Annotated in this window: 57 protein-coding genes, 1 tRNA gene and 1 pseudogene (1 of these 59 only partly in view); 37 read left to right on the forward strand and 22 right to left on the reverse strand. The window is 65.1% G+C overall.

The features are described 5' to 3' along the window. Positions 1–533: the 5' portion of an AAA family ATPase gene (locus tag MUN73_RS04055; RefSeq protein WP_250139165.1), read on the reverse strand. It extends 37 nt beyond the left edge of the window; the window shows 533 of its 570 coding nt (coding positions 1–533); its start codon is at positions 531–533; its stop codon lies off the left edge, out of view. 398 nt (positions 534–931) lie between these two features. Here MUN73_RS04055 and MUN73_RS04060 point away from each other — a divergent pair, with 398 nt between their 5' ends. The 5 genes from MUN73_RS04060 (at position 932) to MUN73_RS04080 (ending at position 3,954) form a co-directional block, all read left to right on the forward strand. After that, positions 932–1,369, forward strand: a complete 438-nt coding sequence (locus tag MUN73_RS04060; RefSeq protein ID WP_250139166.1) for a hypothetical protein — start codon at positions 932–934, stop codon at positions 1,367–1,369. A gap of 178 nt (positions 1,370–1,547) precedes the next feature. Continuing rightward, positions 1,548–1,622: transfer RNA gene (locus MUN73_RS04065), tRNA-Arg, on the forward strand. 560 nt (positions 1,623–2,182) lie between these two features. Continuing rightward, positions 2,183–2,563 (forward strand): cytochrome c maturation protein CcmE domain-containing protein, encoded by a 381-nt coding sequence (locus MUN73_RS04070; protein WP_250139167.1) that lies wholly within the window; start codon positions 2,183–2,185, stop codon positions 2,561–2,563. A 3-nt stretch (positions 2,564–2,566) separates the two neighbouring features. Continuing rightward, complete coding sequence (gene ccmA / locus MUN73_RS04075; protein WP_250139168.1) at positions 2,567–3,271, forward strand: heme ABC exporter ATP-binding protein CcmA; 705 nt, start codon at positions 2,567–2,569, stop codon at positions 3,269–3,271. Then, positions 3,268–3,954, forward strand: coding sequence for a heme exporter protein CcmB (locus MUN73_RS04080; RefSeq protein WP_250139169.1), 687 nt, complete (start codon positions 3,268–3,270; stop codon positions 3,952–3,954). Before ccmA ends, MUN73_RS04080 begins: the two co-directional genes overlap by 4 nt. Here MUN73_RS04080 and MUN73_RS04085 read toward each other — a convergent pair whose 3' ends face one another. The 3 genes from MUN73_RS04085 to MUN73_RS04095 are packed head-to-tail and all read right to left on the reverse strand — an operon-like array spanning position 3,955 to position 8,033. Further along, positions 3,955–5,145, reverse strand: coding sequence for a carboxypeptidase-like regulatory domain-containing protein (locus tag MUN73_RS04085; protein ID WP_250139170.1), 1,191 nt, complete (start codon positions 5,143–5,145; stop codon positions 3,955–3,957). Between the two features lie 3 nt (positions 5,146–5,148). Further along, the gene (ccsA, locus tag MUN73_RS04090) at positions 5,149–7,563 is read right to left on the reverse strand and encodes a cytochrome c biogenesis protein CcsA (protein ID WP_250139171.1); all 2,415 of its coding nucleotides are present in this window, start codon (positions 7,561–7,563) and stop codon (positions 5,149–5,151) included. Continuing rightward, positions 7,560–8,033, reverse strand: coding sequence for a thioredoxin family protein (locus MUN73_RS04095; RefSeq protein ID WP_382181791.1), 474 nt, complete (start codon positions 8,031–8,033; stop codon positions 7,560–7,562). Before MUN73_RS04095 ends, ccsA begins: the two co-directional genes overlap by 4 nt. A 312-nt stretch (positions 8,034–8,345) precedes the next feature. Between MUN73_RS04095 and MUN73_RS04100 the strand changes: the two genes are divergently transcribed. The 5 genes and pseudogenes from MUN73_RS04100 to MUN73_RS22750 form a co-directional block, all read left to right on the forward strand. Next, on the forward strand, positions 8,346–9,386 hold the full coding sequence (locus tag MUN73_RS04100) for a c-type cytochrome (protein ID WP_250139173.1): 1,041 nt from the start codon (positions 8,346–8,348) through the stop codon (positions 9,384–9,386). Between the two features lie 148 nt (positions 9,387–9,534). Continuing rightward, positions 9,535–10,221 (forward strand): cytochrome c biogenesis CcdA family protein, encoded by a 687-nt coding sequence (locus tag MUN73_RS04105; RefSeq protein ID WP_265339094.1) that lies wholly within the window; start codon positions 9,535–9,537, stop codon positions 10,219–10,221. Positions 10,222–10,318: 97 nt separating this feature from the next. Next, the gene (locus MUN73_RS04110) at positions 10,319–10,987 is read left to right on the forward strand and encodes a cytochrome c biogenesis protein (RefSeq protein ID WP_343217968.1); all 669 of its coding nucleotides are present in this window, start codon (positions 10,319–10,321) and stop codon (positions 10,985–10,987) included. Between the two features lie 2 nt (positions 10,988–10,989). Next, entirely contained in the window at positions 10,990–11,106 is a 117-nt protein-coding gene (locus MUN73_RS04115) for a CcmD family protein (RefSeq protein ID WP_250139176.1), read from the forward strand. A gap of 554 nt (positions 11,107–11,660) precedes the next feature. Beyond that, a pseudogene (locus tag MUN73_RS22750) lies at positions 11,661–11,779 on the forward strand (DUF7563 family protein); the annotation flags it as partial. A 176-nt stretch (positions 11,780–11,955) separates the two neighbouring features. Here MUN73_RS22750 and MUN73_RS04120 read toward each other — a convergent pair. Together MUN73_RS04120 and MUN73_RS04125 are read right to left on the reverse strand one after the other, a co-directional pair. Next, positions 11,956–12,117: a hypothetical protein gene (locus MUN73_RS04120; RefSeq protein ID WP_250139177.1), complete on the reverse strand. Its 162-nt coding sequence runs from the start codon at positions 12,115–12,117 to the stop codon at positions 11,956–11,958. Between the two features lie 150 nt (positions 12,118–12,267). Continuing rightward, a complete protein-coding gene (locus MUN73_RS04125) occupies positions 12,268–12,456 on the reverse strand; it encodes a hypothetical protein (RefSeq protein WP_250139178.1) in 189 nt (62 codons plus the stop codon). A gap of 550 nt (positions 12,457–13,006) precedes the next feature. On the opposite strand from MUN73_RS04125, the gene MUN73_RS04130 reads away from it, so the two are divergent. Beyond that, positions 13,007–14,197: a C45 family autoproteolytic acyltransferase/hydrolase gene (locus MUN73_RS04130; RefSeq protein WP_250139179.1), complete on the forward strand. Its 1,191-nt coding sequence runs from the start codon at positions 13,007–13,009 to the stop codon at positions 14,195–14,197. A 98-nt stretch (positions 14,198–14,295) separates the two neighbouring features. Here MUN73_RS04130 and MUN73_RS04135 read toward each other — a convergent pair whose 3' ends face one another. Further along, positions 14,296–15,375, reverse strand: coding sequence for a glutamate-cysteine ligase family protein (locus MUN73_RS04135; RefSeq protein ID WP_250139180.1), 1,080 nt, complete (start codon positions 15,373–15,375; stop codon positions 14,296–14,298). A gap of 393 nt (positions 15,376–15,768) precedes the next feature. On the opposite strand from MUN73_RS04135, the gene MUN73_RS04140 reads away from it, so the two are divergent. Then, the gene (locus tag MUN73_RS04140) at positions 15,769–16,272 is read left to right on the forward strand and encodes a hypothetical protein (RefSeq protein WP_250139181.1); all 504 of its coding nucleotides are present in this window, start codon (positions 15,769–15,771) and stop codon (positions 16,270–16,272) included. Between the two features lie 11 nt (positions 16,273–16,283). Here MUN73_RS04140 and MUN73_RS04145 read toward each other — a convergent pair whose 3' ends face one another. The 3 genes from MUN73_RS04145 to MUN73_RS04155 all read right to left on the reverse strand — a co-directional run bounded on the left by MUN73_RS04145 (position 16,284) and on the right by MUN73_RS04155 (position 19,118). Then, positions 16,284–16,700: a universal stress protein gene (locus MUN73_RS04145; protein ID WP_250139182.1), complete on the reverse strand. Its 417-nt coding sequence runs from the start codon at positions 16,698–16,700 to the stop codon at positions 16,284–16,286. A 224-nt stretch (positions 16,701–16,924) separates the two neighbouring features. Continuing rightward, entirely contained in the window at positions 16,925–18,007 is a 1,083-nt protein-coding gene (locus MUN73_RS04150; RefSeq protein WP_250139183.1) for an aminopeptidase, read from the reverse strand. 79 nt (positions 18,008–18,086) lie between these two features. Further along, positions 18,087–19,118, reverse strand: a complete 1,032-nt coding sequence (locus MUN73_RS04155; RefSeq protein ID WP_250139184.1) for a hypothetical protein — start codon at positions 19,116–19,118, stop codon at positions 18,087–18,089. 121 nt (positions 19,119–19,239) lie between these two features. Between MUN73_RS04155 and MUN73_RS04160 the strand changes: the two genes are divergently transcribed. Then, positions 19,240–20,256, forward strand: a complete 1,017-nt coding sequence (locus MUN73_RS04160; RefSeq protein ID WP_250139185.1) for a threonine aldolase family protein — start codon at positions 19,240–19,242, stop codon at positions 20,254–20,256. 28 nt (positions 20,257–20,284) lie between these two features. On the opposite strand, the gene MUN73_RS22540 is transcribed toward MUN73_RS04160, so the two are convergent. Together MUN73_RS22540 and MUN73_RS04165 are read right to left on the reverse strand one after the other, a co-directional pair. After that, complete coding sequence (locus tag MUN73_RS22540) at positions 20,285–20,416, reverse strand: DUF7859 family protein (RefSeq protein ID WP_265339095.1); 132 nt, start codon at positions 20,414–20,416, stop codon at positions 20,285–20,287. Between the two features lie 468 nt (positions 20,417–20,884). Continuing rightward, the gene (locus tag MUN73_RS04165) at positions 20,885–21,421 is read right to left on the reverse strand and encodes a metallophosphoesterase (RefSeq protein WP_250139186.1); all 537 of its coding nucleotides are present in this window, start codon (positions 21,419–21,421) and stop codon (positions 20,885–20,887) included. Between the two features lie 184 nt (positions 21,422–21,605). On the opposite strand from MUN73_RS04165, the gene MUN73_RS04170 reads away from it, so the two are divergent. After that, entirely contained in the window at positions 21,606–22,559 is a 954-nt protein-coding gene (locus MUN73_RS04170) for a cation diffusion facilitator family transporter (protein WP_250139187.1), read from the forward strand. Positions 22,560–22,646: 87 nt separating this feature from the next. Here MUN73_RS04170 and MUN73_RS04175 read toward each other — a convergent pair whose 3' ends face one another. Next, positions 22,647–23,075, reverse strand: coding sequence for a hypothetical protein (locus tag MUN73_RS04175; RefSeq protein ID WP_250139188.1), 429 nt, complete (start codon positions 23,073–23,075; stop codon positions 22,647–22,649). 301 nt (positions 23,076–23,376) lie between these two features. Between MUN73_RS04175 and MUN73_RS04180 the strand changes: the two genes are divergently transcribed. Further along, positions 23,377–25,548, forward strand: a complete 2,172-nt coding sequence (locus MUN73_RS04180) for an ATP-dependent DNA helicase (RefSeq protein ID WP_250139189.1) — start codon at positions 23,377–23,379, stop codon at positions 25,546–25,548. A 27-nt stretch (positions 25,549–25,575) separates the two neighbouring features. Here the strand turns inward: MUN73_RS04180 and MUN73_RS04185 are convergent, their stop codons facing one another. From MUN73_RS04185 to MUN73_RS04195, 3 genes are all read right to left on the reverse strand, one after another. Beyond that, on the reverse strand, positions 25,576–25,926 hold the full coding sequence (locus MUN73_RS04185; protein ID WP_250139190.1) for a hypothetical protein: 351 nt from the start codon (positions 25,924–25,926) through the stop codon (positions 25,576–25,578). Positions 25,927–26,033: 107 nt separating this feature from the next. Beyond that, entirely contained in the window at positions 26,034–26,534 is a 501-nt protein-coding gene (locus tag MUN73_RS04190; RefSeq protein ID WP_250139191.1) for a 2'-5' RNA ligase family protein, read from the reverse strand. Positions 26,535–26,574: 40 nt separating this feature from the next. Then, the gene (locus MUN73_RS04195; protein WP_250139192.1) at positions 26,575–26,769 is read right to left on the reverse strand and encodes a DUF7554 family protein; all 195 of its coding nucleotides are present in this window, start codon (positions 26,767–26,769) and stop codon (positions 26,575–26,577) included. 85 nt (positions 26,770–26,854) lie between these two features. On the opposite strand from MUN73_RS04195, the gene MUN73_RS04200 reads away from it, so the two are divergent. The 10 genes from MUN73_RS04200 (at position 26,855) to argF (ending at position 37,597) form a co-directional block, all read left to right on the forward strand. After that, positions 26,855–28,033: a helix-turn-helix transcriptional regulator gene (locus MUN73_RS04200; protein WP_250139193.1), complete on the forward strand. Its 1,179-nt coding sequence runs from the start codon at positions 26,855–26,857 to the stop codon at positions 28,031–28,033. A 357-nt stretch (positions 28,034–28,390) separates the two neighbouring features. Next, positions 28,391–29,641 carry an argininosuccinate synthase gene (locus MUN73_RS04205; protein ID WP_250139194.1) on the forward strand — a complete coding sequence of 417 codons (1,251 nt, stop codon included), beginning with the start codon at positions 28,391–28,393 and terminating at the stop codon, positions 29,639–29,641. Positions 29,642–29,643: 2 nt separating this feature from the next. Next, a complete protein-coding gene (gene argH, locus MUN73_RS04210; RefSeq protein WP_250139195.1) occupies positions 29,644–31,149 on the forward strand; it encodes an argininosuccinate lyase in 1,506 nt (501 codons plus the stop codon). 276 nt (positions 31,150–31,425) lie between these two features. Then, positions 31,426–31,590, forward strand: coding sequence for a lysine biosynthesis protein LysW (gene lysW / locus MUN73_RS04215; protein ID WP_005554620.1), 165 nt, complete (start codon positions 31,426–31,428; stop codon positions 31,588–31,590). Continuing rightward, positions 31,587–32,471 (forward strand): lysine biosynthesis protein LysX, encoded by an 885-nt coding sequence (gene lysX, locus MUN73_RS04220; RefSeq protein WP_250139196.1) that lies wholly within the window; start codon positions 31,587–31,589, stop codon positions 32,469–32,471. The genes lysW and lysX overlap by 4 nt, the downstream gene beginning before the upstream one ends. After that, positions 32,471–33,547, forward strand: coding sequence for an N-acetyl-gamma-glutamyl-phosphate reductase (gene argC, locus MUN73_RS04225; protein WP_250139197.1), 1,077 nt, complete (start codon positions 32,471–32,473; stop codon positions 33,545–33,547). Before lysX ends, argC begins: the two co-directional genes overlap by 1 nt. Then, entirely contained in the window at positions 33,548–34,405 is an 858-nt protein-coding gene (locus MUN73_RS04230; protein WP_250139198.1) for an acetylglutamate/acetylaminoadipate kinase, read from the forward strand. Beyond that, positions 34,402–35,556, forward strand: coding sequence for an aspartate aminotransferase family protein (locus MUN73_RS04235; protein ID WP_250139199.1), 1,155 nt, complete (start codon positions 34,402–34,404; stop codon positions 35,554–35,556). The genes MUN73_RS04230 and MUN73_RS04235 overlap by 4 nt, the downstream gene beginning before the upstream one ends. Beyond that, positions 35,553–36,662 carry a [LysW]-lysine hydrolase gene (locus tag MUN73_RS04240; RefSeq protein ID WP_250139200.1) on the forward strand — a complete coding sequence of 370 codons (1,110 nt, stop codon included), beginning with the start codon at positions 35,553–35,555 and terminating at the stop codon, positions 36,660–36,662. The genes MUN73_RS04235 and MUN73_RS04240 overlap by 4 nt, the downstream gene beginning before the upstream one ends. Beyond that, positions 36,662–37,597: an ornithine carbamoyltransferase gene (gene argF / locus MUN73_RS04245; protein WP_250139201.1), complete on the forward strand. Its 936-nt coding sequence runs from the start codon at positions 36,662–36,664 to the stop codon at positions 37,595–37,597. Before MUN73_RS04240 ends, argF begins: the two co-directional genes overlap by 1 nt. A gap of 306 nt (positions 37,598–37,903) precedes the next feature. Here the strand turns inward: argF and MUN73_RS04250 are convergent, their stop codons facing one another. Beyond that, on the reverse strand, positions 37,904–38,371 hold the full coding sequence (locus MUN73_RS04250) for a histidine kinase (protein ID WP_250139202.1): 468 nt from the start codon (positions 38,369–38,371) through the stop codon (positions 37,904–37,906). A 170-nt stretch (positions 38,372–38,541) separates the two neighbouring features. On the opposite strand from MUN73_RS04250, the gene MUN73_RS04255 reads away from it, so the two are divergent. The 5 genes from MUN73_RS04255 (at position 38,542) to MUN73_RS04275 (ending at position 42,138) form a co-directional block, all read left to right on the forward strand. Next, positions 38,542–38,796, forward strand: a complete 255-nt coding sequence (locus MUN73_RS04255; protein WP_250139203.1) for a DUF8001 family protein — start codon at positions 38,542–38,544, stop codon at positions 38,794–38,796. A 33-nt stretch (positions 38,797–38,829) separates the two neighbouring features. Then, positions 38,830–39,270 carry a helix-turn-helix domain-containing protein gene (locus tag MUN73_RS04260; RefSeq protein ID WP_250139204.1) on the forward strand — a complete coding sequence of 147 codons (441 nt, stop codon included), beginning with the start codon at positions 38,830–38,832 and terminating at the stop codon, positions 39,268–39,270. 48 nt (positions 39,271–39,318) lie between these two features. Then, a complete protein-coding gene (gene thrC, locus MUN73_RS04265) occupies positions 39,319–40,578 on the forward strand; it encodes a threonine synthase (RefSeq protein WP_250139205.1) in 1,260 nt (419 codons plus the stop codon). A 127-nt stretch (positions 40,579–40,705) separates the two neighbouring features. Further along, complete coding sequence (locus MUN73_RS04270; RefSeq protein WP_250139206.1) at positions 40,706–41,026, forward strand: hypothetical protein; 321 nt, start codon at positions 40,706–40,708, stop codon at positions 41,024–41,026. A gap of 203 nt (positions 41,027–41,229) precedes the next feature. Beyond that, positions 41,230–42,138 (forward strand): transcription initiation factor IIB, encoded by a 909-nt coding sequence (locus tag MUN73_RS04275; protein ID WP_250139207.1) that lies wholly within the window; start codon positions 41,230–41,232, stop codon positions 42,136–42,138. Between the two features lie 34 nt (positions 42,139–42,172). Here the strand turns inward: MUN73_RS04275 and MUN73_RS04280 are convergent, their stop codons facing one another. Next, the gene (locus MUN73_RS04280; RefSeq protein WP_250139208.1) at positions 42,173–46,237 is read right to left on the reverse strand and encodes an LAGLIDADG family homing endonuclease; all 4,065 of its coding nucleotides are present in this window, start codon (positions 46,235–46,237) and stop codon (positions 42,173–42,175) included. 666 nt (positions 46,238–46,903) lie between these two features. On the opposite strand from MUN73_RS04280, the gene MUN73_RS04285 reads away from it, so the two are divergent. The 4 genes from MUN73_RS04285 (at position 46,904) to MUN73_RS04300 (ending at position 51,712) form a co-directional block, all read left to right on the forward strand. Beyond that, positions 46,904–48,004: a hypothetical protein gene (locus tag MUN73_RS04285; protein ID WP_250139209.1), complete on the forward strand. Its 1,101-nt coding sequence runs from the start codon at positions 46,904–46,906 to the stop codon at positions 48,002–48,004. A gap of 275 nt (positions 48,005–48,279) precedes the next feature. Continuing rightward, entirely contained in the window at positions 48,280–49,185 is a 906-nt protein-coding gene (locus tag MUN73_RS22675; RefSeq protein WP_250139210.1) for a DUF4129 domain-containing protein, read from the forward strand. Next, complete coding sequence (locus tag MUN73_RS04295) at positions 49,182–51,215, forward strand: DUF58 domain-containing protein (RefSeq protein WP_250139211.1); 2,034 nt, start codon at positions 49,182–49,184, stop codon at positions 51,213–51,215. Before MUN73_RS22675 ends, MUN73_RS04295 begins: the two co-directional genes overlap by 4 nt. Next, positions 51,212–51,712, forward strand: a complete 501-nt coding sequence (locus MUN73_RS04300; protein ID WP_250139212.1) for a DUF7519 family protein — start codon at positions 51,212–51,214, stop codon at positions 51,710–51,712. Before MUN73_RS04295 ends, MUN73_RS04300 begins: the two co-directional genes overlap by 4 nt. 87 nt (positions 51,713–51,799) lie before the next feature. Here the strand turns inward: MUN73_RS04300 and MUN73_RS04305 are convergent, their stop codons facing one another. Beyond that, on the reverse strand, positions 51,800–52,750 hold the full coding sequence (locus MUN73_RS04305; protein WP_250139213.1) for an AAA family ATPase: 951 nt from the start codon (positions 52,748–52,750) through the stop codon (positions 51,800–51,802). A gap of 174 nt (positions 52,751–52,924) precedes the next feature. On the opposite strand from MUN73_RS04305, the gene ddfA reads away from it, so the two are divergent. The 3 genes from ddfA (at position 52,925) to MUN73_RS04320 (ending at position 54,974) form a co-directional block, all read left to right on the forward strand. Beyond that, complete coding sequence (ddfA, locus tag MUN73_RS04310) at positions 52,925–53,191, forward strand: DdfA family disk-determining factor (protein WP_250139214.1); 267 nt, start codon at positions 52,925–52,927, stop codon at positions 53,189–53,191. A gap of 521 nt (positions 53,192–53,712) precedes the next feature. Continuing rightward, positions 53,713–54,057, forward strand: coding sequence for a DUF7979 domain-containing protein (locus tag MUN73_RS04315; protein ID WP_250139215.1), 345 nt, complete (start codon positions 53,713–53,715; stop codon positions 54,055–54,057). 101 nt (positions 54,058–54,158) lie between these two features. Then, positions 54,159–54,974 carry a hypothetical protein gene (locus MUN73_RS04320; RefSeq protein ID WP_250139216.1) on the forward strand — a complete coding sequence of 272 codons (816 nt, stop codon included), beginning with the start codon at positions 54,159–54,161 and terminating at the stop codon, positions 54,972–54,974. Here the strand turns inward: MUN73_RS04320 and MUN73_RS04325 are convergent. The 3 genes from MUN73_RS04325 to MUN73_RS04335 form a co-directional block, all read right to left on the reverse strand. After that, complete coding sequence (locus tag MUN73_RS04325) at positions 54,968–55,552, reverse strand: site-specific integrase (protein WP_250139217.1); 585 nt, start codon at positions 55,550–55,552, stop codon at positions 54,968–54,970. The genes MUN73_RS04320 and MUN73_RS04325 overlap by 7 nt on opposite strands. Positions 55,553–55,652: 100 nt before the next feature. Beyond that, positions 55,653–56,129, reverse strand: coding sequence for a type IV pilin N-terminal domain-containing protein (locus tag MUN73_RS04330; RefSeq protein ID WP_321575753.1), 477 nt, complete (start codon positions 56,127–56,129; stop codon positions 55,653–55,655). A 30-nt stretch (positions 56,130–56,159) separates the two neighbouring features. Next, positions 56,160–56,609 carry a type IV pilin domain-containing protein gene (locus MUN73_RS04335; protein ID WP_250139219.1) on the reverse strand — a complete coding sequence of 150 codons (450 nt, stop codon included), beginning with the start codon at positions 56,607–56,609 and terminating at the stop codon, positions 56,160–56,162. Positions 56,610–56,653: the final 44 nt, after the last annotated feature.

The raw sequence follows: 56,653 nt of genomic DNA on the forward strand, positions 1-56,653 counted from the left end.
ACGATGGCCCGGATGCGATCGTGGAACGCCTCGAGCGTGTCCGTGTTCTCGACGACCACGTCGGCGCGGGCCATCGCGTCGTCCATCCCGAACCCGCGCTCGCGCTCGTCGCGGGCGGCGAGGGGTTCGCCGCCGTCGTCCTCGCTCGCGTCCCGGCCCCGGGCGTCGATCCGCTCGGCGCGGACCTCGAAGGGGGCCTCGATGCTGACCAGCGTGAAGTCGTCGCCGAACCGCTCCTCGAAGACGTCGACCTCGGTTCCGGAGCGGATGCCGTCGACCAGCACCGTCTCGTGATCCTCGAGTCGATCCTCGATCATCGGGAGCGAGCGCTCGGCGATCGCCGCCGGCCCGTTCTCGTCGCGCAGGGCCTGCGCGACCTTCCCGTGGTCTTTCGCCGGTTCGAGGCCCCGATCGGCCGTCTCCTGGCGGACGACGTCGCCCATCGTCACGACCGGGATACCCGCTTCGCGTGCGACGGTCGCGGCCTCTCCTTTCCCGCTTCCGGGGAGCCCCACCGTTCCGATGACGTGCATCGGGAGTGGATACAGGCGACGCCTGCATAAGGACTGTGTTCGCCGGTCGGGCGAGAGCCACCCCCGTTTCCCGTCCGCTAAGCTCGTTTCAGCTGGTGCAACTGCGGTAGGGCCCCTGTACCGACGCCGAGCCCGGTATCGTCGCTCCCGATCCGGACGAGTTCGCGACACCGATGCGATCGATCCGGCATCGCTCGCCATGCCGGAATCGGATCGGGAGGGTGGTGGATGGATCGCGCTCCCGGGGGGCGTTCGTTGCTCGAGTGGAAACAGTGGCCGCGTTCGCAACCGTCGAGCGTCGCGATCGGGCGATCGATAATTCGTCTGAATTCGAGACCAGTTTTCGAAACGGACTGTCCCCATTATTGGCTACTTCCCGGTCGCTTCGGGTGCACGCTATGACAGACAGACTCCTCGACAGGCGTCGGTTCACCAAGGTCGCCGGCGCTGGTGTAGTCGCTGCGATCGCCGGCTGTATGGACGACGAGGACGTGGACGATCCGACGGGCGACGATCCGGAGGATGAGGATCCCATCGGCGACGAAGACGACGCGGGCGGCGACGATGGGATGGGCGACGATGAGACGGACGACGAGGACGACGGATTCGGAGACGACAACGAAACCGACGACGGGAGCGACGGCGGACTCGGAGACGACAACGAAACCGACGACGGGAGCGACGGCGGACTCGGAGACGACAACGAAACCGACGACGGGAGCGACGGCGGACTCGGAGACGACAACGAAACCGACGACGGGAGCGACGACGACGGAATCGGCGACGACGAAAACGCGACGGGCGACGAGGACGACGCCGACGATTCCGGCGCGTAACGATCGCGGCTCGGACGCGTCGGTGTGCGCGCAGTGACGCCATCTCCGGCCGTGTCGTCCCCGATCGCTGACGGCAGTTCGACGCGCGCCGATCGCGAACTCGCCGTGTCGCGCCTACGGGTCGTATCGGCCCGAAATCCACACTGCTTATGCTGATCGATCGTTGATTCGTATCCGAGGGCACGTAGCTCAGTCCGGAAAGAGCGTCGGACTTCTAATCCGACGGTCGTGGGTTCAAATCCCATCGTGCCCGTACGAAAACTGTCGATTTCGTACTTCTACCCAGGAATCGGTACTTCGTTCAGCGATCGAATGCACCCCCTCTCGGGCTGCCGATTTCTGTTGTCGGAACCGTCGCGAAGCGGTCGACGTGACGGTCCAGCCGCGGCGGTCGATCGAAGTGTGTAGGACTCGCCGCAGGATCGACTCGTCCGGGCGTAATAAAGGGCGATCGCAGTGGTTGCGACCGGCGCGATTCACCTGAGCCGTCGGAAGTCCTCCGACCCACAGGAACAGGCCGCCGTTCCGATCGGTCGGATGGTCCCGTTCAGGAGTTCTTTCGCTGCGTACACGGACTCGCAGTGGACACACACGGCCACAGCACGACGATGATCGTGCATGACGATCACCCACCCGACGAATGGCCGGACGATACTTCAAATGTTGTGGCGACGACCCTGTTCGTCACCGGGGAGCGACGGTCGTCGATCGTGACACGTGGATCGGTCGAGCGGTCGGCGGATGCGACGATCGGCTCGTTACCCTCGTTATAAACACAAAAGATTCAACTATTCTTCTTCTCGATACTGTGTTGTGAAACGAAGGACCAAACTTCTCTTTGTCGGTGTCGGTATTCTGCTGCTCCTCGGCGTCTTGGGGGTGACGGTGATGAACGCGTCCGCGGAGTTCGTTACTCCAACGGCCGTCAACGACGGCGAGTACGAGGGTGAGTGGGTTAATCTAGAAGGCCAGGCGACCGACATCGAACAGACGGGCGAGGAGATCGCGTTCTCCGTCTCGGACAATAACACGTCAGTTGACGTTGTCTACGAGGGAACCATGCCCGAGACGATGGCCGAAAACCGGATCGTCGTTGCGAAAGGCGCCGTTGAGAATGGAACACTTCAGGCGACCGAACTCTCGGTCAGGGCCCACGACGACGAAGACGGAGGTCCACCGGAAGAACACACCTAAACCATGGCGTCGATTACCGCTGAGGGTGTCACGAAGCGACTCGGTTCGACGGTCGCCGTCCGCGATGTCAGTTTCACCGTCGGATCGGGCGAACACGTCGGACTGTTCGGTCCGAACGGCGCCGGCAAAACGACCCTGATGCAGATGCTGGCCACGCTTTCGTTCCCGAGCGACGGTACCATTCGGATCGGTGAACACGACATAACACCCGATGCAACGCGCGTCCGACGGGACCTCGGTGTCATGGGCCACCGATCGATGCTGTACGGCACCCTCACCGCTCGTGAAAACCTCCGTCTTCACGCGCGACTCCGAGGCGTCAGTACCGACCGCGTCGAGGAGGTCCTCGAGCAAGTCAATCTCCGGACGCAAGCGTCGACGCGCGTGGAAACGTTTTCCCACGGCATGACGAAGCGACTCGCCATCGCTCGCGCAGTGTTGCATGATCCAACAGTGCTGTTGCTCGACGAACCCTATGCCGGGCTGGACCAGCGCTCGGCTAGGGATCTTCAACAGATTCTCGACCAGTTCGACGACCGAACGGTCGTGCTCGCGACCCACGACCTGGTACGGGGCGCTACCGACTGTGACCGCGCTCTCGTGCTCGTCGACGGCACCATTTCGCGTGACGTTCGAATCGAGGACTCGACAACGGACGACCTCGAGACCATCTACCGGCGGACAACTGACCCGGCTACGCCACGATGATCGACGGCCTTCGCAAGTACAACCGCGTCGTGCTCGAGGTCGTCCGCAAGGACCTTCTCATCGAGTTGCGCTCGAAGCAGGTGCTCAACACGGCGGTCGTGTTCGCGTTGCTGGTCGTCGTCATTTTCGCGTTCAGTTTCGCCAGATCGTTCACGGACGTTGGCGTCGTCGGAAGCGGCGCGCTCTGGATCGCGTTCGTCTTCGCGGGGACCTTCGGCGTCAGCCAGAGTGCAACGGCAGAAACGGCCGACGCGGGACTCGACGGCCTTCTCCTGTTGCCCGTCGACCGATCGGCGATCTACGTCGGAAAAGTGCTGAGCAACACCGTCTTTACGACGGCCGTTGCGATCATTACGTTCGTCTGTACCGTCATCTTCCTCGAGTTTACAGTCCCGCTCGACGTCGTCCCGATACTGCTGTTGGTCTTCGTGCTGGCCGCATTCGGGTTCACGTCGACCGGCGTCCTCATTGCGACGATGACCGCCCGGGCTCGACTTCGCGAACTCCTGTTACCTCTCCTGCTCGTGCCGCTCATCGTCCCAGTGTTGCTCGCCGGTGTCGAACTCACGCGCGTACTTACAGAGGGCTACGTGACGTTGCGGTGGTTTCAGCTCTTGGTCGTGTACGATGGACTGTTGTTTCTCACCGGATTAGCGACGTTCGAATACGTGGTCGAACGGTAGCTACAGGCGTCGGTACGCGAGCAGCCCGACGACCACGATTCCGACGAAACCAGCGCTCAAGAGACCGACGGGGAGTTCAGCCCCCTGCGAATCGTCTCCACGTTCTTCGCTAGCGGTCACCCCGCGCTCGTCGATGCTCACGGCGATCCGTTCGTCCGCTTCGAGAACGTTGGTGTTCATCACCATCGGCATCGGCGCGTCCGCTTCGACGAGATTGTCCGAGAACTCGACCTGACTCAGGTCGTATTCGACAAACGAGATGGCGAACTGCTCGACGTCGTATCCGACTGGTTTCTCGAGTTCCTGATCCTCGAGTCGGTAGAAGACCGACACGTCGGCCGTCTCGCCGGCATCGATCGAGGCGTCGACCGTTGCCGTTCCGTTCTCGACGGTGACCTCAGTACGCTCCTCCTGGACCATTCCCGTGACGACTTCGGCATCTGACGGCACCGCAAACTCGACTGGACCGGCGAAGGGGTGAGCGGCACTGTTCTCGAGCGAGACGGTCTCGACGACGAACAGTCCCGACTCGTTCTGGGCGGGTCCGACCCGCAGTAGGTGGTTCACGGGCTGTCCACCGCCGAGGTGTAACACGTCCCGGTCGGCTGTCGGCTCCGGAAGCTCGTACGTGGTGTCGACGGATCCGTCTCCAGTCGAGAGCGTCCGCTCGTAGACAGCGCCGTTCGCCTCGATACGAATCGGATATGTTCGATCAGGCTGGAGTGGATCGAGGGTAAACGAGCCGTCGTCGACTGTAAGCTGATCGACCGGCGGACCGTACTCGCTCGTGACGTCGATGGTCGCGTTCGAGACCGGATCGCCGTCCTCGTCGACGAGCGTTCCGGTTGCCGTTTCGTTCAGGGTGATCGTCGGCTCCTGGCCGTCGGTAACGAGTTTGTAGTGAGCCGCGCCCGCGTGCTCGAGTTTGATGAAGTACACTGATACGTTGTCGGCCCGCTCGTAGCTGAACGAGCCGTTCTCGATGGTCGTCTCGGTCGGGTCATCGACTGCGTTGTACCCTGCATCGAGCGGCGTAATGGTTATGTTGTCCCCCTCTGCGGAGCCGTCTGCAACGGTCACGGTACCGGAATACGTCTCCTCGGCGACAGCGCCGGGTGCCAGCGCGATCGAGACGGGTGCGATAAGTGCAAGCGATGCGAGTACTGTGAGATATGTAAGTTTCCGTGACATGTATTAATCGTCGGATGGCGTTTCGGTAGTGATTGGCTGTTCGGTCCGACGTGACCACGTGCGAACGAGCCCGTAGGCCGGGTCGAACAGGATGATAACCAACATTCCTGCGAGCAACACGCCGGTACTACCGCGCATGAGATTCATCAGCGGAATCTGTCGGATCGTCAGTGAGGCGGTTCCCTCGTCGACCGCTGCGATGACGTACGTGTCGTGGGTCAATCCACGATCGACGAAGACGTTCCTGACCTCCATCCCGCCTTGCTGGAGGTAGCGCTCTTGGCCGGCCTCGCCGCTGGCGAGTCGTTCGCCATCGTCGTAAACGGTGAGTCCGACGGCACTGCCCTGGACGCGCGTCTGATCGAGCGAAGCAGGTGGGTTCGTCACCGTACCGATGTCCGCCGGGTCGGTGACGACGACCGCATCGGTTTGCGATAGCTCCGGAAGGTACTCCCACATAACGTATCCAACGCCGACTACCTGATCGCCTTCCGAAACATCAACGTCTGCCTGTCCGTCGCCGACGACGCCGAGCCAGATCTGCGAGTCGTCGAGTTGGACGATAGTCGCTCCCTCCCCCTGATTAACCTCGGTTACCGTTCCGTACACCGGCTGTACCGTCTCGTGAATCGAATCGCCTCGAGCAGTCACCTCGTCCACTGAGAAGGCGACGTTTCGAATGTCGGGATCGTCCGGACGCTGATACTCACGATAGTCGGTCACTTCGACGGCGTAGCTGGAGTCGGGGACGTCGTGGACGCCCGAGTCGTCCAGTGCTGCCTCCTGTTCGGAATCGGCAATAATCACCGACGACTGTGCGGTAAACAGATAGGAGAACGCGACGGAGATCACGAGAATCACGAATCCGATGTGAACCATCGCGACGCCTACCTGTTTGAATTGATAGTTGCGACTCGGCGAGCCGTGGACGTACTCGAGTGTGCGATTGATGACCGTGAGACAGACGTACGCCGCTGGCGGGAGCAGCGAGAGGACACTCGCACTGCCGATGAGCTGGTAGAATAGCGCATCGTTCGTGTCACTCGTTGCAAGCAGCCACGAATCGGTCGGCGCGACCACCGCAGCCAGAACGGTTGCCGTCGTGAAGACGCCAAGCGAGAGCAATGCGCGGCGGCGACCTTCCACGTCGTAATCCATGTAGAACCCGAGGAGCAACAGCATCGCGAGCACGATCGGATAGCTCCAGAGATTGTAGTAGTCGCCCGTCACTTCGACTTCCATCCCCGTGATGTAGCTGTTGAGGACGGGAAACGAGAGCCCCCAGACGGAGACGAAACCGAGCAGTCCGATACCGAGGACGGCGAGGTGTAACAGATTCGCTCGAGTGAGCCATGGCTGGGATTCCTCAGCTGGCTCCGCTGGCTCTCTCAGAAGCCAGTAGCCAAACGGGAGACAGACGCCGAGTATCGTCGTCACTGCGAGCAACACGAGCAGCGCGAACCCAATTCCGCCGTCGGCAAACGAGTGAACGCTTCGGAAGACGCCACTTCTGACGATCGCCGTCGCGTAGATGACGAGAGCGAACGTCGTCGCCGTCATCGCCGGTGCGAGCGTTCCGTACGTCGATCGCGACCGGTAGTTCATTACGGCATGTAACGTCGCAGTGAGGAAGATCCACGGGATCAACACGGCGGTCTCGACGGGATCCCACGCCCAGATCCCACCCCAGCCAAGGACTCGATACGACCACAGCGACCCGAGGACGATTGCGGCGGTGAGAAAGAACCACGAGATACGGAGCCAGCGCGTGATGCTTCCGATCCAGTCACTGAACAGTCCTCCGTTACCCCGGATCGTCGAGATGAAGTGGGCAACGGCGATGGCAAACGGCATCGTCAGAAGGGCGTAGGCGATGAACATCACCGGTGGATGGATCGCCATGTACGGATCGATCAGAAGCGGATTTAGTCCCGTCCCATCGAGCGGCGCGGCCCCCTCGCCCATCTCGGGGAACTCCTCGGTGATCGCGGTGAAGGGACTATCGAAGAATAGCATGGCCGCGAAGTACGTGACAATCCCGACCGTGAGTCCCTGCACGAGTTTCGCATCGGGCGACGCTATTCCCCGGCGGACAGCCGCCCAGAAGGCGACGACGGCAGCCAGTGCAGCCCACAGTAGAACGGAGCCTTCGTTACCCGCGTAGACGCCGGTGATGCGGTAGAGGAGTGGAATGTAGTTCGCCGTGTTGTTCCAAACATACGCGTTCGTGTAGTCGGTAACGACGAACTGGTACGTGAGATAACCGAGTGCAACTACCAGCAAGCCAGCAGTCACACCGATCAACGGTGTGATGACGGTAACGTAGCCGTTGTCTCGGCGAAGATAGCCACGAAACAGGAGCACCGACGCCACGAGTCCGGTGAGCGTCGCGCTGGCGATGAGCGCAGGTCCGATCATCGACTTTCCCACTTCGATTGTGCTTCATCGAGATACGCAATGAACGAATTCGTCTCGGCGTATCCATTAATTTCTACCAACAGTTCTCCGTCGGGCGTGATCGCGACGTGCTGGGGCGGATAGTTCGCGTTGTATCGTTGCTGGAGATCTTTCGCCTCCGGACTACTATCGTCGAGGTTCACCGCGAGTAGAACGAAGTCGTCGAGCCGGTCGTTGACGTCCGGATCGACGTAGGCATTCTTATTGTAGTCTTCACAGTAGGTACACCACGTCGTCCAGAAGTAGACGAGGACCGGTTTGTCTTCCGCGACAGCGGTCTCCATCGCCGTGTCTACGTCCGTTTTCCATGTAGTATCTCCATGATACGTGTATGATTCATCACTCAGTACGGATGCCGTGTTCATCGAATAGTATCCGATTCCAAGAGCCGTGATAACAAGTACGATCGTGAGGATTTTTCGTGGTGTCACGGCTTCGGTGGGCTCGATAGTAGCGGTTTGTTTGACACGACCATACGGGGATTCTAATTCTCCCATGAGGGTTCACAGACCATAAATCTTTAATCATTAGTTTCCGTCGTTATGATATATGCCAGTTAGTGCATTATGTAGAATACTTTCAAAAAGGGAGACCGATCGTTTATGAAGCGAAAATCACTCATCCTGTCTGGTGTCATAATACTTATCGTTCTGGCCGGTTGTTCCGCTCCGACAGCACCCGATGACAGCGACGACGAAACGAGCGATCCAATAGAAGCGCCAGCCGAATGGCCAGATCGGACCGTGTTGGACGGCGATCTTCGAGAAGGTGAGTCGAAAGATAACCTCGAGTACCGGAACGCAACGGCCGGCGAGGAGATCCAGTTCAGCCCCAAAGAGATGAACGAGTCGACGCTTCCTGAGAACGAAAACGAGCGGGAACTCGTCATCTACGGGCGCGAGATCATGGAAAACACCTCCGAAGAACTCCCAGAGCACGTCGGTAACGAACTGTCGTGTGCGAGCTGTCACGGCGGTAGCGACCTCGGCATGACGCAGGGAATGGTCGGCCAGGATATCAACATGATTCCGCTCGTCGGGACCCATGCAGACCTGCCCGAGTGGACTAACCGGCGTGACCGGATGCGCGACAGTCGCCAGCGGCTGATGGGCTGTTTCGACCGGAGTATGAACTCCCAGGACGCCGAGGAGGGCACACCCGAGTACGACAGCAGGGAGATGCAAGCCATGGAGGCGTACATGCAATGGCTAAGCGAGGGCGTGCCGACGAAGGCTCAGCCGTACTGGTCACACCTGAATAAAGCAGAGGGTGACGAACGCGTTCCGGTCGAAGAGATCAACCCCGTTCGGGGTGCAGAACTTTACCTCGAGAACTGTGCGTCCTGTCACGGTGACGATGGACAGGGAATCGAGGACACTGCCACAGCGCTGTGGGGTCCTGACTCGTTCAACGACGGTGCCGGAATGTCGCGCGTCTACACGTCGTCGGCGTTCATCCGCGAGGCCATGCCCTACGGCGCACCGCATACGTTGACTGACTGGCGTGACGTCCAGGACATTGCCGGGTTCATGAACGGCCACGATCGCCCCGAGTTCGTGGGCAAGGAAGACGACTTCCCGACGACGGGTCCACCGGAGGAGGGAGTCTACTACGAACGGACGCAGGAGGATCTCGGCTACGATATGAACCCGATGCAGAAGAAGCTCGAGTTAGCTGGGATTCCCACGGGAACCGAATCGCTCAGCGAGGACGATATCCCGGACGACGTCGATCGGTACGACCAGCCGCTCCGGGAGGAGTCGCTCAACGAGACGGACAACTGAACGAAGCCGTCATACGGTCTGCTGGCACCGTGTCCCGGCGCACCCGCAGGTGGGTCGCAGGTGTGCCGGAACTGGCTGACAGGAATCCGTATCACTCGTTGCGGATCCATCACGTTCTTTATGCTCATCTCGAAACGTAGAGTCGACAATGGTCGAGACGCCGGGGTTAGTTGCAGTTTTTGTCGCAGGAGTACTCACTGCGCTCACACCGTGTTGTCTCCCGATGATCCCCCCGTTGCTCGCGGGAAGCACCGGACACCGGTTTCGGCCGCTCGCGATCGTTGCCGGGAGTATCGTGTCGTTTACCGTGCTCGGAATTGCCACGGCGCTGGTCGGTTCGCTGACGCCCGATTCGTTTCGGCTGCCGTTCGTGGCGATGATTATCGTCTTCGGTGCGGTGATGGCCGATGACGATCTCCACACCGCGTACACGACGTACGCATCGCGAGTTACCGGCCCGGTAACGCGGTTTACGACCGCTATCGAAACGTCTCATCACCCACTCGTCGGCGGCTTCGTGCTCGGACTGTTTCTCGGCGTCATCTGGTTGCCGTGTGTGGGGCCCGTACTCGGGAGCGTGCTTGCGTTCGTCGGTGCGTCCGGAGAGACGACACAGAGTGCAACGCTGCTTTTCACGTACGGAGTCGGCTTCTCCGGACCGCTGTTGGTCGTCGCATACGGCGGCAAACGGGCCGGAAACGTGCTTACCGACCGCGTACGGTCGCTCGACCAGCCCGCGCTAGCGCGACGGCTGAGCGGGTACGCGCTCGTCGTGACAGGCGTCGGACTGTTGTTCGAACTCGACAAGGCGTTGCTGGCAGCACTCGTCCAGTGATTGTTGAAAAAAATTAAGTCATACTCGTTGAATGCATGCTCGTATGCGTAAACTCTCGAAACGACTTGGCACACTCATCGCGCTGTTCCACCGAATCATGTGGAGCCGATTTATTCGATGGGGCGCTTTCGTTCTCGGTTTGACGTCGTTAACTCTCATATTCGGATTCGCCTCCCGAGCGATGTATGGCATCGATCACGGTATCAACCTCATCGCCTACTGGCACATTCCGCTCGCGTTTCTGACTGCCGGCGCGCTCTCTGCGACGTTCGTCGGGAGTGTGCTCTATCTCAAGTACGAGGGCCGATTCTGGAACCGGCTCGCACACAGCGGCGGTGAGATCGGATTTCTGTTCGCAACGCTGACGCTCGTTACGGGAAGCCTGTGGGGACGCGTCGTCTGGAACTCGTGGTGGGAGTGGAGTGACGTTCGACTCATCACGTTTCTCATGGTCTGGTTCATCTACGCGGGATATCTCGTCGTGTACGCCTCGACCGAACGCGGGGCCGACGAACGATTCGCGGCAGTCTACGGAACGGTCGCGTTCATCACCGTTCCGATCACCTACACTGCTGGCCGTCTCTGGACGCCGACCTTTCACGAACCGACCGTGGCGAACCCCGACGTGAGTGCAAACATCGACCCGCTGACGCTCGGCATCTCGTTGCTCGCACTGGGGCTGCTCTATATCTACCTGATGGCGATTCGTATCCGCCTGCACGAACTCGAGGACAGAGTCGCCTTCAAAAAAGAGGAGGTGGCGTAACGATGGAACCGTTCCTCCTCGCCAGTTACGGCGCGATATTCGTCGCGCTATTCGCGTACATCCTCTACATGCAGCGCCAATTACAGCGCCTCGAGCGACAACTGCAAGATCTCCGGTAGCTCTCTGTTACGGCCTAGATGAATAGCGCCCCCGCCGACCGTCGCCGCCCCCACACACGACGGCTGTGCGTCGGGATCGCTATCGACAGTGTCTCTTCAGGGCGACCTCGGTTCTGACAGCCTCACTGTGATGGCTTTGTCTGGGCGCGTGGGGTTCCAAGGTTCCGTTGTCGGTCGGAACCGTCAGCCAGTGTCGCAGGGCCTGTAGCTCGGGTTGCTATGAGGGATTGGACTTCGAATGGGCGGGAAGTCGTAGGTGAATCGACTCTTGGATCGGCGAATTAAGCTGGGGGGTTCTGAAACCCTGTTTCAGGTCCCCAGATGCCGCCCAAACCCCATCGTGTCCGCGCGAACACCGTCGCTTTCGGGACCCTATCCAGAAGCCTGATTCAGTACCGCTACCGGAGATGGTAGGCTAATTCTCGAGTGACGCGTCGCCCTGGAATCTCGACCTCGGTCACCGATTGAACGCACCCCTTCGCGGCCGGCGAGTTCCATTGTCGGAATCGTCGCACAGGGATCGGCGTGACGATCGAGTCGGGGCCGCCGGTCAATCGACGTGCCGGCACTGTGGAGCCCACGTCACCGATCGATTCCGCCGCGTCCTCGACGACGATCGCAATCGGACCCGGAGACGTCGCCCGGCCGTCACGGAGGTGAGGCGAATGCGTGACGATCCGTTCGTCCCGGCGAGTCGGCCGTACGACGCCGAGAGTCTGCCGCCTCTGGCTCAACCGCCCCATCGAGCGATCGATGAGCAAGTCCGGCACGCGATCGTGAGTTAGGAACGAGTGATCCGGACCGACAGCGGACGCTTTTCGGGCGGTACGGGGCGATGGAGCAGCGGATTCATTCGGAGATTTCTTCCTGTTCGAGGGTCGCTGTTTCAGCGACGACAAACTTCACCAGATCGTCTTTTACGTGATTCCGATCCAGATGCCGCTCTAATTTCTTGTTGCGATCCATCGGTTCGTGGCAAACAGGACATTCTACCGGACATCTCGTTGCCATACCGGGGTCAGATTCCCCACTTCCAAAAGAACGTAGCTGGCTATTTCAACCCCGTTTACCTCGTGTTCCCGGTGAATTGCTCGAGAGGTGGGTCTGCGAACTGAACGGATCTCGATAGTGGGACCTGTACTCCATTTATCAGTTCACTGATCACCCCCAGAACGAGGCGTTTCCCAGACAGTAGAACAGCGCCACCCAGCCGAGGAACAGGCCTGCAATCACGACCAGGAAATCCGCCATACACGTCCCCAGAACGACGCAGTAGCCGATACCGATCGTGAGCAACAACAACGAACTCCCGAACAGAATGTGACACCGGCGTTCGGCCTGCGGGTCCATATCCGTTCTATTCACGATCGGGCCTAAAGGTCTATTTCGTGACAGGGGGAGTTTCACGGAACTCGAACCGGGACCGACGGGGTGGATGCGGACGACTGCTCCGGACGAGCGCTTGCACGGAGACCGGCCGATCGCCGCGGTGCGATCGTAAAACTCGAACCGCGGCCACGGACGGATTCGAGGTCGCTGGCGGCGAGTCTCTGTTTCCGGTCAGCGTGCCAGCCGATCGAACCGATCGCGTCGTGACGGGGTGGTCGGCGTCGATGGGTCGCAACCGTCCAGGCGAATGACCTCTGGACCGTTAGTTTAATAGAATCGTGGGGAAAACAATGGGCTGTCGGCAGAGCCCATCGACGGCATCACCGGGGGACTGGTTGGGGGGCACAGTCGACATCGCCACCCCCGCTGCCGACCGCGTACACCCATCGCCGTTTTCGTCCTGCGGCCGTTCGTCACCGATTCGATTCCACTATTGGATTCACCACGATCCACCCCGGTCGTCTGTCAGTACAGGCCGACGATACAACCCGATCGAGCCGTTCGGTTGGGTATGGACGCATCCGACGTCGACGCGAGTCCGGACTCGAACGGGGAACCGATTCCAGCGGTCGAGTCGTTCGCCGCGCAGGCGCGCCGCCGGGCAGAGGCTGAGCGCGAGGTCGTCGAGTGGGCGATCGACGAACTCGAATCCCTGATCGCCGCACGCGACGTCGACCTCGAACCGCTGCTCGAGTACGCCGAGGAGAGCCAGTCGAGTCTCCCGGATCGGCACCGACGCGCGTACGAGACGATGGCCGACGCCTTCGACGTCGATCGCGACCTGTACGCGGTGTACGCGCTCGCCTACTCGGACCTGTGCGAAGAACTGGCCGAGGGTGACGGCCGATCGGAGCGGCACCCGAACGGATGTACGAACGCCCTCGTCTCGCCGGCGGCCGCCGACGCGACCGGCTCGCTCGTGCTCAAAAATCGCGACATCGCGGGCCGAGGGACGCGCCCGAAGTCGATCGTCGAACAGCCCCCGATCGATGACTACTACGGGTTCCTGACGGTCGACACCTGCGGGACCGTCATGGTGTTCAAGGGGGTCAACGATCGAGGACTGGTCGCGGCCAACACCTACATCGACGCCAACCGGGAGGATCTCGACCCGGGCGAGCAACTCCGGAACGGGACCGCGATTCGGCGGCTTCTGGAGGAGTGTACCTCCGTCGAGGAGGCCCGATCCCTGCTCGAGTCGTACCCGACGCGCCGACTGATGGCCCAGACGCTGTTCCTGGCCGACGGGACGGACGCCGCGTTGCTCGAGGTCGATCCTGCGGCCGAACGGATCGCCGTCGACGACGATCGGGTAGTCGTCCGGACGAACCACTTCGTGGACGGGGCCTCGACCGTGACGGAGAGTTCGAAACGGCGACGCGATCGGGCCAGGGCGCTCCTCGCTGGTGAGAGCGGGGACCGACTCGACCGGGACGACCTGTGGGCCGTCGCGGCGGATCACGCGAACGGCCCCGGCGACGACTCGATCTGTCGCCACCCGGAACCCGAGACGGACGACCCCCACGCGTTCGGTCAGTTGACCACGGCCAGCGCGGCGGTCTTCGAGGGTGGATCGCCGGAGATCGAGGTCGTGATGGGTAACCCGTGCGAGCGCGATCGGACGCGGGTGTCGTTTGGCGAGGCCGTCCCGCCCGCGTTCCGGACGGGACGGCAGTGGCTCGATCGGGTTCGCGCCACGTAGCACCGGATCGCGTCCTCGTACGGTTTACTGTACGTCATTTCCGGCGCAACCGCCGCCCGGATCGCGGTTGCGCCGGTACATCGTTACAGCAATCCGTATCAGGCGCGGGCGACGTGCCGGGTGAGGTCCGCCTCGAGCCGATCGGCTGCTCGGAGCCGCAACCGGCAGGCCCGGCGCTTCGAGAGTCGCTCGTCGGGATGTCGATCGGCGAGCGGGTCGTAGTCCGCCGCCGTAATGTCGAACATCCGCAGGTAGTCGCGAACGGCCGGATCGGCGACACCGTCGTGAATGGCGGTGTCGGTGGTCCGATCGACCGTCTCGAACGAGGGGAGTGACACGGCATCGTCGCTCGGCGCCGCGTCAGCCCCGGCGACGACCGTGCCGTGATCGGTTGCGTCGGTGACGATCGATCGAACGTCGCCGGCGAGCCGGAGGATCTCGCTCGGCAGGGTTGCATCGGGCGATCGCCACTCGACCGTCGGGAACGCGTCCCGCAGCCGGACCGGCGTCCAGACCGCGTCGTAGGGGTCGAATTCCGCGTCGAACGTCGCCTCGTCGACGCCTCGATCGAGGGCACGCTCGCGGAAGCCGTCGTAGGCCGTCTCGAGTCGGTTCTCCCATTCGTCGACGCTTGCGACGTAGGGCCAGAGCTGGCCCTGCTCGGGACAGGTCTCGTAACAACAGCGTCGATAGAGGTAGGGCCGGGCGCACGCGAGGAGGCGCTCGCCCCGGTAGTGCGAGGAGCTGTTGACGAGGGCGAACGCGGGATCGATCGCGGTCAGCGCGTTGAGCTGGTCGACGACGCTAGACTGTTCGAAGTGGACGTGCGTCCCGGCACAGACGCGTGCGTCGTCGAACGCCCGCCCGACGATGCGTCGCTGCAGGTCGGTCCCGGCTTTCTCGCGGTACGGAATCTCCGCGGGTGAGGCGTTGAGAGGTGTCGCCAGCGGAACGAGCCGTTTGTCCTGCTGTCGTGCCGCGTCGACGACCCGACTGATTCGATCGACGAACTCCGCGCGGAGTTCGGCCATGGACGAACAGGGCGTGGTCTTGATTTCTACCATCGGCTCGACGAACTCGGGATCGACGTGATCGGAGACGTCGAGCAGTGTTTCGGGCGGTACCAGATCACCGTCGTCGTCGACGACCCAGTACTCTACTTCGAGGCTAGTTTTCATGGGGGTGGCTCCGTTGGACTGCGGGTGTTGCGTGGCCCTCGGGCGAGCCGTCACCGGACCAGTACTCCAGGGCGCGGCACCGGACGGCTGTCTCGGCCGGCGGATACTGTTCGCCCGCCGGAGACGATCGGGAGGTGTCGTCCATCGCCGCTGCCCGTCGAAACCGTGGTAGGCAGGAGCGACGTGAAGCGGTTGAGCCTGCGTGCGCCGGTTGTGTTCCCGTGGCGCGGTCAGATTCCGCTGAGGAAACGCTTCGGTGTCCGGCCATCGGCGAGTCTATCGGCACGGAACAGCAGGGGACTTTCGTAGCGTTTCGTGAGGCACCCCGGGCGGTTCGCCAGACCGGTCCCGGAAGCCGATAACTTATGTCTCTCACCGCCCAATGGCCACGCAATGGCCGCACACGATACGGGCAGACGGCGTTTTCTATCCGGGGTGAGTGGGACGCTCGGCGTTGCCCTCGTAACCGGCTGTCTGGGTGGGACGGACGACGGCGAGGAGAGCCCCGAACCCGTCGTCGACGCCGCGGAGTCGCTCGAGGGGGATACCGATCCCGAGGCGTGGGCCGACGTCGAGTCGCTCCGGTTCGACGGCTGGGTCGGCGGCTGGGTCGGCGTCGAGCCAGAGCCGATCGCGGACGTGGAGAACCCGACGCTGGTGCTCGTCGAGGGCCGGGAGTACGAGATCACCTGGGAGAACATGGACGGCGTCCACCACAACTTCGCGTTCTGGGACGCCGACCACGACGTAGTCAACGAGTACTCGACCCCCGGCACCGACGTTCAGGGCGAGACGGAGACGCTCAAGATCGAGGCGACGGCCGAGATGGAGACCTACCGCTGTGAGTACCAGCAGGCCCGGCAACGAGGGGACGTCGTCTTGCTCGACTCCGCGTAGCCTCGCGACGCTCAGCGGACGACGGTAACCGGAACGGGGGCTCGACGGACGATCTTCTCGGCGACGCTCCCGAGCAAGACCCGTGAGACGCCCGATCGGCCGTGGTTGCCGACGATGATGAGGTCGACGTCGTGCTCCTCGGCGTACCGAACGACCTCGCGAGCGGGATTTCCGACGGCGATTTCGGTCCGGAAGTCGACGTCGTCGGCACCGGCGAGGTCCGTGACCTCCTCCTGGAAGTCCTCGGAGGCCTCTTCCTTTCGTTTCCCGAAGAAGTCCTTCGCGAGTTCGATCCCTGCACCCGTCGAACCGTCGGCCGCTTCGACGACGCGGAGCAGAATGATCTCCTCGTCCGCATACTCGCTGAACGCTCGCTCTGCCGCCTTCTGTGCTGGCGCGGAACCGTCGTACGCGACGAGTACTGCCATACGGGAGCTACCCAGTCCGGATTGATAAACCCAGACGATAGCGCGGCGATCGAATCCGGAGACGGAATGCGATGCCCGCCCGCTGGTGTCCGATCGCAAACCGTCGCTACTCTTCGAACCGGAAGATTCCAGTCCGAACTTTTTGTACTCGGAGTGCCTTCGGCACCCTCTCACGCAAAAACTTCGATGAAAAAGCCGATCGCTCCTCCCGTCGCTCGCGGTCGCTATTCCTCGAAGACGAACGTTCCGTCCTCCTGAACGCGCTCGCCGTCGATCTCGATGAACGAATCGTCGCTCATGTCGACGATCATGTCCACGTGGACGGCGGAGTCGTTGGCCTCGTTGCCCTCGCCGACGGTATCGTCGTAGGCGCGGCCGACAGCCATGTGGACGGTGTCGCCCATCTTCTCGTCGAACAGCATGTTGTAGGTGAACTGGTCGATGTCGCGGTTCATCCCGATGCCCAGTTCGCCCAGTCGGCGGGCTCCGTCGTCCGTGTTCAGGACTTCGGTCAGGACGTCCTCGTTTTTCGCCGCCGAGTGCTGGACGACCTCGCCGCCCTCGAACTCGAGGTAGACGTCGGTGATCTCCCGGCCCTGGTGGTACAGCGGCATGTCGAACAGCACCTCGCCCTCGACGCTGTCGGGCTGGGGCGCGGTGAAGACCTCGCCGCCGGGGAGGTTGTGCTCCCCGTGGTCGTTGATCGTCGGGTTGCCGTCGATCGACATCGTCACGTCGGTCGTGTCGCCGCTCTTGATGCGGATCTCCTCGGCGGGATCCATGATCTCGACCATGTGCTCCTGGTGTTCGCGCTGGGCGTCCCAGTCCTTGTTGACGGCGTCCCAGACGAAGTTCTCGTACCCCTCCGTGCTCATCTCCGCGAGCTGGGCGTTCGCCGGCGCGGGGAACTGCGTGAGACACCAGCGCTTCGAGAGCCGTTCATCCAGAATCGGCCGCTGGGCCTGCTGGTAGGCCGACTGGGTCTCGGGATCGACGTCGCTGGTCTGGGTGACGTTGTCGCTCGCGCGGATGGCGATGTAGACGTCCGTGTTCTCGATGAGCGCGAGTTCGTGCTCGGGCGTCTCGTACTCGTCGTCCCCGGCGCGGAGATACGCCCGCTGCTGGCGTTTCCCGGTGCGCTGGCTCGTCGTGATCGGGTTCGCCCCTCGATCGCCGATCACCTCGTGGAGCGCGACGACGAGGTCCTCGGCGACGGGATGGGCGTCGACGACGACGTTGTCCCCTTCCTCGAGGTCGACCGAGTGGTTGGCGATGATCTCGGCGTGCTCACGGATGCGTGGGTCCATGTATCGCAAATTCTGCCACCGCGGTCATACCGTTTTCGAATCGAAATGTCACGGTCGATCGCGTCGGGGTGGTGTACTGTCACTGCGCCGCGCTCGGTGCCGAGTCGACCAGGTCCCGAAGGAATGACACCGTCGCGGCAGTCAACACCAGCGAGAGCGGTACCGCGAGGGCCAGTGCGAGCAGGAAACCGCCGGGCCCGGCACTGACCAGCAGGGAGAGCACGATCGAAGATACGACCGCGACGCCGACGTGCCAGAGACCGAAGGCGAGGTATGCACGCTCTCCGACCGCGAATCCGTACGAGAGACGGAACGCCTCGACGAAGGGGGCATCCGCGACGACGAACAGGAACGGCACGGCGTAGAAGAGGTAGCCGACCACCACGACCGCGGGAAGCGCGAGGATGATCAGGGCCGGGGAGACCAGCGCGAACGGCACGAGCAGCAGTATCGCGCCGATGGCGACGAGATTGTACAGGACGAACCGCGGCGCGTACTCGCTGGCACACGCTACGATTGCCGCCGGATCGCGGCGGAGTCGTCGATCGAGTCCGCCGACGTAGACCGCCGCGAGCACCGACGCGATCGCGACGTACGCGAGAATCGCGAGGAGAATCCACGCGCCGGCGGCGGCGCCGACGCTCTCGAGGGGGATTCCCACGCCGTCGAGTGGCGTCTCGATGGGGACGCCGGTACCGCCGGTCCCGGTCGCACCGGTCGAACCGGTCGGGTCGGCGAACGGATCGCTTCCCGGCGGTGAGTCGCCGACAGTGGGCCGTCGGCGCGAGACGGACGGCGGGGGCGGATCCGCAAAGGTCCACAGATCGAGGAGTGGCGACGGGAAGGCGAACTCGACGTTGATCGAGACGCCGCTGCCCGGATCGAGCGCCCGCTGGACGTTTCCGACCTGGAGCAGGGAGGTCAGCAGCGGCACCAGCGCGAGCGGCAGTATCGCGTCAATCCGATCGGTGACGCGCGAGACGTGCCAGGGGAACGAGTGAGGCGACGAATCGTCGGGATTACCCGCGGCCGTCGGAGCGCCTCCTGGATCGCCCGGCGGCGGCGAGTCGCCGTCCGACCCGTCTCGGGGATCGGGAGTATCTGGGACCATACATCAGAAAATAAATCGGTTGCAGTTGTACCCTTCGGTCGATCGCATCGGCCACCGACGATCCCGCGCTCGGTTCCAGAAGAGCGACACTGTTAGGGCGATGCCGGAACCACCTCTCGCCATGATCGATCTGCGATCGGACACGGTAACGAAACCCGACGAGGCGATGCGCGAGGCCGCTCACACCGCCGACGTCGGCGACGACGTCTACGGCGAGGATCCCACGGTGACCGAACTCGAAACCCGTGCGGCCGAGGCCGTCGGGATGGAGGCCGCGCTATACGTGCCGAGCGGGACGATGGGCAACCAGATCGCGGCGCGGGTCCACACCGATCGGGGTCAGGAGGTGCTGGCCGACCGCAAGAGCCACGTCGTGAAGTACGAACTCGGCGGCTTCGCCCAGCACGCCGACCTGCAGGTCCGGATGCTCGACGCCGATCGGGGCGTCCCGTCCCCGGACCAGGTCGCGGCCGGCTACGTCGCGGAAGACCTCCACCGGCCGGGAACCGGCCTGCTCTGTCTGGAGAACACCCACAACGCCCGCGGCGGCCTCGCGATCGACCCCGACGCGATCGCCGCCGCGGCCGAGGCGGCCCACGATCGCGACCTGCCGGTACACCTCGACGGGGCGCGGCTGTTCAACGCGGCGACGGCGCTGGACGTGCCCGCGACCGAGATCACGGCCCCGGTCGACTCCGTCATGTTCTGTCTCTCGAAGGGGCTCGGGGCCCCGATCGGCTCCGTGCTCGCGGGGTCGAGCGAGTTCGTCGAACGGGCCCGCCGGACGCGAAAACTGTTCGGCGGCGGGATGCGACAGGCCGGGATCGTCGCCGCCCCCGGGTTACGGGCCCTCGAGAACGTCGACGACCTCGCGATCGATCACGAGAACGCCCGTCGACTCGCGGCCGGCCTCGCGGACGTTCCGGGCGTCACGGTCCGGGATCCCGAGACGAACATCGTCCTCGCGGACGTCTCGGAGTCGGGCCTCGAGACGGAGACGGTGGTCGATCGACTTCGCGAGCGGGACGTGCTGGCGAACCCGATGGGGCCGTCGACGATCCGCTTTTGCACTCACAGGGACCTTTCGCGCGAGGACGTCGACCGCGCGCTCGAACGGATCGAGGCGGCGATCGTCTGACGCCTGGCTGTGCTAGCCTGGTACCCCCTCACCGCCCGCGCATCCCGTCCCGGAACTCCAGCACGGTCCGGCGGATGAGCAGGTACAAGAAGAAGATCAGCGCCAGCAGGATCAGGACGATCGCGATAATGACGGGATCGTCGGGAATGAAGCCCAGCATACGACGCGGCTACACTGTCAGCGCGCAAAACCGTTTCGACGTCGATCGTCGCCGGGGTTCGCAGTGAACGGACCGGTCTGGCACGACGGCCCGGACCCGTTCGTCGGGATCGAACCGACGCGCCGTTCTCGCGACCGCGTCCGTCGGTAAAATCGCTTTTTCACCTTGCGCTGACTATAATGCCCGGTGGAACGTAGCCATACGTGCGTCTCGAACGTCGCCCCCCGACGACTTCGAGACCACTGCTGGTCCCCGATCACCTTCCACCAGCCTTCCCCACTCCCGGTCCGACGCGATCGGCCACCCCACTGCCGTCGCGTCGGCCACCCGATCCACCCGGTCCCCGCTGACGCGACGGTCCCCTCCGTTGTCGCGATACCGCCACTGCCGGTGGTTCGATACCGTTGCCATCCCGCCGTGACGATACTCTCTCCCACTGCCCTTCTTCTTCGTCGTCGTCGCCCGTCGCTACGCCCGCGATCGGACCTCGAACGACTCGATGACCGTCCCGTCCGGTTCGCGAAGTTCACCGGTGAGCCGAACGTCGTCCGCGGGGCCGTCCGCCGGACGCTCCTCGAGGACGACAAAGCCCGGTCGGTTCCCGCGCGGCTGGGCGTGACTGCCGGGGTTCACCAGGAGCACGTCGTCCGTCTCGACGATCGTCGGCCGGTGGCTGTGGCCCGAGACGACGACGTCGGCGTCCCGCGATCGGCCGAACATCGCCAGTCCGGTCGCGCCGCCGTCGCGCCGGTGGGTCACTGCGAACCGGACGCCGCCCGCCTCGACGACCCGCGCAGGAGGCAACCGGTCCCGGACCGCCGCGCTGTCGGCGTTGCCGTGGACGGCATAGAGGGCGTCACACTCCTCCTGGAACGCCGCCAGCGCCGTCGAACTGGTGAAATCGCCCGCGTGGATCACGGTGTCGGCCTCCCGTGCGGCAGTCAGGGCCGCCCCGTCGAGTCGATGGCCGCCCTCGCTGTGCGTGTCCGAGAAGATCGCGATCATGGCGGTCTGTTCGGCCCCGATCGGGACGATCCTTTCGACCTGCGATCGTGACCGGGCGACTGCCCGTCCAGTCGGGAGAGGGACCCGACGATCGATCCCGGGCCGTTCTCGCCGACGGCTGTGGCCCCGCTTGCACCGCCGCAAGCACCGACTCTTTTCTTTCGGTTGTGCATATCTTTCGCCGATGGCAAGCAGTACCTCCGTCGTTCTCGCCGCGCTGTTCGCCAACGGCGCGATCGCGATCCTCAAGTTCGGCGGCTTCCTCCTCACCGGGAGTCCCGCGATGCTGTCGGAGACGTACCACTCGATCTCGGACACGGGCAATCAGGTCTTCCTGCTGGTCGGGATCAAGTACGGCGCACAGGAGGCGAACCGGAGCCACCCGTTCGGGCACGGAAAGGCGCAGTTCTTCTACAGCCTGCTCGTGAGCGTCATGCTGTTCGGTATCGCCGGCTGGGAGAGCGCCCGCCACGGCTACAGCGCGCTCCGGGAGGGCGGCGTCCACCGGGCCAGCGAGGACGTCACGCTGCTCGGCGCGACGTTCGACCCGGTGTACGTCAACTACGCCGTGTTGCTCGGCGCGATCGCTTTCGAATCCTACGCGCTCTGGAAGGCCTACCAGGGAATGAGCCGCCAGATGGACGAGCACGGCTGGACCTCCTTCCGCGAGGCGTTCCACAAGACCAGCGACGTGACGACCCTGACCGCGCTCACCGAGGACACGATCGCGCTCGCCGGTGCCGGGATCGCCCTCTTCGGGGTCTACCTCACCCGGACTACCGGGAACCCGACGTACGACGCCGGTGCCGCGCTCGTCATCGGCGTCATGCTCATGGGCTTTGCCCTCGCGCTCGCCTGGGAGAACAAGCGGCTCATCCTCGGCGAGAGCCTCCCGAAAGCCGACGAGAACGAACTCCGCTCGATCGTCGCCGAGTGGGACGGCGTCACCGAACTCGTCGACTTCCGGACGGTATACTTCGGGCCCGAACAGTTGCTCGTGACCGCCGACGTGCGGTTCGAGTCCGCCCTCGACGCGGCGGCGATCGACGAGCGCATCACCGAGATGGAACTCGCGCTGACGGACCACGACGACCAGATCGAGAAGAGCTACATCGAACCCGAGACTCGATCGCCGTAGCCGCCGTTTCGCTGTCCGTTCCGGATCGCGGTTCTCGTCCTCTCTCGTCGTCCTCGTCTCCCATCCCGTCGACCGTCGTCACCGACGTCAGTCCTCGCCGTCGTCGTATCCCGCGACGATCGTCGACCCCGGCGGGCGATCGTTCAGCACCGCCGTCACCGTCGTCTCCTCGAGGTCGACTGTCGACTCGAGGGGCTCCCAGTTGCGATCGCCGGTTCCGTTTCCCGCCTCGTCGGTCTCGGTTTCGACGGCGACCGCGACGTCCGTGGGGCTCGCACCGGGCGGCAACTCCGAGGGATCGTAGACCAGCGTCACCTGGATCGCCTCGATCGCTTTCAACTCGTCGAGGCCGCGGATATCGACCGGGTCCGCGAGCGCGTCGATCGGGGGGTCGATGGCGCTTCTCGCGAGGCCGAACTCGTCCGGAACGACGCCCGCGACGACGGCGATGCTCGCGCCCGCCTGCTCGAGTGTGTCCTCCGCGGCCGTGTCGGAATCGTACCCGGGGATGGCCATACCCGGGGCGAAGCGCTCGACCTATTTGGCGCTACACCGCGCGTACGCCGGCTATGTTGAATGCATGCAATTGGCACACTCGATCGGTCGAACGTGGATCGTAGCTGCGATGTGATCGTACTCGAATCACGGATCTCAACCGCTGCAGCGAGTTCTCGATCGTTCTCACTCTGTTATCGTATGATCCGGGAACGTCTGAGAGTGACATCCTCCCCGGCGTAAACGCCGGGATTCTCTCGCTGTTCAAAGATAGCCGAATCGAGACGAATCCTTTTATCGACGCGGGAACCTATCACGTACTGTGTCCGACACAGGCGGGTACATGCGGTTCTTCCCATACGAGCGGCCCTACGAGAACCAGCGCGAGGCGATGGACCGCATCCACAACACCCTCGTCCGCGGTCAGGACGTGCTGTTCGAGGGGGCCTGCGGCACGGGGAAAACGCTCTCGTCGCTCGTCCCCGCGCTCGAGGTCGCCCGCGAACAGGACAAGACGGTCGTCATCACGACGAACGTCCACCAGCAGATGCGCCAGTTCGTCGCCGAGGCCCGCGCGATCACCCGGGAGGAGGACATTCGGGCGATCGTCTTCAAGGGCAAGTCCTCGATGTGTCACATCGACGTCGGCTACGAGGAGTGCCAGGCGCTTCGGGACAACACCCGGGCCGTCGTCGACGCCGAACGCGATCGGGAGCAACTCGAGCGCCGCCAGCGCGAACTCCTCGCGGAGAGCCAGGAGGGCGACGGCGGCGCGGCCGACGCCCGCAGTGCCGTCATGGACGAACTCGAGTCGATCGAGGAGCGCCTCGAGGACCTGGAAGAGCAGAACGTCTGTGACTACTACCGGAACAACCTGACGGGGGACACGGACGATTTCTTCGCCTGGCTGTTCGACGACGTCCGCACGCCCGGCGAGATTTACGAGTACGCCGAGAAACAGGAGTTCTGCGGCTACGAACTCTTAAAGGAGGGGATCGAAGGCGTCGATCTGGTCGTCTGTAACTACCACCACCTGTTAGACGGCGTCATCCGCGAGCAGTTCTTCCGGTGGCTCGGCCGCGATCCCGAGGACGTGATCGCCGTCTTCGACGAGGCCCACAACGTCGAGGACGCCGCCCGCGAACACGCGACCCGGACCTGCTCGGAGCGGACGCTCGACTCCGCGCTGGACGAACTCGCCGAGACGGACGATCCCCGCTCCGAGGACGCGGCGAACGTCCTCTCCGCGTTCCACCGCGCGCTCGTCGAGACCTACGAGGATTCGTTCGGCTTCGGCGATCGCGAACAGGTGGGCGAGAACTGGACGGACGTCCCGATCGCCAACGAAGGCCGCCGGGACGACCTCACACTGGCGTTCCTGCAACGCTACTCCGGGCGGGGGATCGAAGACGACCTCGAGGCCGCGATGAACCTCGGCCAGGACCTCGACGAGGAGTACGAGGAGGCCTACCGCGAGGGCGAGACGGCAACGCGGACGGAGTGTCAGACCCTGGAGGCGGCGGCGTTCGTCAGCGCGTGGCTGAACGAGGGCTCGAAGGAGGGACTCTACCCCGTCGTCTCGGTCACTCGCGACGCGGGCACGGACGAGGTGTACGGCCGGGCGGAACTCTACTCCTGTCTCCCGCGGCAGGTCACGGGACGGCTGTTCGACGACGTGTACGCGACGGTCCTGATGAGCGCCACGCTCCAGCCGTTCGACGTCACCGAGAACGTGCTGGGCCTCGAGGACCCCGTCACGATGGCCTACGGCCTCCAGTTCCCCGAGGACCGGCGACGGACCTACGCCGTCGAGACGCCGCCGCTGTTCTCGTCCGATCGGGACGACCCCGACGTCCAGGAGACGGTCACCGGGACGATCCACGACGCCGTCCGCATGACGCCCGGCAACACGCTCGCCTTCTTCCCCAACTACGGCGAGGCGAAGCGCTACGCCGATCGGCTCGAGGGGCGGGCCGAGGCGACGGTCTACCTCGACGAACCCGGCGTCGCCGTCGAGGACCTCCGCCGGGAGTTCGTCGCGAGCGACCACGCCGTGCTGTGTACCTCGCTGTGGGGGACGCTGGCGGAGGGCGTGAGCTTCGACGGCGACGACGCCGAGACGGTGCTGGTCGTCGGCGTTCCCTACCCGCACCTCGACGATCGCGCGGAGGCGGTCCAGGAGGCCTACGACGCGGCCTTCGAGGGGACCGACACCGGCTGGCGGTACGCCGTCGAGATCCCGACCGTTCGCAAGACGCGACAGGCGCTCGGCCGGGTCATCCGCTCGCCCGAGGACGTCGGCGTTCGCGCGCTACTCGATCGGCGCTACTCGCGAGAGGCGAAGTCGGACCTGGGGAAGTACAGCGTCAACGGCACCTTCCCGCACGAGGAGCGCGAGGAACTGCTCGACATCGACCCCGGGAAACTGAAGTTCGCGATGCTGAACTTCTACGCCGATCACGACGCCTACGAGGGCGACCCGCCGGCACCGTGAGCCGTCGGTCGCGACCGACCGGCGCGTTCAGGCCGCTTCGAGGGTCACGTGGGCAGCGCCGTTCGTGACCGTGATGACGTGCTCGCCGTCCGTCTCGATCGTCACGTCGAGCGTGGCGCTGTCCTCGATGGACTGGGCGACGAGCGGCCCCTCGCCGATCTTCGCGACCTGGACGCTGACCGCGGTGCCCTCGTCGACGCGCTCGACGTCGACGGTGACCGTGTACTCGTCGCCCGCTTCGGCACTGAACTCCGCCGTCTTCTCGTCTTCGAGCGTCTCGTCGATCCCGTCATCGCCGATGCCGATGGCTCCGGTGACCTCGGAACACCCCGCGACCGCCACCGCTACGGCGACGCCGATGAACGACCGTCTGTGCATATCTCTCTCTACTGACACTGGTATGTAATAGGTTCTGGCCGATCGGGGCCCGCCGCAGTGTCGCGGGGGACGGTCGGGACGCGGAGGCCGGAGACCGGCAGGGTTGATCAGGCGGGGAGTCGAACCCGGCTCACCGGCAGCTTGTAGGTCCCGTCCCAGAACTCGAGTTCGGTGACGGTCCACCGGATCGGCTCGATCTCCCGATCGGCGAGTCGTGCCGCGGTCTCGCGGTCGCCGCCACGGGCCAGCGTGACGTGGGGGACGTAGTCGCTCCCTTCGAGCCCGTCGATCGTCTCGAAGCTGTCGGTCAGGTCGGCGTGGATCCGCTCGAGGCCGGGGCTCTCGACGGCGAGGTAGACGACGGGGGCCGAGCCGAGCGGCGGGTCGGCGAAGTAGTCGATGCCGGTGATCTCGGCTTCGACGGCGGGTGCCCCCTCGAGCGCGCGGTGGGCGCGGTGCTGGAGCTGGGCGACGTGGTCGGCGTCGCCGAGTCGCTTGAGCAGACACGAGTGCTCCTCGCGGACGCTGTCGAACCCGACCAGCGAGGGGTAGAGGTCGGCGGCGAGTTCGCGAACGCGCCCGGGGACCGGAACGTTGACGCTGTACACGTGACGTCGAGTAGTGGATATACGCGTATCAGTCTGGCGTTCACACCCGATCGAAGAACCACAGGACGAGGAGCACGCCGATTCCCAGGAGGATCAGCGGCGTCGCCAGCCGAACGACCCAGGCGATCATGCCGAGGACTGCACCGAGAATCTCGAGCACTAGAAGGACGGCGACCAGTCCGAGGACGATCTTCAGGAGCGTTTCGACCTCGAGTTCGCCACGGGAGTCGAGCATACGTTCACATTGGCGTGAACGTTGAAAAACACACCGTTGCCGCGGTCGGAAAGACCTATTTAGGCGGCTCTGTCATCCCCATGTAATGGACGGGAAGGGGCAGTGGGCCCTGCTCTGCGTGCTCGTGGTGGTCGGGTTCGCGATCGCGCTAGTGCCGATCGCGTCGCCCGTCGCGGGGGCCGACGCGGGAGGAGCGACGCCGGCGATTCAGGAGGATCCCTCCGAAAGCGGGGAACTCGCGGACGCGGACGAGATACATATCGACGTTCAGATCCGGGAGAACGGGTCGGCGACGTTCACCGTCGAGTACCGGTACGCGCTCGACGACGAGAACATGTCCGACGAGGAGTGGGACGAGATGCGGACCGACATCGAGGAGAACGCGGACGCCTACGCTGCGACCGAGGAAGAACGGTGGAACCAGACCCTCGCGGACGGTGAGAACCGGACCGATCGGGACATGAACCTCTCGAACGTCTCCGTCAGCACGGACGAGAGTACCGTGTTGCGAGACCGGGAGACGGGCCAGGTCACGTTCACGTTCGAGTGGTCGAAGTTCGCCCGCGTCGAACTGAACCGGATCGAGGCCGGCGACGCGATATCCGGGTTCATGCTCCCCGACGACACCACGCTGCAGTTTCGCTGGCCGGACGAGTACGAACTCTACGACGAACCGGACCCGTCTCCAACCGGATCGAACGATGGGTCGATCTCCTGGGACGGCGGGGAAACCGAATTCGCGTCCGAGCAGCCACGCGTCGTATTGATGGCCAACGGCACCGACGGTTCGAACGAGTCGGGCGAGGATCCGAACGAGACGGGCGGCAACCAGGAGACGTCCGACGGGGAGCCGGCCGCCACTGGCGACGGGCCGTCGATGCCGTGGCTCGCGGTGGCGGGTGCTCTCCTCCTGCTCGCGTCGGTCGGCGCTGCGGGCTGGTGGATCAGGGATCGACAGGTTCGCACACAATCGTCGGCCAGCGAACCGTCGCCGGCTAGCGAGGGGACGGCCGATACCGGCGGTTCCGACGGCGTCGACGGCCCGCCCCCGGAACTGCTCAGCAACGAGGAGCGGGTCCTGCGGCTGCTCGAGGAACGGGGCGGCCGGATCAAACAGCAGGAAGTGGTGTCGGAACTGGACTGGACCGAGGCCAAGACGAGCCAGGTCGTCAGCGGTCTGCGGGAGGACGACGAGATCGAAGTGTTCCGGATCGGCCGGGAGAACGTCCTCTCGTTGCCAACCGAGGACGAGACGCCCTCCTGAGACGGACAGCAGTCCCTACGAGTCGGACGACAGGGATACCGGCACGGTCCTCGGCCACCGGGTGTGTAACATTTGCCACCCCGGTAGGTTTTAATACTGCTGGGCGTCTTGGTGACACCAATGAGTCGCTCCGTCGGCCCGTCGGCCACCGTCCGTGATACCGACGGTACCGTCCTGCCGCGACCGCGACGACCGCGACCGGGCCTTTGAGCCCGTACTATACTATTCCCCACGTTCCCGGTTCGTTCCCACGTTCCAGCGATCGCAGAATTTCCGGTTAGCAGTCGCTCTACCGTTTATTTTCGAAACTTAAACCAATGAGTTTAAGTCTATCCTGCCGTTTCTCTCGAGTACGACATGACACGCGTTGCACTCGCGTTCTCGGGCGGACTGGACACGACCGTCTGTGTCCCGCTGCTCGAGGAGGAATACGGATACGACGACGTTATCGGCGTCACGGTCGACGTCGGACAGCCGGCCTCGGAGTTCGACGAGGCCGAAGAGACTGCCGAGGCGCTGGGCCTGGACCACTACGTCGTCGACGCGCGAGCGGAATTTGCCGACCTCTGTCTCGAGAGCGTTCGCGCGAACGCGACCTACCAGGGCTACCCGCTCGGGACCGCGCTCGCGCGCCCGGTGATCGCCGAGGCGATTCTCGAGGTCGCACAGGAACAGGACTGTACCGGTATCGCCCACGGCTGTACGGGCAAGGGCAACGACCAGCTACGGTTCGAGGCCGTCTGGCGCGACTCCGACCTCGAAGTGATCGCGCCCGTGCGCGAACTCGGGCTCACGCGCGAGTGGGAACAGGAGTACGCCGCCGAGAAGGACCTGCCCGTCGAGGGCGGGAGCGGCGGCGACTGGTCGATCGACACCAACCTCTGGAGTCGCTCGGTCGAGGGCGACGAGCTCGAAGATCCCAGCTACGTCCCGCCCGAGGAGATCTACGCGTGGACGCAGGCACCGACCGGCGAGACCCAGGAGATCGAGATCACGTTCGAGGAGGGCTATCCCGTCGCCGTCGACGGCGTCGAGTACGACCCCGTCGAACTCATCGAGCACCTGAACGGCGTGGCCGGGGCCTACGGCGTCGGCCGTACGGACTCGATGGAGGACCGCATGCTCGGGCTCAAGGTTCGCGAGAACTACGAGCACCCGGCCGCGACGACGCTGCTCAACGCCCACGAGGGGCTCGAGGGACTCGTGCTCACCCAGGAGGAACGCGAGTTCAAGCAGCTGATCGACCAGAAGTGGTCGAAGAAGGGCTACGAGGGCCTGATCGACGCGCCCCTCATGGGCGCGCTCGAAGGCTTCATTGACGAGACCCAGCAGCGCGTCACTGGAACGGTGACGATCCGCTTCGAGGGCGGGCAGGCACGCGTGGTCGCCCGCGACAGCGAGTACGCCGCCTACTCGGCCGAACACGCCTCCTTCGACACCGAGACCGTGGGGAAGATCACGCAGGAAGACGCCACCGGCGTCGCCAAGTACCACGGCTTCCAGCGCCGCCTCGCGAACGAATCGATCGCCGCGAACGCGGACGAGGAGGACGACGAAGTCGAACTCGCGACCGACGGGAGCGGCGAAACCGACGGCGAGGACGAGTAATCATGACCGAGGAGAGCGCTCGCGGCGACACCCGGCCCGGTGACGTCATCCGGACCGACGGCGGCTCCGACGGCGAGGGGGTCGTCCGCCGGGACCGCTTCAGCGGCGGCCCCGCCCGGAGCTTCCTCTCCTCGCTCGAGGCCGACGAACGAATCTTCGAGGCCGACCTCGAGATCGATCGCGCCCACGTCGTCATGCTCGCCGAGCAGGGGATCGTTGGCGACGAGGTGGCCGGCCAGATCCTCACCGCGCTCGACGCGATCGAGGTCGACGGCCACGACTCGCTCCCCGACGGCGAGGACGTCCACGAGGCGATCGAGACGGCCGTCGTGGAGCGCGTCGGTCCCGACGGCGGGAGGATGCACACCGCGCGATCCCGCAACGACGAGGTCGCGGCCTGCATCCGGTATCGCTTGCGCGAGGACGTGCTCTCCGCGATCGAGACGACGATCGCGCTGCGCGAGTCGCTGATCGAAGTGGCCGAGTCGGGCCGGGAGACGATCATGCCCGGCTACACGCACCTCCAGCCCGCCCAGCCGACCACGGTGGCCCACTGGGCGTGCTCCTACGAGGGCACGGTCCGCCGCGACACCGCCCGCCTGTGCGAGGCCTACGATCGGATCAACCAGTCGCCGCTGGGCGGCGCCGCGTTCGCGGGGACGACCTTCGAGATCGATCGCGAGCGCACGGCCGACCTGCTCGGCTTCGAGGGAGTCGTCGAGAACTCGATGGACGCCGCCTCGAGCCGGGACTTCCTGCTCGAGACGGTCCAGGCGCTGTCGACCCACGCGACGACGCTGTCGGGGCTCGCGGAGGACGTCATCGTCTTCGCGAACCGCGGCTTCGTCGACCTCGCGGACGACTACTCCTCGACGTCGTCGATCATGCCCCAGAAGAAGAACCCCGACACGCTAGAACTCGTCCGCGCGGTCGCGGGCGACGCGGCCGGCGGAGTGCAGGGCCTGACGACGACGCTCAAGGGACTGCCCCGCGCGTACAATCGCGACCTCCAGCGGGCGACGACTCACGCCTGGGAGACCGTCTCCGCCGTGACGGAGGCCAGCGAAGTCGCCGCGGGTGCGGTCGCGACGGCCGACTGGAACGAGGACGCGCTCGCTTCGGAAGCGGGTGCCGGGTTCTCGACGGCGACCGGCGTGGCCGACCTGCTGGCGGCGAACGGGCTGCCGTTCCGGACGGCGCACGAACTCGTGGCCCACGCCGCCGAGCACGGTGGCGACGTCGACGCGATCGAATCGGCCGCGGCGGAGGTGCTCGGCGAACCGCTCGCCGAGTTCGTCGACCCCGCGGCCGTCGAGGCCGCGCTCGATCCCGCCGAGAGCGTCGCGAGTCGGGACTCGCAGGGCGGTCCGGCACCCGACGCGGTCGCGGACCAGATCGATTCGGCCCGCGATGCGCTCGCGGTCGACGAGCAGTCCCACGCCGACACGAGCGGGGCGCTCGAGGCGGCTCGCGAGGCGCTTCGCGAGGAGGTGAACGGGTATGTGTGAGGTCGACCGTTCGCTCCCGGCATCGGAGCTGGCACGATCGACGCGACCGTCGGTCTCGCCACCGTCCGCAGGTGAGGGGCGAACCTGCGGGCGAGCGAAACCACCGGTCTCGCTGCCGCCGTCCCCGCGAGGGGACCAACTACCTAAACCGTGATATGTCAGACAAAATCTGCCGGAAAATAGCACTTTCACACCGTTAGAGGCCAGTGTCGATAGTATAATTTTGCTGTTAAGTTCGAAGGGTTTAAGGGATATCGGCTCCCAGTTGGAGGTACAATGACCGAATGCGTCGAGTGTGGGGCAGAAGTGTCCCTGCACGACGATCTGGAAGTGGGAGAGATAGTCGACTGTACGACCTGCGGAGCCGAACTGGAAGTCGTAGACACCGAGCCGCCAGTCCTCGAGCGAGCCCCGGAGCTCGAAGAGGACTGGGGTGAGTGATCTTGCACGTAGGAATCCTCTACTCCCGGATCCGCAAAGACGAGAAGCTCCTCCTGAACGAGCTTCGCGAGCGCGACCACGAGGTCGAAAAGATCGACGTCCGCAAGCAGACGTTCGACATCGGCGAGACGCCCGAGGAGTTCGCCGACCTCGACATCGTCGTCGATCGCTGTCTCGCCACGAGCCGGAGCCTGTACGCCACGAAGTTCTTCGAGGCCTACGGGATCCCCGTGGTCAACAGCCACGAGACGGCCGAGATCTGTGCCGACAAAGTGAAGAACAGCCTCGCGCTCGAGGGAGCGGGCGTGCCCACGCCCGCGACGAAAGTCGCGTTCACCAAAGAGACCGCGATGGAGGCGATCGAGGAGTTCGGATACCCCTGCGTCCTCAAGCCCGTCGTCGGGTCGTGGGGCCGCCTGATGGCGAAGATCGACTCGCCGGACGCCGCGGAGGCCATTCTCGAGCACAAGGCCACCCTCGGCCACTACGAGCACAAGGTGTTCTACGTCCAGGAGTTCGTCGAGAAGCCCGGCCGCGACATCCGCGTGCTCGCGACCGACGGCGACCCGATCGCCGCGATGGTTCGCTCGTCGGACCACTGGATCACGAACGCCGCCAAGGGTGCCGAGACCGAGGTGTTCGAACTCGACGCCGAGGCGAAAGAACTGGTCCAGAAGGCCAGTGACGCCGTCGGCGGCGGCCTGCTCGGCGTCGACCTCATGGAAACTGCGGACGGCTATACGGTCCACGAGGTCAACCACACGGTCGAGTTCAAGGCTCTGGACGGGGCCGTCGACACCGACGTCGCCGGCACCGTCGTCGACTGGCTCGAGGAGAAAGCCGCCGACGCGGCGGACGACCCGCTCGAGGTGACCGCCTGATGGCCGTGGGCACGGACGCCACCGCCGACGAGAACGCGGAAACCGTCACCGCGACGGTCGTCGGCGGCTCGGGCTTTACGGGCGGCGAACTGCTTCGCCTGCTCGCGGGCCACCCCAACTTCGAGATCAGCGAGGTCACGAGTCGATCGAAGGCCGGCAAGAGCGTCGGCTCCGTCCACCCGCCGCTGCGCGGCGCGGACCTCCGCTTTACGGAACCCGACGATCTGGAGAGCGTCGACGTGCTATTCGCGGCGACGCCCCACGGCGTCTCGATGGGCCAGATCGACGAGTTCTTCGAGATTGCCGATACCGTCGTGGACCTCTCGGCGGACTTTCGCCTCGACAGCGAGGCCCAGTACGACGAGTGGTACGACGGCCACGACGCGCCCGAATATCTCAAAAAGGCCGAGTACGCGCTTCCCGAGATCAACCGCGAGAACCTCGCGGGCGCGGACCTCATTGCGGGCGGCGGCTGTAACGCCACCGCCACCATTCTGGGCCTGTACCCGCTGTTCGAGCACGATATCCTGGAGGGTGGCGAGCAGGTCGTCGTCGACGTCAAGGTCGGCTCCTCCGAAGGGGGCGCGGGCGGCGGCGAGGCGTCGAGCCACCCGGAGCGATCGGGCGTCGTCCGCCCCTACGCACCGACGGGCCACCGCCACGAGGCCGAGATCGAGCAGTTCCTCGGGACGAGCGTCGCGTTCACGTGCCACGCCGTGGACATGGTCCGCGGTGCCAGCGCGACGAGTCACGTCTTCCCCGACTCGCCCGTCTCGAAGGGCGACCTCTGGAAAGCGTATCGGGGCTGCTACGAGGACGAGCCGTTCGTCCGCATGGCCGCCGGCGGCTCCGGCGTCTACCGCTACCCCGAACCGAAGGCGGTCGCCGGGACCAACCTCGCCGAGGTCGGCTTCGAACTCGATCCGCAGAATAAGCGCATCGTCGTCTTCTCGGCGATCGACAACATGATGAAGGGATCGGCGGGACAGGCGGTCCACGCGGCAAACGTCGCGCTGGGCCTCGAGGAAACCGCAGGACTCGAGTTCACGGGACTTCACCCCGTGGGGGCACCGTAAATGACGGTCGTCGTCAAGATCGGCGGCGCTCGCGCCGTCGATCCCGAGGGTGCGCTCGCGGACGTCGCCTCGCTGGTCGACGACGGTGAAGACGTCGTCCTCACCCACGGCGGCTCGACCGCCGTCGACGAGACCCTCGAGGAACTCGGCGAGGAACCGACCTACGTCGAGACGCCCGGCGGGGTCGTCGGCCGATTCACCGACGAGCGCACAATGGACGTCTTCAAGATGGTGATGCCGGGCAAACTCAACACCGACCTCGTCGAGTCGCTCCAGAACGAGGGCGTGAACGCTGTCGGGCTCTCCGGCATCGACGGCAAACTGCTGGAGGGCAAGCGCAAGTCCGCCGTCCGCGTGAAAGAAGACGGCAAGAAGAAAATCAAGCGCGGCGACCACTCGGGGACGATCGAGTCGGTCAACGCGGACCTGCTCGAGACGATGCTCTCGGGCGGCTACACGCCCGTCGTCTCGGTTCCCGTGCTCGGGAAGGAGAAAGACGGGGGGTACACCGCAGTCAACGCCGACGCCGATCGCGCGGCGGCGGCGATCGCGGGCGCGCTCGGGGCGGACCTGGTCGTGCTCACGGACGTCTCGGGGATCTACGAGGACCCCGACGACGAGTCGACGAAGATCGACTCGGCGTCGACCCCCGCGGAGTTCGCGGCGGTCGAGGAGGCCGCGGAAGGGTTCATGACGAAGAAGGTGATGGCCGCCGAGGAGGCCCTCGAGGGCGGTGCGGCCTCGGTGACGGTCGCCTCGGCGAACGCCGCCGACCCGATCACGAACGCGCTCGCGGGCGACGGGACGACGATCGAACCCGGCGCGATCGCCGAGGACGGCGAGGAGGTGGCCCAGTGAGCGATCACGACTTCGTCTCCGGCGGCAAGCCGATCGGCATCGAGCGCGGCGAGGGGCCGTCCCTCTACACCGCCGACGGCACGGAGTACCTGGACGCCGGCGCGAGCTACGCGTGCACGCCGCTGGGCCACAGCCACCCCGCTGTCGTCGAGGCGGTACAGGAGCAGGTCGGCGAGTTGACGTTCGTCGACTCCTCGTACCCCGTCCAGTCGCGCGAGGACGCCTACGCCGCGCTCGTCGCGGCGACTCCCGACGGACTCGATGGGGCCTGGTTCTGCAACTCCGGCACCGAGGCCAACGAGGCCGCGCTGAAGTTCGCGCGGTCGGCGACCGGCGAGTCGAAGATCGTCGCCGCGACCCGATCGTTCCACGGCCGGACGATGGGCTCGCTCGCGGCGACCTGGAAGGACAAGTACAAGAAGCCCTACGAGCCCCTGGCCGGCGACGTGGAGTTCGTCCCCTACGGGGACGACGAGGCACTCGCCGCGGCCGTCGACGACGAGACCGCGGCCGTGATCCTCGAGCCGATTCAGGGCGAGGGCGGCGTCAACGTCCCGCCCGCGGGCTACCTCGAAACTGCCCGGGAACGCACCGAGGAGGCCGGCGCAGCGCTCGTCCTCGACGAGGTCCAGACCGGCATGGGTCGGACGGGCGAGATGTGGGCCTGCGAGGGCGCGGGCGTCACGCCCGACGTGCTCACGACGGCGAAGGGGCTCGGCAACGGCCTGCCCGTCGGCGCGGTCGCGGTCGCAGACTGGATCGCCGACGGCGCGGCCTCGCACAACGCCACGTTCAGTGGCGGTCCCGTCGTCTCCGCGGCGGTCCACGCCACCGTTTCGACGCTGGTCGAGGAGGAGTGGCCCGCCCACGCTGCCGAGATCGGCGACTACCTCGTCGACGAACTCGAGACGGCGCTCGGCGACGAGGTCCGCGAGGTCCGTGGCGAAGGCTTGCTCGTCGGCGTCGAGTTGAAACGCGGTGCGAACCGCATCGCCCGCGACCTGGCGCTCGAGCACCAGATTCTGGCGCTTCCCGCGGGCCGGACCGTCCTTCGCCTGTTGCCGCCGCTCGTCATCGGCGAGGACGAGGCGGACCGCCTCGTCGACGCGCTGGCCGAGATCATCGCACCCGAAGCCCAGACCCAATCATGAGTGCGACGATGAACGACACGATCGACGTTTCGCCCGAAGACGCGCGCAACCTGTTGATCGACCTCGTGTCGATCCCCTCGCCCTCGGGAGAAGAGCGGGCGGCCGCCGAGCGCCTCGTCGAGTTCTTCTCGGCCAACGGCCGCGAGGCATGGATCGACGACGTCGGCAACGTCCGCGCGCCGGCCGACGATTCGGTTCTGCTGACCTCGCACATCGACACCGTCCCAGGCGAGATTCCGGTCGAGATCCGATCGGCCGACGAGGAGGACGTCGAGGCGGACGTCGCCGAAGAAGAGGGTGAAGACGTCCTCTGGGGTCGTGGCAGTGTCGACGCCACCGGTCCGCTTGCCGCGATGGCCGCAGCCGCGATTCGCGCAGGAGTCTCGTTCGTCGGCGTCGTCGGCGAGGAGACGAACTCCCGCGGTGCCCGTCACCTGGTCGTCGATCGCGACGAACCCCAGGCGGTCATTAACGGTGAACCGAGCGGCACGACGGGGATCACACTGGGCTACCGCGGCTTCCTCGCGGGAACCTACGTCGCGACCAGCGAGTCCGGCCACACCTCCCGGCCCGAGCCGAACGCGATCCAGCACGCCACAGACTGGTGGACGAGCGTCGAGGACGCGTTCGAGCACGACGAGTACACGCCCGTCTTCGAGCGCGTGACCGCCAAACCGGTCGACATCGACGGCGGAATCAGCGACGACGGTCTCTCCGTCGAGACGACGCTCGCGGTCCAGTTGCGGATCCCCCCGTCGCTCGACGCGGAGTCGGTTCGCGAGACCGCCGAAGCCGAACTCGAGATCGGGACCGTCTCCTGGGCGGAGCCGATCCCGCCGGTCATGGAGAGTCCACGGACCGAGGTTGCCCGGGCGTTCCGCGCGGCGATTCGAAAGGAGGGCGGCGATCCCCGCCTCCTTCGCAAGACCGGCACGAGCGACATGAACCTCTACGCCGGCGCGTGGGACTGTCCGATGGCCACCTACGGCCCTGGCAACTCCGAACTCGATCACGCGCCGGACGAGCGCCTCTCGCTCGTGGAGTTCGACCAGTCCACCGGCGTCCTGACGCGGGTCGCGACGACGCTTCGCGGAGGTGACGAGTGATGCCGACCGACGTCGCCGCGGCGTCGGACCCGCGTCACTTCCTCGAGATCGACGATCTCTCGACGGCCGAACTCGAGACCGTCCTCGATCGGGCCGCCGCGTACAAACGCGCCCAGCAGGGCGGCGAAAGCCACGCCGACCTCGCGGGGCAGACGTTAGGGATGATCTTCCAGAAGCCGAGCACGCGCACCCGCGTCTCCTTCGAGACGGGGATGACACAGCTCGGCGGCCACGCCGTCTTCCTCGGCGAGGACGACATCCAGCTCGGTCGCGGCGAGCCGCTGAAAGACACCTCGCGGACGCTCTCGCGGTACGTCGACGCGGTGATGGCCCGGGTGTTCAAACACGAGAACATCGAGGTGCTCGCGGAGTACTCCTCGGTCCCGATCGTCAACGGTCTCACCGACGACGCCCACCCGTGCCAGACGCTCGCGGATCTGCTGACGATCCGCGAGCAGGAGGGCGAGTTCGACGGCGTGTCGGTCGCCTGGATCGGCGACGGGAACAACGTCGCCCAGTCGTTCACCGTCGGTGCCGCGCTGACGGACATCGACCTGACGGTCGCCACGCCCGAGGGGTACGGGATCGACGACGACGTACTCGATCGGGCCCGCGATCTCGGCGGCGATCCCACGGTGACGCACGATCCCGTCGACGCCGCCACGGACGCGGACGTCATCTACACCGACGTCTGGATCAGCATGGGCCAGGAGGACGAACGCGACGTCCGGATGAACGACTTCGAGGGGTTCCAGGTCCGTTCGGGCCTCCTCGAGCACGCCCCCGACGCGTCGGTAATGCACTGCCTGCCGGCCCACCGCGGCGAGGAGATCACCGACGCCGTCATCGAGAGCGATCGATCGGTCGTCTTCGACCAGGCCGAGAACCGACTCCACGCCCAGAAGGCGCTGTTGAGCTGGTTACTTGCGGAGTGACCCGATCGGGACCCGTCACCCGGGTCCACGCCATCCGCCGGTAAACGGGCGATTTCGTGCCGAAATTTCGTATTTATCGTAGGTGAATACCGTTCCACGAAGACGACTATCAATCGAAATTATATAGGGGGCCGTCGAAGCGGCGGGTAGCAGCATGTCGTTCAGACTGCTGCTCGCCACGCTCATCATGGTGCTGGGACCGGCGGCGCTGGTCGCACTGCACCTGGCGTAGGCGAGCAATGGGGGGTAACAGCGGTATCGGCTATCGACCAGGGGGTCGTGGATACCCTTTCTCGTCGTTCGGGGCTATCGCGCCAGCAGTGCGTAGGTGATCCCGAGGACGAGTCCGTACGCGGCGTGTCCGACGAGACTCTCGACGGCGACGTTCGGCACGGCGGGTGCCATCGGGAAGCCGACGGCCGAGAGCCAGATCGGCATGACGAGCACTGCGAGGATCGCCCACACGATCAGTCCGTACCCGACACCGGCGGCGGTGGTTCCGATCGGGCCGAGGTCACGTCCCGTGGCCGTGAGCGCGGCCGCGAAGACGACGCCGAGGACGGCACCGTGGGACACGTGAACGAGCATCCCCACGAGGCCGCCTTCGAGCCCGTACATCGCCGGGATCGCCACCTCGAGGACCGCGGGCGTCTGGATCGCCATCATCGCACCGAAGACGATCGCGCCGACGATGCCGCCGACGGTCCCCGCCTGCCAGGGTTCGAGTGCTGTTCCGAGCCGTTCGTCCGTTCGCGTTCGTACTTCCGATGCCATGAGGGTGCGTACCACATGGGTCCGTGTAGCGGTATCCCGGTCTGGCATCGAGCGTACACAGCCGCTGCGACGGACGGATTCGCGAACGGCCGTCGAGGCGATCGGGATGGGAGGGGCCGACGGTGTGCGGACGCGAAGATTCTTTGAATCGGCCGCCCCAGTTCGAATCGATGGCGGATCCCCTTCGAATCACGGCGGGTGAACTCGACGAAGACGCGATTCTGGACGCGCTACAGAACGGTCGGCGGATCGTCGTCACGACGACGACCCTCGGGACGGACCACGAGGTGACCCTGCGGTACGATGGCTCGGTCTACTACTGTGACACGCCGACGCGACTGCACCGTCACGAGACCGAGCGCGAGATGCGAACCTGCGTCCGGAACATGGGGTACGCCAGCGACTCGGCGGCGGACTCGGAGTAACAGTTCTTTGTCCTGGGAGCCGTTCGATCACGTATGACGAGCGACCCGCGACACCGACTCGACGAGTTACTGGAGGATTCGAACCCGCCGTTCGAGAAGGTGATGAGTTGCGTGTTCGGGATCGAGGACCACGAAACGCGGACCTACCTCGCGCTTCGCGACCGGCCGGGGAGCACGATCGAGGAACTGGCGACGGCCCTCGACCGCGATCGGAGCACGGTCAACCGCGCCCTGTCGACGCTTCACGAGCGAGGGCTCGTTCGCCGGGATCGACGCTTGCTCGACGGTGGCGGCTACGTCTACCAGTACACGGCCGTCGCGCTCCCCGAGGCCAAAGCCGCTCTCCACCAAGCGCTCGACACCTGGACGGGAACGGTCCACGACGTGATCGACGAGTTCGACGGTCGATCGGCCGGGGCCGAAGCCGACGTCGGGTCCGCCGTCGACGGCGGATCCGAGACTACCGGCGAGTAGCCGTCGAATCCACGTGCTTTTTGCCCCTCGCCCACCTCTCGCCCGACAATGAGTCTCAGCCTTGCCGCTACCCAGCCGGAGCCGCCGGCCGACGCCGACGACGGCGTCTGGCTCGAGTGTATCGAGTGCTCCGAGACGTTCGCCCCGTTCGACGACGTTCGCTACACCTGCGACGAGTGCGACGGACTGCTCGAAGTGCGGTACGCGGACCTGCCGACGTTCGACGACTTCGCGGGCGAGGGCGTCTGGCGGTACGCCGACGCGCTCCCGTTCGAGACGGGCGTGACGACCCAGGAGGGAGCGACGCCGCTGTACGAGGTGCCGCGACTCGAGGCCGACGTTGGTGTCGAAGCGCTGCGGATCAAACACGAGGGGATGAACCCGACGGGCTCGTTCAAGGACCGCGGCATGACCGTCGGCGTCAGGGTCGCGAAAGAACTCGGCGTCGATCGACTCGCCTGCGCCTCCACCGGAAACACCAGCGCGGCGCTCGCGGCCTACGGCTCCCGCGGCGGGATGGAGACGCTCGTGCTCCTGCCCGCGGGCAAGGTCGCGGCGGGCAAGATCGCCCAGGCCAGCCTCCACGGCGCGCGCATTCTCGAGGTCGACGGCAACTTCGACGCCTGTCTCGACATCGTCCAGGAACTGGCCGCCCGCGGCGAGGCCTACCTCCTGAACTCGCTGAACCCCTTCCGGCTGGAGGGCCAGAAGACGATCGGGCTCGAGATCCTCGAGGGGTTCCGCGACGATTACGGCGCGTTCCCCGACCGGATCGTCCTCCCGGTCGGCAACGCCGGGAACACCTCGGCGCTGTACAAGGCGTTCCGCGAACTCGTCCAGGCGGGCGAACTCGACGCCGACGACGTGCCGAAACTGACCGGCGTCCAGGCCGCGGGCGCGGCCCCGATGGTCGAGGCGATCGAGAACGGGGCCGACGAGGTCCGCCGCTGGGACGACGTAGAAACGCGGGCGACGGCGATCCGAATCGGGAACCCGGTCAACGCGCCGAAGGCCCTGCCCGGCATCCGCGAGACCGGTGGCACTGCGATCGCGGTCTCGGACGAGGCGATCACCGACGCCCAGCGCGACCTCGCCGAGGAGGGGATCGGCGTCGAACCCGCCTCCGCGGCCTCCGTGGCCGGCCTGCGCAAACTCCGCGCCGAGGGGATCGTCGACGACGCCGAACGGGTCGCCTGCCTGACGACGGGCCACCTGCTCAAGGACCCCGACGCCGCGGCCGCCGCGGGGAGCGATCCCGAACCGGTGCCGGCCGACACCGAGGGAGTCATCGAGCACCTGCAAGGGTAATTCAGTCCCGATCGAACGATTCGAGCGGCCGCCCGGCAACGCCGTCCGTCGCGCGTCTGACGCCCGTCCGCGGCGTCTGACGCCCGACTGACTGGGTTTTTTTGCTCCCTCCGTTGCCGGGTCTGTCATGTCCGTCGAGCAACGATCCGGCGATCCCCGCGCCCGCGAATCGACCCGAACCAGCACCGATCCCGTAGCCACGGCGGCCGTGACCCCGTCGATCGACGTCCCGGCCGTCGAGCCACCGTCCCCGATGGCTTCTCGAATCGAACGCGTCCGACTCCGCGCCCAGGTCGCCGCCCTCGAACGCGAACTCGCGGCCAGCGAGTGCCGGCGACAGGCGATCGTCGGACAGTACGAACTGCAACTCGAGGAGCGCCGGGAGTCGAGCGAATCCGGGGACGGCGTCCTCGACGTCGTCCGCCGTCTGGTTCCCGAGCGCCGGTAGGCCGCGTGCACGGCGCGCGCGCCGATCGTTCCTTCGCCCTGCCGCTTTGACCGGTCACGAACGGGGTGTATCGCTCCCCTGCCACGGTCTCGCCGCTCTCTGCGAGTCCCGCAGGCTCGTCGGGAGCGAGTTTATTTCCGCACCGATCCTATAGTTTAAATACGATTGCGGGAGTCTATTATCATGAGGAACGCTGATTACCGATGGAGAATTCGGAGTCTTCCCCAGCCTGTCCCGAGTGTCACGGCAGAGTTCGACGCACCGAGACGGAGGTCGTCTGCGAGAACTGCGGACTCGTCGTCGAGGAGGATGCGATCGATCGCGGGCCGGAGTGGCGCTCGTTCGACGACGACGAGACCGACCCTCGCCGGACCGGTGCGCCGCTGACCCGCTCGCGACACGATCGCGGCCTCTCGACGGAGATCGGGTACGGGACCGGTAGCGATTTCGGGTCCGGGACGCGACTCACCGGCCGGAAACGTCGTCAGATCGTGCGCCTCCGACGGGAACACAATCGGGCGCGCATCGCGACGAAGGCCGACCGGAACCAGGCCTACGGCTTCACCGAGATCAAACGCATCGCCGCGCGACTCTCGCTGGACGATTCGATCCGCGAACAGGCGTGTGCCCTCTTCGAGTCGGCCCAGTCGGAAGGGCTGTTCCAGGGTCGCTCGCTCGAGGGGTTCGCCGCCGCAGCGATCTACGCGACCTGCCGGACCCGATCGGTCCCACGGACGATCGACGAGATCACGACCGTCGCGCGCGCCGACGCCGACGAACTCACCGCGGCCTACGACGCGCTCAACCGCGACCTCGGCCTGCCGACCGGTCCGATCGATCCCGCCCAGTACCTGCCGCGCTACGCTTCGGAACTCGACCTCGAACCGGCCGTCGAACGCCGGGCCCGCGACCACGTCGCCACGTTGCTCGAGGCCCGTGCGATCGGCGGCCGCAATCCCAGCGGCGTCGCGGCGGCCTGTCTCTACCGGGCCGCCACCGAGCGCGAGGCGTGGTCGTCGGTGACCCAGGCCGATGCCGCCGCGGTGGCCGACGTCGCCCCGGTGACGATCCGATCGACGGTGACGACGCTGAATACGCTCCAGTCGGAATGACGCCTCTCGGATCGATCGTCCCGGATCGATCGACTCACGTCGTCCGGAGGTTGTCCGTGCTCGGCTCGTAGACCTCGCCTTTCTGTTTGAGCTTCTCGATCTCGTGTTCGGCCTTGGACTGGTCCATGCCGATTTCCTCGGCGCGCTCCATGACGATGTCGACCGGCGCACCCTCGTCGTACTCCTCCTCGATGTCGCTGATGAGTCCCTTGAGGTTCTTGATCCGATCGCGCTGGGACTTCGAGGTGCCGGCCTCGACGATGTCCGCGTCGAACTCGCCCGTCTCGGGGTCGACGCCGATGTCCTGCAGACACGAGCGGACGATCTCGATGACCCGCTCGGCGTCGTGTTGCTCGACCGTATCGGAGAGGCGCACCCGCGCGCTGGCCTCCGAGAGCCGCACCAGGGCCTCGAGTTTTCGCGCCGTGACCGGAACCGGGGCGTCCTCGTCGGTCCCCTTCGACCGGAGGTCGACGTAGAAGTCCCGGATCGCCTCCTGGGCTTCCTCGGTCATCCGCGGGTGGCAGTTCTGCTTCGCGAAGGCGATGTACTTGCGCAGGAGTTCGGCGTCGATCTCGGGGTCGACCTGGTCGGTCATCTCGTCGATCTCCTCGGTGCTAACCTCGAGCGAGGCCATCTGCTCGCGCTGGGTCGTCAACTCGCCCGCGTAGTTCGTCGTGATGATGTGCTCGGCGAGGTTGCGGTCTTTCTCCTCGTCGGGCTGGTCGGTGACGGTGAAGATCAGGTCGAACCGCGAGATCAGGGCGGGTTCGAGGTCGATCTGCTCGCCGATCGGCTCGTACTGATCGAAGCGGCCGTACTTGGGGTTCGCGGCGCCGAGTAGCGAACAGCGGGACTTGAGGGTCGCGTTGATGCCCGCCTTGGAGACGGAAATCTTCTGCTGTTCGAGGGCCTCGTGCATGGCCGATCGGTCCTCAGAGTTGTGGACGACCATGCCGTTCGCGATGAAGTTGTGGGTTCCTTCTACCGTGAGGTCGTAGACGTAGTCCCAATTCTCGCTCCCGATCCGCCGAATCTCGACGATTTCCTTTGGTTCGACGTCTCGGAGGCTCGAGTTCGTCGATTGATCGACGGTTGCGACACCACCATCCGCGGCGATCGGAGGACGTTCACGGGGTGCGAGGGTCTGATCACCGACCTCGAGTTTCGCTGCACTCCGTTCGACGATCGATTCGTTCTGATAGACGAAGAACGGATGATCCGGCGTCGAACGGAGTTGCGATCCGTCTTCAGTGGTGACTTCGATCAGTTCCGTCGGAGTTTCGTACTGATGGACAGCCGTCACCGGCCGTTCGACGATCGCTCCGGAGTCGGTCATGGTCCGGACGGAGAGATCGACGTCTCGGATCGTTCGGCCGTTCTCGAGCGGTTCGATTTCACCGCTCTCCGCCGCTCGTTTGGCGATGTCACCAATCGAAACAGACGAGCTGTCAGCCAAGTCGACAGCTGTGTCACTAGTCACACATCGCATTTTGTCAAGTTCGTCGACTGCGGCGATACCTTGATCAGCGAGAACGAGTGCACCAGCCTCAAGGGTCCACTGCTGGCCGTCGCCGAAGTCGTCGCGAACCGCGGCTGCGGTAAGGCCTGCCGAGGACGAACCCTTCCCGGAGGTGTAGACGGAGCGCGGCGCGATGTTCTGGATGTAGCCCAGCATCTGGGAGTTGTGCGAGATGACCCCGTTTGAGACGTAATTGTGCGTTCCCTCGATCTCGAGGTCGTAGACCCAATCATAGTCGGGTTCGACTCTGTCGATAGATTCGATTCGTTCCCAATAGACGTCACCCTCTACGAACTGCTCGAGAGCAGCGACGCTTGCTCCTACGGATCCACCGTCAGCGACGACACTGTCCTCGCTCTGACCAGCTTTCGCTGGAACTTCGTCTTTGAACGCTGAGACGACCTTTCGAAGACTCTGTCGGCTCGGGTTTCTCGACCCGCGCTCATAGTTTTGATACGTCGATCGGGGGAGTCCGCAGTCGGCCTGCGTTAGTGACAGTGATTCCCGAATTTGTCGAAGTTCCGAACCCAGGCTTGGGACAATATTGAGATTCGTATTCCCATTTGTGTCTGTGTACTGTGATGCTGTCTCCTGTTTTCGCTCGGTCACAAATCCAATTCGAGAGACGTATTTCGCAAATTCGTCTCCGCTTATTCTGAGTCGATAGCTGCCATTACGTCGATCGTGCATCTGTGCGCGTATTCCGACCGACAGGAGTAACGTTCGGACATTATCGAGTAACTCTCGGCTCATCGACGCAACGGAAATCTCTCGCTGAGACTCCGAAACGTGGCCTTCCCCTTCAATAAAGGCTTGGAGAAATTCAGACTTCGTTGCCTCAGAGGCCTTGAATATCGAATCTGGGACACATTGTTTGTCGGACGACTCGAGAATACACGGTTCGAGTGCCTTGAGGAAGCTTACGAACTCTCCTGCCGAACACAGAAGCTCACGGGCGTCCTTCGATTCGTGCGGTCCTCGCTCCGTCGTGTTGAGGCCTAACTTCTCGAGTGCCTTCGCTGCGTCGTCCAATACTTCCCGATCGTTGTTCGTAATCGAGACGAATCCTGTATTGTCGTCTCGCTGTTCGACGTACCCTTCTGCGATGACGTATCCGATCAGTCGGGCTAACGAGGGTGTCCATTCGGCCGGCAGATCGAGTTGAACCGCGTTTCGCGACCGAGATCGTCGGAAATCGATATCGATCGAGTCATCCCCTTTCGTGGAAAGGGTTCGCGGCGCAGCAATGAACTGTCCTTTAGTAAGCTCTTCGGCGACTATCGGATTGAACTGGCCGTCACGCTGTACAAACAGCGGATGGGACGGCGTCACCTCGAGTTCACGTCCGCTCGAGGTCCGAATCCGATACATCTGCTCGGGTGCTTCGCGTTTCCATACTTTCGTTGCCCGCTGTGAGGCGATCGAGCCGTCGTCTTGCAAGGACGGGACCTCGAGATCGATCTCGTCCCACCAGCCGTCGTCGATCGGTTTCGGATCCTCGAGATTCGACTCAACTATCTCGCGAATCGGAACCGTTCGTCCGTCCGCGAGTGTAACCTTCGTATCACCGCGGACGCATTTGCCGGTACCAGGGTCCCCGATCAGCAGCATGTGCAGGTCACCGCGGATCCGCGATCCGTCCGGCAACTGTTTCGTCACGCCGGAGAACAACTGGAGGATCATCGCGAGTTTCTCCTGATCGTAGCCGTAGATCGAGGGCGCGATCGAGGCGACCATCTGCTCGTAGACGTCGTCCTGGTTGGAAATTTCGTAGATCTGCTTCTTGTCCTCGTCGCTGATGTCCATGTCCTCGAACTGCTCTTCGTCGATCTCGACGGACATCCCCTCCATGTAGAAGTCGAAGACGGGGCTCTTCTCGCCCTGGTTCTCCTGCTGTTCGAGTCGGAGGACGCCGGTCGCGGAGACGTGGTCGCCGGGGGTGACCTCGCCGGTGATGTCGTCCTCGACGTGGACGTCGAGTGACTGTGGCGTCTCGCCGCCACGCAGGCCCTCGGGGCTCTCCTGGATGCGCAGTTTCTGGGAGTCGACGAACTCCGACTGATCGAAGTTCACCCGGAAGGGGCCCTGTCGTTCACAGCCCTGGCACTCGTGGGGTTCCTGGAAGTCCCCGCTCGACTGGGGAACGCGAGAGAGGGTGCCACAGAGCTGGCACTCGAAGGCGGCCTCCTCGATCTTCGGCCGGACGTCGGTGGCTTTCCGGACGATCCCGTGCACCTGCACGAGGGAGTTCATGTCCCGGGCGCGGATCTCCCGGATCTCGGGCGACTCGGTCTCGGGGAGGTTCGTCACCCGGACGTGGGCCTGGCCGAGGCTGACGTCGATCGGGAGGTCGTACAGCCGCAGCGCCTCTTCGGCGTAGCGCTGGAGCTGTTCCGGCTGGTTGATGAAGTCGTCCGCGAGGTCGGGATCGTACCGGTAGAGGTCCTGCCAGTCGACGTGGAGCGATCGCTGTTCGTTGGGGTAGCGCTGCGCAAGCTGCTTGATCTCGCTGTCGTAGTAGTTGCGGAAGAACTGCTCGAAGGAGTCGACGAGTTCAGAATTGCCCGCTTGCGCCATTGCACTGTCCTACGGACCGCATCGGGTATAAATGGTGGCAAAGGGGAGCGAAAGTGATCGACGGGGATCGATCGCCCGGTCGACGTGGCCGGCACTCGCCGACCGTCGTCACTGTCCGATCGTCGTCCGCGTGCGGATCGGCACTCGGTCCCGCGCCGGGACCGATAGCGTGCGTGAGAACACTCCCGGTGGCTACGGCGGGAGCGGTGTGGCGCCGATCCGTCCGGGCGGTTCGGCCACGTCGAACAACCGGCGATGATCGCCGTTCCGGTGATCGTCTGCCGCGTCGACCGGCGATGTCCACGCCGTGTGCTGTATCCCCTTCCGTCGTTCGCGTGGCCGGTCGACTCTTTTCGGTTCTCGTGTATGTATCTATAGCCAATGTGTTTCGGTACTTGGTCCGAGACGACGTCGGTCGTCGACCCAGGGCGTCCCGAAATGTTACCGTGCTGTGGGTTTTTTGCCGTCGCGTCGACCGGCGGAGGACGCCGTCGTCTCGACTGCCGTCGACGATCGCGCGGCTTCGACCGCGGCAATCGACTCGCGATTCTCCCGTTCAATTAATTGCATCTGGTGATGGCTTTGGGAGGTTCTCGCGAATAATTATAGATAATCCAAACAGTTTAGTATATTGATATCAATATGTGTGTCGGAGGGGGAGTCCAGATGGCAGAGCTATTTACTACCGAGAAAGAGGGGGTGACGGTGACGAAACACGTCGATTCGGACGGGGACGAAGTCCGGGTTGGACTGCGACTCGACTCGTCGCGAGAGCGTCCATCGCGGGTCCGACTGCAAGATACGGTTCCGGCGGACGTGACAGTGCAGGTTCCGACCGCGGATCCGCCGCGCTACTCGGCGTCCGATCGGACGGTCGAGTTCGAACGAACGCTCGGGTCGGACGAATCGCTCACGACGGGGTATAGGTACGCTCGAGACGGCGCGGCGGCGGACGTCGAGCGCCACGAGACGCCGTCGCTGGTCGTCGAAACGACGAGCGGCGGGAGCGGTGACGGTGCCGAACCGACGCCCGACGAGGACGACGAGTTCGAGATGCCCGAGGACGAGATGTCCGTCACCGACATCGTGCACGATGCAACGGTCGATCCGGAAGCCACCTCGGATCCACGGCGCGCAACCGCCGACGGTAACGGAGCAGTCGCGGCTACGGCGGGCGATCGTTCTCCGGACGAGGCCGACCTCGGGGAACTCGTCGACGCGGTGCTCCACACGCTAGATGCGGACGCGTCGCCCGCCCAGCGCGATCGGCTGGCGCGGGAGCTCACCGCACTCGACGGCTCCCGATCGAGCCTCGAACTGCGCGTGTCGTACCTCCAGTCGCGGTTCCAGGACCTCGCCACCTACGTCGACGCCATGGAGGAGTTCATCGACGACCACGGCACCGGTGAGGACGTGCTCACCGAGGTCATGGACGAACTGCGTGCGGTCCGCGAGCAACTGTCGTCCGTTCGCGACGAGCAGGCGACCCTGGAATCGCGCCTCGACGCGCTCGAGGACCGCACTGGACAGATCGAGTCGACGGTCGAGCGCCGGCAGGACGACCTGGAGGCTGAGGTCCAGGCGCTCGACGATCGTCTCGAGAGTCGCTCCGACGACTTCGAAGACGAGGTCCGTCGGCTCGAGGACGGCCTCGAACGCGTCGAAGCCACCCAGGGGACGGTTCAGGAGCGGGTACGGCAGTTCACGGCGTTCCGCGACGCGATGGAGGACGCATTTCAGGGTGCGCAGCTCTCGTCCGAGGAGTGACGCGCCGAACGCGGGGCGACTCGGGGGCCGGAGACACGGCTTCGCGGTCGAACGCGTGGCCGATTTCGAGTGTCGTCGCTCGTCGGGATCGTTCAGCCAGGAGATCGACCGTGTGGGGTCCGTCGATCGATCGCGTGTGTGAGTGGTGTATGTCTCCGTAGCCAACGTGTTTTGGGTGATCGTTCTCTCTGGTGGTTCGATTCGGAAGTATTCCGTCATGTTACTGGGCTGTGGTTTTCGGAATCGATAAACGGCTCACCGACGATAGGGGAGGTGTGAACCGACGTCCCGTGACCGGTCTCGTGGTCGCAGCCGTCGGCGTTCTCGCGGTCGCGCTGGCGGCGGCCACGCTTCCGTCGGCCGTCGATCCGGAGAGCGGCGTCGGCGGCGGTGGCGATACCGGTGTCGGCGAGGGGACGGGACCCGGATTCGGGACGCCGCCGCCGGCCGATCGACCGGTCGACGCGCTCGAGATCCCATTCCTGTCGGAACTCCTCGCGTTGCTCCTGCTTCTCGCGGCGCTCGCCGTCCTCGTCTCCGCCGTCCGGAACTGGCGGGAACTCGTGCCAGTGGCCATCGGCGTCGTCGCACTCGTCGCCCTGCTGCTGGTAGCGTTTCTCCTCCTGGGGGAGCTGTCCGTGATGCCGGGTGAATCGGCGAACGAGTCGCTGGGCGGCGACGGGCTGGGCGGGGGCGATGGCGGGGACGGATCGATCGGGTCCAGTGATACGACGCCGCTCCCGTTCGTCGTGCTGTTGGTCCTCACGGTCGCGGTGCTCGGGATGCTCTTCGCGGTCGCCCGGTCATCGTCCGCGGACCCGGAATCGGGATCGATGGACCTGGTCGACGGTCCCGACTCGGACGCCGATCGGACGGCGATCGGGCGTGTAGCGGGGCGGGCGGCGGACCGGATCGAACGCGGCGACGACGTCGACAACGACGTCGTCCGGGCCTGGACGGAGATGACCGCGTTGCTCGACGTGGACCGTCCCGAGACGACCACGCCGGGGGAGTTCGCGACCGCCGCCGTGGACGCGGGGATGGACCCCGACGACGTCCGCGAACTCACGCGGCTGTTCGAGGACGTTCGGTACGGGGAGTACAGTCCGACGGCCGATCGGGAACGGCGTGCGGTTCGCGTCTTCCGGCGAATCGAACGCGCGTACGGTGACGACGAATGAGCGATCGACGCCGCCTGCTTCTGGGTGCGGGTCTCGTCCTCTTCGGCGTAGCCGTCGCGGAGATGGTCGTTCCCGGTCTCCTCCCGGTCCCGGTCGGGGATCGGGCTGTGCCGATCACCGGCGGTCTGGTCCTCCTCTATGCCGTGTACGTTCGCCGCTCGGGTGGGCGGACCGCGATCAGGCGGGCGTCGACGCCGGATCCGGAAGTTCGCGTCCCGACGCCGACGCCCGGAGACGACGTGGACGGGGCGCTCAAACAGTTTCTCACCGCCAGGGCGGTCTACTCCAGCACGCGAACCAGGCGGGGGCTCCGTGCGGCAGCGATCACGGTTCTCACCCGGTACGGGGACTGTACCGAGGACGAAGCCCGAACGCGGGTCGACGAGGGCACGTGGACGGCCGACCCCCGTGCGGCGGCGTTCCTGGGCGATACGGACGGCCCGTCCCGAACGATCGCCGGGCGACTCCGGGACCGCGTCGCTGGCGGGTCACAGTACGATCGGAATATCCGCCACACTGTGGACGCGATCGCGGCCGTCGCGGACGTGCCGACGCCGGACCGGGACGACGGCGACGACGGGATTCACCGGCGACTCGGGCGCGCAGTCGGCCGGGCCGGTACACGGGTGGCCGGATCGAACGGGACGGACCGGACGCCGGTCACGTCGACCGCGTCGCGGTCTGCGTCCGTCGCCGCGAACGGGGGCGAAACGTCGGCTGGCACGACAGCTGGGACCGGTCGGTCCGAATCCGGGCCGGAGGCCAAGCCCGGAATCCGCCGCTCGACGAACCACTGGCGCGGCGTCGGTCTCGTCGCGTTCGTCGCCCTGGGCGTCGGCTTGCTCGCCGAACAGCCGGCACCCCTCCTCGCGGGGATCGTCGGCATCGGCTACGCGGCGTACGCTCGATCGGCCCCGTTCGACCCCGTCCGGCTCTCCGTCGAGCGATCGGTCTCCGACGAGCGGCCGGACCCGGGCGACGTCGTCGAGGTGACCGTGACGATCACCAACGAGTCGCCCCGCCTCCTCCCCGACGTGCGGATCGTCGACGGGGTCCCGGAGGCGCTCGTCGTTACCGACGGCTCGCCCCGGTACGGAACCGCACTCCGGGGAGGGGCGTCGGCCACGTTTTCGTACACGGTCGAGGCGCGTCGCGGCCGCCACGCGTTCCAGCCGACGCTCGTCGTCGCCCGGAACCTCCCCGGCACCGTCGAACGGGAACTGCTCGTTACGGCGGCGTCGACGCTGACCTGCGTCCCGCCGCTTCGCCCGACCGGGGAGCGGGTCCCGCTTCGCGAGCAGGTGAGCCGGTACACCGGTGCCGTCGAGACGGATGCCGGTGGTGCGGGCGTGGAGTTTCACACCACGCGACGGTACCAGCCCGGCGACCCGCTGAACCGGATCGACTGGCACCGCCAAGCCCGGACGGGCGACCTCGCGACGCTCGAATTCCGGCAGGAGCGGGCCGCGACCGTCGTGCTCGTCGTCGATGTCCAGTCGTCCGCCTACGTCTCCCCCGGGCCGGAGGCCGACCACGCCGTCGATCGATCGGTCGCGGCGGCCCGGCGCGTCTTCGCCCGCCTGCTGGACGACGGCCACCGCGTCGGCATCGCGACGATGGGCGCGGCGGACTGCTGGCTCCAGCCCGGGACAGGTCGTGACCACCGGAGCCGCGGTCGGACTCTCCTCGCGACCGATCCCGCGCTTTCGCCGGTCCCTCGCGACGACGAGTTCTCGGTGCGCTGGCGGCGCCGGCTCCGGCGACGACTCCCGGAGACCGCCCAGGTGATCGTCTTCTCGCCGCTGTGCGATCGGTCGACGGTCCGGAGTATCCGCCAGTTCGACGCGGCGGGCCACGCGACGACGGTCGTCAGCCCCGATCCGACGGCCGGTCGAACCCCCGGACAGCGACTCCAGCGCGTCTCACGACGGGTCGCCACGACAGATCTCCGGCGGGCGGGAATTCCGGTCCTCGACTGGGGGCCCGACAACTCGCTCGACGAACTGCTGGCGCGGGGGTGGCACGGGTGAGACCGATCGATCGCGAGCCGGCACCGCTGAGCAGTGTCGTCGCCGTCGTCGCGGCCGGCGGGGCGACGCTCGCCAGCGGACGCTACTCCTGGTACGGGCTCGCGATCGGCCTCCTCGGGGCCGCCGTCCTCGCAGTGGGCGTCGCGAGGGGGGTCCGATCGGCGGTGACGCTCGGGAGTGCGGGGCTGGTCGGCGGGGCGCTCGTCGCCGGCGTCCAGGGAGCGCCCGCCGGCGCGACGCTCGTGGCCGTGGCCGCCGGCGTGCTCGCGTGGGATGCGGCCACCACGGCGATCGGGGTCGGTCGCCAGCTCGGGCGGGCGGCGTCGACCCGCCGTCTCGAACTGGTCCACCTCGCCGGGAGTGCGGCCGTCGGGGCGGTCACGATCGTGATCGGCTCCCTGCTCTACGAGGCTGCCGGGGGCGGCCAGCCGCTGTTGGCCCTGCTCCTGCTGATCCTCGCGTCGGTGGCGCTTCTCACGGCGCTCGTTCGCGACTGATACGGTCTGCTGTCCCGGGTGGCCGATGCAACCGCAGGACGGTCGCGGTTGCACCGGAACTGACGGACGGGAGTCTGTATGAACCGGTCAGTCGACGGTCGGTACCGGCGTCTTCGACAGGACGTCCTCGACGACGGTCTCCTTCTCGACGTCGTCGACCCTGGCGTCCGCCGTCAGGACGAGGCGGTGGGCGAGCACGGGGCGGGCGACGGCTTTCACCGTATCGGGCGTCGCGTACTCGCGGCCCTCGACGACCGCCCGAGCGCGCGTCGCCTCGAACAGCCGCTGGGAGCCACGGGGCGAGACGCCGACCGCGACGCGGTGGTCCGATCGCGTCCCGCGCGTGAGTTCGAGCATGTAGTCGATCAGGTCGTCGTGGACCCGCACCGTCTCCGGGACCCGCTGGAGCGTCTCGACCCGATCGGGCGTGAGCACCCGCTCGACGGACGGGCTCCGTTGCTCGCGGTTCGCGCGACGTCTCAGCAGCGACGCTTCGCCCTCGAAACTCGGGTAGCCGATGCTGGTCTTCGCCACGAATCGATCGACCTGCGCCTCCGGGAGCGGGAACGTCCCCTCGTGTTCGATCGGGTTCTGCGTCGCGATGACGAAGAAGGGATCGGGCAGCGATCGGGTCTCGCCGCCGACGGTCACCTGTCGTTCCTCCATCGCCTCCAGCAGTGCGCTCTGGGTCTTCGGCGGCGCGCGGTTGATCTCGTCGGCGAGGACGACGTTGCTGAAGATCGGCCCCTCCCGGAACTCGAACTCCCGGCGCTGCTCGTTGAAGACGTGCGACCCGGTCACGTCCGCGGGGAGCAGGTCCGGCGTGAACTGGATCCGCGAGAACGAGAGCCCCAGGGCCGTCGCCACGCTGCGGGCGGTGAGGGTCTTCCCCGTCCCCGGCACGTCCTCGAGCAAGACGTGGCCGCGTGCGAGCAGTCCCAGTAGCGTGGTTTCGAGGAACTCGCGATCGCTGACGACGGTTTCCGCGATCGCGTCGACGACCCCCGCGCACGCCTCGGCGGCCTCGTCGATGTCCATGCCCCGTTTCTGTCGGCTGGCTATACAGAACTACCGGTCCTCGAGCCACGGGGCAATCGAACCGGTATCGCTCGAAAACAGTCGGTCCGTTTCCTATCGTTGTCAGACGTTCGGCAGACGCGCGTCAGTAGAGGACCACCCGATTTTATATACGTGAGTCTGGCATCGGCGGGTATGGATCGGGGGCAACCACTCAGTCTGACAGTCGTCGAACGGATCGCCGAACACGAGGGCGTCTCGCCCGAGGACCTCCAGCCGCCACTGCACTACGCCGTCGATACGGAGGCGCTCGACGCGCTCTTTCGATCGTCCACGGCCGAGGAGGTATCACCCACGGTCGAGTTCCCGTACCAGGGGTACACGGTCCGCGTCGAGGGCGACGGCGACGTCTCGATTCTCGAACCCGAACCCGCTACCCGCTCGGAGAAAGAAGCGGCGTGACCGTCACCGCGAAGCGAGGACTCTCACCCGATAGCGACGCCGAACGCGGTGTCGTCCCCGCTGGTCACGGCTCGCGCCGATCGGAGGTGGGCGATCGACGAGCGACCGTGACCGGGGTCCCGCGATCGGTTCCTGTTTCTCACTTTTGCACAGCCAACGTGTGTAGTGTGATGCCATTTGTCGCCTTGCGGAGTACGGACGCGTATGGAACACGTGATCTGCCCACACTGTGGGACGGAAAACACGAGTACTCTCCTCGAACCGGGTGTCGAAGTCGAACTCGAATGCACCGGATGTGCCCAGCGGTGGGTCGCCGAACTGTGAGCGGCAGTCGGCGACGAACGGCGACACCGCGACTGGTTCGTCGAGGACGAGACGGTGTCTCGGCGCGGGTGCGACGCGGATTCCGCTCTCGATCGACGCGAGCGGCCGGTGCGACGCGGTCACCGAGACAGAGAGTCGGTGAAATCGGGATTTGAGTCTGGGGAAGGCCTTTCCCCTCGTCTTCCGGAAACGGTGGTATGAACCGCCGATCGATCCTCGCCGGGGTCGCCTTCTCCAGCGTCGTCGCTGGCTGTACGGCCGACCAGTCCTCGACGCCGACGTGCCACCTGATGCACGAGGTGGTCGGTGCGTCGGACGACTACGGCGACCCGATCGAGACGTACCGGTACGAGACCCTGAGCGACGATGCACGGCAGGCGTTCGATCGGGCCCTCGCCGACGGGAGCTACGCGACCACGGACCAGCACCTGGATCCCCCGGAGTTCCGGTACTGGGATACGTCGACCGTCTACGCCGTCCACTTCCGGTCCGAGACTCACGTCCTGCTGACGTACACGGGAGCGGGCTGTGACGATGAATAACGCCTGCGCCCACGGCGAGACTCTCGTGGGAGTCACCCGGCCATCAGACTCAGGTACAGTCGGCGTGCAATACTTATCTACGCCCTCGCTGAGAGCAGTACATGAGTGAACAGCAGGACCGATTCAACGGTGATACGAGGGTTCTGCACCGGCAGGCGGTCAGGACCCCGCTCCCGGACGCGGACGCCGAGCGACTGTTTCACCGGAATATGATGGCCGTCGCGGACGCTCGCGAGCGGAAAGCCGACCTGCTCGCCGACCCCGACGTCCCGCTGCTGGCGGCCTACGAAGCCGAACTCGATCGCATCGCGTCGACGTTCGAGCGGCGACTCCAGCGAATCGCAGGCGACGACTACGAGACGGCCGCGATCGCCTACCACCGCGGCGAGCGCGACGATCGGATCGGGGCGCTCGCCGCCTACTACGTCGAGGGGCTCTGGCGGGTCCAGCAACGCACCACCGTCACGGACATGCTGTACTCCCCGCTCATCCTGCGCTATCCAGACAGTTTCACCGTGAACATCCGGTTTGCCAGCGCGTACGCGACGCCCGAGTCGGTGCTCTACGAGTCGCCCGAGCACTCGACCGACGACCTGGACGACGACCACGCCGAGACGTACTACCGGGAGAGCCACTACTCCCAGCAGCAGGCCGCAGAGTACATCCGCGAGACGGCCGCCATCATCCGCGAGGAGTTTCCTCACCCCGACGAGTCCTCGTTCGACGATCGCAAGTACGGGGGCATCGTCGCGGCAGGTGGCCGGCGCGGGTCGGTCTTCTCGGACATGCTGACCGACGTGGAACCGGATCCCGATCGGTTCTCGGAACCGATCAGTGAGACGACCCTCGTCGACGAGGGGCCAGAGGCGAAACGGACGGAAAATGAACTGTTCCCGCACAGCGACGTGGTTCACTGACGAGGACGTGACCACGAGTCCCGTTTCAGCTGGTGGATTCGTAACCGATCGGCGACGCACTCGAACCCGATCGCGCGGAAAGGGGTCGCCCGGATTTGAACCACGCCCGAGAACCTGCGCTTCGCGCAGAACACCGGTCGACTTCGAATCCGCGCTCGTCCGATTGCTGCCGCTCGCGAATTTGCTCGCGGCAGTAGTATGGGATCGCCCGGGAGCGAAAGCGCGCGGTCGGTCTCGAGTTTGGTTTCGCGGGATTTCTCGTCGGCAGGGCCGTCGGGGATGTTCACCCGGTCGGCGAGCCCGTCGTCGACGGCCTCGATCCGCTCGAGGTACTCGACGAACGACTCCAGGGTCTCCATTTCGTTGTGGAGCGTCGTCGCCGCAACGCCGTCGCCGGAGCGAGCACTCTCGTACTGGTTGAGCGCCCAGCCGGTGAGTTCCGAAACCGTCTCGATCTCGTTTTCCTCGCACCACTCGACGAACAGCTTCAGCCGGTAGTGGTAGGTCGACGCTGTTTCTTCGGTGATCTCCGTGCGCCGCCCATCGAGATACCGGTGCCACGCGTCGCGTGGCGTCATCTCACAGGTGGCAGGAGGCACCGATGTCGAGCGGGACGATACCGATGACTGGGGTACCAGTACGATCCGACCGGGAAAATAGGAGCTGGAATAGAGGGTTTTATCGACAGTCCCAGTCTTCGCTAGCAACAGTGGTCCACGAATCGTCTTCGGACATCGAAGCAACAACGGTTATCGTGCCCGTTTCGTCGGTCTGTTCGACTCCGTAATCGTCCGTGCTGTCAAAGCTACCAGCAGTAGTGTCTACACATTCCAGAGAGAAGGTATCTCCAGCCTGGTCTAAGGTCGCATAGTTCCCTTCCGACACTTCGTCAGTGGTGCCACTGCCGTCATCACCCACGTAGTAATCGCCACGAATTTGCCATTCATTGGCATTACCTTCGGACGTCAGCTCGATACTCATTTCTTGTGAGCTATTATCCCACGTCATTGACGCACCGGATTGGGCTTCCTGATCGACACTGTCACCGAGATCGAGCACGAATGCGGCGATCACGGCTGCCAGAATCACAGTTATAGCAACCATCAGTATAACGCCGATAACTGGTGAAACCGCTCGCTCGTCCTCATCACCCACAAGCCTCTTTCCAATTTTTTCGAACATCGTTTATGTGTTTGAACAGTCGTAGTCTTCGCTCGTAACAGTAGTCTGGGTTTCAGTGTCTGAGATTTCGGCGACAACGGTGACAGTTCCACTACCGGATAATCCATTGCCTCCGCAATCCAGACTCATCGTATCCCCAGCACCATCGAGTTCACCTTCTTCTCCTGAGACAGGGGATTCATCTTCGAGATCTCCACGAACGTAGAAATTGTCAGCATTCCCTTCGGAGGTTAGCTCAATCGACAACTCACCATCAGAGGGGCTGGTGTCCCAAGTCATACTCGCGCCGGCTTGTGCTTCCTGATTTACACTGTCGCCGAGGTCAAGCACGAACGCCGCGATCACGGCCGCGAGAATCACGGTGATGGCGACCATGAGAATCACTCCGATGACTGGCGATACTGCACGTTCCTCGTCGTTTCCGACGAGCTTCTTTCCGATGTTTTCTAACATTGTTTTCCTCACAGCACCCACGTGGACGGTGAGAAGGCTTATGC

The sequence above is a fragment of the Halosolutus amylolyticus genome (assembly GCF_023566055.1).
GTDB lineage: Archaea > Halobacteriota > Halobacteria > Halobacteriales > Natrialbaceae > Halosolutus > Halosolutus amylolyticus.

Coding starts and splice junctions, on each gene's coding strand:
- MUN73_RS04160 (WP_250139185.1), top strand. CDS start 19,240: ATGATCGATCTGCGATCGGACACGGTAACGAAACCCGACGAGGCGATG.
- MUN73_RS04110 (WP_343217968.1), top strand. CDS start 10,319: ATGTGGAGCCGATTTATTCGATGGGGCGCTTTCGTTCTCGGTTTGACG.
- MUN73_RS04285 (WP_250139209.1), top strand. CDS start 46,904: ATGGCAGAGCTATTTACTACCGAGAAAGAGGGGGTGACGGTGACGAAA.
- MUN73_RS04325 (WP_250139217.1), bottom strand. CDS start 55,552: ATGACGCCACGCGACGCGTGGCACCGGTATCTCGATGGGCGGCGCACG.
- thrC (WP_250139205.1), top strand. CDS start 39,319: ATGAGTCTCAGCCTTGCCGCTACCCAGCCGGAGCCGCCGGCCGACGCC.
- lysW (WP_005554620.1), top strand. CDS start 31,426: ATGACCGAATGCGTCGAGTGTGGGGCAGAAGTGTCCCTGCACGACGAT.
- MUN73_RS04080 (WP_250139169.1), top strand. CDS start 3,268: ATGATCGACGGCCTTCGCAAGTACAACCGCGTCGTGCTCGAGGTCGTC.
- MUN73_RS04115 (WP_250139176.1), top strand. CDS start 10,990: ATGGAACCGTTCCTCCTCGCCAGTTACGGCGCGATATTCGTCGCGCTA.
- MUN73_RS04305 (WP_250139213.1), bottom strand. CDS start 52,750: ATGGACATCGACGAGGCCGCCGAGGCGTGCGCGGGGGTCGTCGACGCG.
- MUN73_RS04170 (WP_250139187.1), top strand. CDS start 21,606: ATGGCAAGCAGTACCTCCGTCGTTCTCGCCGCGCTGTTCGCCAACGGC.
- MUN73_RS04255 (WP_250139203.1), top strand. CDS start 38,542: ATGGCGGATCCCCTTCGAATCACGGCGGGTGAACTCGACGAAGACGCG.
- MUN73_RS04195 (WP_250139192.1), bottom strand. CDS start 26,769: ATGCTCGACTCCCGTGGCGAACTCGAGGTCGAAACGCTCCTGAAGATC.
- MUN73_RS04275 (WP_250139207.1), top strand. CDS start 41,230: ATGGAGAATTCGGAGTCTTCCCCAGCCTGTCCCGAGTGTCACGGCAGA.
- MUN73_RS04150 (WP_250139183.1), bottom strand. CDS start 18,007: ATGGACCCACGCATCCGTGAGCACGCCGAGATCATCGCCAACCACTCG.
- MUN73_RS04270 (WP_250139206.1), top strand. CDS start 40,706: ATGTCCGTCGAGCAACGATCCGGCGATCCCCGCGCCCGCGAATCGACC.
- MUN73_RS04320 (WP_250139216.1), top strand. CDS start 54,159: ATGAGTGAACAGCAGGACCGATTCAACGGTGATACGAGGGTTCTGCAC.
- ccsA (WP_250139171.1), bottom strand. CDS start 7,563: ATGATCGGACCTGCGCTCATCGCCAGCGCGACGCTCACCGGACTCGTG.
- MUN73_RS04185 (WP_250139190.1), bottom strand. CDS start 25,926: ATGCACAGACGGTCGTTCATCGGCGTCGCCGTAGCGGTGGCGGTCGCG.
- MUN73_RS04175 (WP_250139188.1), bottom strand. CDS start 23,075: ATGGCCATCCCCGGGTACGATTCCGACACGGCCGCGGAGGACACACTC.
- ccmA (WP_250139168.1), top strand. CDS start 2,567: ATGGCGTCGATTACCGCTGAGGGTGTCACGAAGCGACTCGGTTCGACG.
- MUN73_RS04145 (WP_250139182.1), bottom strand. CDS start 16,700: ATGGCAGTACTCGTCGCGTACGACGGTTCCGCGCCAGCACAGAAGGCG.
- MUN73_RS04200 (WP_250139193.1), top strand. CDS start 26,855: ATGGACGGGAAGGGGCAGTGGGCCCTGCTCTGCGTGCTCGTGGTGGTC.
- MUN73_RS04125 (WP_250139178.1), bottom strand. CDS start 12,456: ATGGACCCGCAGGCCGAACGCCGGTGTCACATTCTGTTCGGGAGTTCG.
- MUN73_RS04140 (WP_250139181.1), top strand. CDS start 15,769: ATGGCCGCACACGATACGGGCAGACGGCGTTTTCTATCCGGGGTGAGT.
- MUN73_RS04315 (WP_250139215.1), top strand. CDS start 53,713: ATGAACCGCCGATCGATCCTCGCCGGGGTCGCCTTCTCCAGCGTCGTC.
- argH (WP_250139195.1), top strand. CDS start 29,644: ATGACCGAGGAGAGCGCTCGCGGCGACACCCGGCCCGGTGACGTCATC.
- MUN73_RS04105 (WP_265339094.1), top strand. CDS start 9,535: ATGGTCGAGACGCCGGGGTTAGTTGCAGTTTTTGTCGCAGGAGTACTC.
- MUN73_RS04130 (WP_250139179.1), top strand. CDS start 13,007: ATGGACGCATCCGACGTCGACGCGAGTCCGGACTCGAACGGGGAACCG.
- MUN73_RS04155 (WP_250139184.1), bottom strand. CDS start 19,118: ATGGTCCCAGATACTCCCGATCCCCGAGACGGGTCGGACGGCGACTCG.
- ddfA (WP_250139214.1), top strand. CDS start 52,925: ATGGATCGGGGGCAACCACTCAGTCTGACAGTCGTCGAACGGATCGCC.
- MUN73_RS04165 (WP_250139186.1), bottom strand. CDS start 21,421: ATGATCGCGATCTTCTCGGACACGCACAGCGAGGGCGGCCATCGACTC.
- MUN73_RS04205 (WP_250139194.1), top strand. CDS start 28,391: ATGACACGCGTTGCACTCGCGTTCTCGGGCGGACTGGACACGACCGTC.
- MUN73_RS04060 (WP_250139166.1), top strand. CDS start 932: ATGACAGACAGACTCCTCGACAGGCGTCGGTTCACCAAGGTCGCCGGC.
- argF (WP_250139201.1), top strand. CDS start 36,662: ATGCCGACCGACGTCGCCGCGGCGTCGGACCCGCGTCACTTCCTCGAG.
- MUN73_RS04120 (WP_250139177.1), bottom strand. CDS start 12,117: ATGGCAACGAGATGTCCGGTAGAATGTCCTGTTTGCCACGAACCGATG.
- argC (WP_250139197.1), top strand. CDS start 32,471: ATGGCCGTGGGCACGGACGCCACCGCCGACGAGAACGCGGAAACCGTC.
- MUN73_RS04295 (WP_250139211.1), top strand. CDS start 49,182: ATGAGCGATCGACGCCGCCTGCTTCTGGGTGCGGGTCTCGTCCTCTTC.
- MUN73_RS22540 (WP_265339095.1), bottom strand. CDS start 20,416: ATGCTGGGCTTCATTCCCGACGATCCCGTCATTATCGCGATCGTCCTG.
- MUN73_RS04240 (WP_250139200.1), top strand. CDS start 35,553: ATGAGTGCGACGATGAACGACACGATCGACGTTTCGCCCGAAGACGCG.
- MUN73_RS04280 (WP_250139208.1), bottom strand. CDS start 46,237: ATGGCGCAAGCGGGCAATTCTGAACTCGTCGACTCCTTCGAGCAGTTC.
- MUN73_RS04250 (WP_250139202.1), bottom strand. CDS start 38,371: ATGGCATCGGAAGTACGAACGCGAACGGACGAACGGCTCGGAACAGCA.
- MUN73_RS04230 (WP_250139198.1), top strand. CDS start 33,548: ATGACGGTCGTCGTCAAGATCGGCGGCGCTCGCGCCGTCGATCCCGAG.
- MUN73_RS04335 (WP_250139219.1), bottom strand. CDS start 56,609: ATGTTAGAAAACATCGGAAAGAAGCTCGTCGGAAACGACGAGGAACGT.
- MUN73_RS04135 (WP_250139180.1), bottom strand. CDS start 15,375: ATGAAAACTAGCCTCGAAGTAGAGTACTGGGTCGTCGACGACGACGGT.
- MUN73_RS04260 (WP_250139204.1), top strand. CDS start 38,830: ATGACGAGCGACCCGCGACACCGACTCGACGAGTTACTGGAGGATTCG.
- MUN73_RS04085 (WP_250139170.1), bottom strand. CDS start 5,145: ATGTCACGGAAACTTACATATCTCACAGTACTCGCATCGCTTGCACTT.